The organism is Pseudoalteromonas sp. BSi20480, assembly GCF_000241365.1.
GTDB lineage: Bacteria > Pseudomonadota > Gammaproteobacteria > Enterobacterales > Alteromonadaceae > Pseudoalteromonas > Pseudoalteromonas marina.
In genome coordinates this window covers 57,672-104,656 of the sequence record NZ_BADX01000099.1, presented here as the reverse complement: position 1 = coordinate 104,656, position 46,985 = coordinate 57,672, and the positions used below count along the sequence as shown (strand labels likewise).

Annotated in this window: 48 protein-coding genes, 1 other RNA gene and 5 pseudogenes (1 of these 54 only partly in view); 26 read left to right on the top strand and 28 right to left on the bottom strand. The window is 39.9% G+C overall.

Features of this window, described 5'->3' with window-relative positions:
- Window positions 1-31 precede the first annotated feature (31 nt).
- Window positions 32-2,213: pseudogene (locus P20480_RS19825) on the top strand (EAL domain-containing protein); the annotation flags it as partial.
- 129 nt (window positions 2,214-2,342) lie between these two features.
- Entirely contained in the window at window positions 2,343-3,227 is an 885-nt protein-coding gene (locus P20480_RS07520) for a LysR family transcriptional regulator (RefSeq protein WP_008130340.1), read from the top strand.
- A 7-nt stretch (window positions 3,228-3,234) separates the two neighbouring features.
- Here the strand turns inward: P20480_RS07520 and P20480_RS07525 are convergent, their stop codons facing one another.
- On the bottom strand, window positions 3,235-4,188 hold the full coding sequence (locus P20480_RS07525) for a YihY/virulence factor BrkB family protein (protein ID WP_008130339.1): 954 nt from the start codon (window positions 4,186-4,188) through the stop codon (window positions 3,235-3,237).
- Between the two features lie 176 nt (window positions 4,189-4,364).
- On the opposite strand from P20480_RS07525, the gene P20480_RS07530 reads away from it, so the two are divergent.
- Window positions 4,365-5,381 (top strand): mechanosensitive ion channel family protein, encoded by a 1,017-nt coding sequence (locus tag P20480_RS07530; protein ID WP_370587953.1) that lies wholly within the window; start codon window positions 4,365-4,367, stop codon window positions 5,379-5,381.
- A gap of 58 nt (window positions 5,382-5,439) precedes the next feature.
- On the opposite strand, the gene rnpB is transcribed toward P20480_RS07530, so the two are convergent.
- An RNA gene (gene rnpB, locus P20480_RS19005) (RNase P RNA component class A) lies at window positions 5,440-5,803 on the bottom strand.
- Window positions 5,804-5,844: 41 nt separating this feature from the next.
- Window positions 5,845-6,702: a 16S rRNA (cytidine(1402)-2'-O)-methyltransferase gene (gene rsmI, locus P20480_RS07535; RefSeq protein WP_008130337.1), complete on the bottom strand. Its 858-nt coding sequence runs from the start codon at window positions 6,700-6,702 to the stop codon at window positions 5,845-5,847.
- A 61-nt stretch (window positions 6,703-6,763) separates the two neighbouring features.
- On the opposite strand from rsmI, the pseudogene P20480_RS18215 reads away from it, so the two are divergent.
- The 4 genes and pseudogenes from P20480_RS18215 (at window position 6,764) to dolP (ending at window position 10,202) form a co-directional block, all read left to right on the top strand.
- Window positions 6,764-8,640: pseudogene (locus P20480_RS18215) on the top strand (penicillin-binding protein activator).
- Window positions 8,641-8,649: 9 nt separating this feature from the next.
- On the top strand, window positions 8,650-9,021 hold the full coding sequence (locus tag P20480_RS07540) for a YraN family protein (RefSeq protein WP_006792124.1): 372 nt from the start codon (window positions 8,650-8,652) through the stop codon (window positions 9,019-9,021).
- Between the two features lie 25 nt (window positions 9,022-9,046).
- Window positions 9,047-9,640: an SIS domain-containing protein gene (locus P20480_RS07545; protein ID WP_006792123.1), complete on the top strand. Its 594-nt coding sequence runs from the start codon at window positions 9,047-9,049 to the stop codon at window positions 9,638-9,640.
- Entirely contained in the window at window positions 9,633-10,202 is a 570-nt protein-coding gene (gene dolP, locus P20480_RS07550) for a division/outer membrane stress-associated lipid-binding lipoprotein (protein WP_008130334.1), read from the top strand. The genes P20480_RS07545 and dolP overlap by 8 nt, the downstream gene beginning before the upstream one ends.
- Window positions 10,203-10,263: 61 nt before the next feature.
- Here dolP and P20480_RS07555 read toward each other — a convergent pair whose 3' ends face one another.
- From P20480_RS07555 to zapE, 8 genes are all read right to left on the bottom strand, one after another.
- Entirely contained in the window at window positions 10,264-10,698 is a 435-nt protein-coding gene (locus P20480_RS07555) for a ClpXP protease specificity-enhancing factor (protein ID WP_006792121.1), read from the bottom strand.
- The gene (gene sspA, locus P20480_RS07560; RefSeq protein WP_008130332.1) at window positions 10,698-11,324 is read right to left on the bottom strand and encodes a stringent starvation protein SspA; all 627 of its coding nucleotides are present in this window, start codon (window positions 11,322-11,324) and stop codon (window positions 10,698-10,700) included. The genes P20480_RS07555 and sspA overlap by 1 nt, the downstream gene beginning before the upstream one ends.
- Before the next feature lie 79 nt (window positions 11,325-11,403).
- The gene (locus P20480_RS07565) at window positions 11,404-12,147 is read right to left on the bottom strand and encodes a cytochrome c1 (RefSeq protein ID WP_006792119.1); all 744 of its coding nucleotides are present in this window, start codon (window positions 12,145-12,147) and stop codon (window positions 11,404-11,406) included.
- Window positions 12,144-13,409 carry a cytochrome b gene (locus tag P20480_RS07570; protein WP_006792118.1) on the bottom strand — a complete coding sequence of 422 codons (1,266 nt, stop codon included), beginning with the start codon at window positions 13,407-13,409 and terminating at the stop codon, window positions 12,144-12,146. The genes P20480_RS07565 and P20480_RS07570 overlap by 4 nt, the downstream gene beginning before the upstream one ends.
- Entirely contained in the window at window positions 13,409-13,999 is a 591-nt protein-coding gene (gene petA / locus P20480_RS07575) for a ubiquinol-cytochrome c reductase iron-sulfur subunit (protein ID WP_006792117.1), read from the bottom strand. The genes P20480_RS07570 and petA overlap by 1 nt, the downstream gene beginning before the upstream one ends.
- Window positions 14,000-14,577: 578 nt before the next feature.
- Entirely contained in the window at window positions 14,578-14,970 is a 393-nt protein-coding gene (gene rpsI / locus P20480_RS07580; RefSeq protein WP_086007041.1) for a 30S ribosomal protein S9, read from the bottom strand.
- An 8-nt stretch (window positions 14,971-14,978) separates the two neighbouring features.
- Window positions 14,979-15,407: a 50S ribosomal protein L13 gene (gene rplM, locus P20480_RS07585; protein WP_002957960.1), complete on the bottom strand. Its 429-nt coding sequence runs from the start codon at window positions 15,405-15,407 to the stop codon at window positions 14,979-14,981.
- A gap of 270 nt (window positions 15,408-15,677) precedes the next feature.
- Window positions 15,678-16,766 (bottom strand): cell division protein ZapE, encoded by a 1,089-nt coding sequence (zapE, locus tag P20480_RS07590; RefSeq protein ID WP_008130324.1) that lies wholly within the window; start codon window positions 16,764-16,766, stop codon window positions 15,678-15,680.
- Between the two features lie 132 nt (window positions 16,767-16,898).
- Between zapE and P20480_RS07595 the strand changes: the two genes are divergently transcribed.
- From P20480_RS07595 to P20480_RS07605, 3 genes are all read left to right on the top strand, one after another.
- Complete coding sequence (locus tag P20480_RS07595) at window positions 16,899-17,342, top strand: Z-ring associated ZapG family protein (RefSeq protein WP_008130322.1); 444 nt, start codon at window positions 16,899-16,901, stop codon at window positions 17,340-17,342.
- Between the two features lie 133 nt (window positions 17,343-17,475).
- On the top strand, window positions 17,476-18,828 hold the full coding sequence (locus P20480_RS07600; protein ID WP_008130320.1) for a Do family serine endopeptidase: 1,353 nt from the start codon (window positions 17,476-17,478) through the stop codon (window positions 18,826-18,828).
- A 101-nt stretch (window positions 18,829-18,929) separates the two neighbouring features.
- The gene (locus P20480_RS07605) at window positions 18,930-20,012 is read left to right on the top strand and encodes a trypsin-like peptidase domain-containing protein (protein ID WP_010555666.1); all 1,083 of its coding nucleotides are present in this window, start codon (window positions 18,930-18,932) and stop codon (window positions 20,010-20,012) included.
- 45 nt (window positions 20,013-20,057) lie between these two features.
- Here the strand turns inward: P20480_RS07605 and murA are convergent, their stop codons facing one another.
- Genes murA through P20480_RS07640 form a run of 7 tightly spaced genes read right to left on the bottom strand, consistent with a single transcriptional unit; the run spans window position 20,058 to window position 24,723 of the window.
- Complete coding sequence (gene murA / locus P20480_RS07610) at window positions 20,058-21,317, bottom strand: UDP-N-acetylglucosamine 1-carboxyvinyltransferase (protein ID WP_008130314.1); 1,260 nt, start codon at window positions 21,315-21,317, stop codon at window positions 20,058-20,060.
- 13 nt (window positions 21,318-21,330) lie between these two features.
- Window positions 21,331-21,588: a BolA family protein gene (locus P20480_RS07615; RefSeq protein ID WP_006792109.1), complete on the bottom strand. Its 258-nt coding sequence runs from the start codon at window positions 21,586-21,588 to the stop codon at window positions 21,331-21,333.
- Between the two features lie 5 nt (window positions 21,589-21,593).
- Window positions 21,594-21,887: an STAS domain-containing protein gene (locus tag P20480_RS07620; protein WP_006792108.1), complete on the bottom strand. Its 294-nt coding sequence runs from the start codon at window positions 21,885-21,887 to the stop codon at window positions 21,594-21,596.
- Window positions 21,880-22,560, bottom strand: a complete 681-nt coding sequence (locus P20480_RS07625; protein WP_008130312.1) for an MlaC/ttg2D family ABC transporter substrate-binding protein — start codon at window positions 22,558-22,560, stop codon at window positions 21,880-21,882. Before P20480_RS07625 ends, P20480_RS07620 begins: the two co-directional genes overlap by 8 nt.
- A 5-nt stretch (window positions 22,561-22,565) precedes the next feature.
- On the bottom strand, window positions 22,566-23,114 hold the full coding sequence (gene mlaD, locus P20480_RS07630; RefSeq protein WP_008130311.1) for an outer membrane lipid asymmetry maintenance protein MlaD: 549 nt from the start codon (window positions 23,112-23,114) through the stop codon (window positions 22,566-22,568).
- Between the two features lie 14 nt (window positions 23,115-23,128).
- Window positions 23,129-23,908, bottom strand: coding sequence for a lipid asymmetry maintenance ABC transporter permease subunit MlaE (gene mlaE, locus P20480_RS07635; RefSeq protein WP_006792105.1), 780 nt, complete (start codon window positions 23,906-23,908; stop codon window positions 23,129-23,131).
- On the bottom strand, window positions 23,908-24,723 hold the full coding sequence (locus P20480_RS07640) for an ATP-binding cassette domain-containing protein (protein ID WP_074210176.1): 816 nt from the start codon (window positions 24,721-24,723) through the stop codon (window positions 23,908-23,910). The genes mlaE and P20480_RS07640 overlap by 1 nt, the downstream gene beginning before the upstream one ends.
- Window positions 24,724-25,104: 381 nt before the next feature.
- Here P20480_RS07640 and P20480_RS07645 point away from each other — a divergent pair, with 381 nt between their 5' ends.
- From P20480_RS07645 to mgtE, 12 genes and pseudogenes are all read left to right on the top strand, one after another.
- A complete protein-coding gene (locus P20480_RS07645; RefSeq protein WP_033019047.1) occupies window positions 25,105-26,073 on the top strand; it encodes a calcium/sodium antiporter in 969 nt (322 codons plus the stop codon).
- A 3-nt stretch (window positions 26,074-26,076) separates the two neighbouring features.
- Window positions 26,077-27,049: pseudogene (locus tag P20480_RS18210) on the top strand (KpsF/GutQ family sugar-phosphate isomerase).
- Window positions 27,050-27,601, top strand: a complete 552-nt coding sequence (gene kdsC / locus P20480_RS07650) for a 3-deoxy-manno-octulosonate-8-phosphatase KdsC (protein WP_008130305.1) — start codon at window positions 27,050-27,052, stop codon at window positions 27,599-27,601.
- Entirely contained in the window at window positions 27,598-28,152 is a 555-nt protein-coding gene (gene lptC / locus P20480_RS07655) for an LPS export ABC transporter periplasmic protein LptC (protein ID WP_008130304.1), read from the top strand. The genes kdsC and lptC overlap by 4 nt, the downstream gene beginning before the upstream one ends.
- Window positions 28,142-28,678 (top strand): lipopolysaccharide transport periplasmic protein LptA, encoded by a 537-nt coding sequence (gene lptA / locus P20480_RS07660; protein WP_008130303.1) that lies wholly within the window; start codon window positions 28,142-28,144, stop codon window positions 28,676-28,678. The genes lptC and lptA overlap by 11 nt, the downstream gene beginning before the upstream one ends.
- Window positions 28,675-29,400 carry an LPS export ABC transporter ATP-binding protein gene (gene lptB, locus P20480_RS07665; protein ID WP_008130302.1) on the top strand — a complete coding sequence of 242 codons (726 nt, stop codon included), beginning with the start codon at window positions 28,675-28,677 and terminating at the stop codon, window positions 29,398-29,400. The genes lptA and lptB overlap by 4 nt, the downstream gene beginning before the upstream one ends.
- Window positions 29,401-29,469: 69 nt before the next feature.
- Complete coding sequence (locus P20480_RS07670) at window positions 29,470-30,969, top strand: RNA polymerase factor sigma-54 (RefSeq protein ID WP_006792097.1); 1,500 nt, start codon at window positions 29,470-29,472, stop codon at window positions 30,967-30,969.
- 26 nt (window positions 30,970-30,995) lie between these two features.
- A complete protein-coding gene (gene hpf / locus P20480_RS07675) occupies window positions 30,996-31,283 on the top strand; it encodes a ribosome hibernation promoting factor (protein WP_006792096.1) in 288 nt (95 codons plus the stop codon).
- A gap of 4 nt (window positions 31,284-31,287) precedes the next feature.
- A pseudogene (ptsN, locus tag P20480_RS07680) lies at window positions 31,288-31,740 on the top strand (PTS IIA-like nitrogen regulatory protein PtsN).
- A 19-nt stretch (window positions 31,741-31,759) separates the two neighbouring features.
- Window positions 31,760-32,605 carry an RNase adapter RapZ gene (gene rapZ, locus P20480_RS07685; protein WP_006792094.1) on the top strand — a complete coding sequence of 282 codons (846 nt, stop codon included), beginning with the start codon at window positions 31,760-31,762 and terminating at the stop codon, window positions 32,603-32,605.
- A 43-nt stretch (window positions 32,606-32,648) separates the two neighbouring features.
- On the top strand, window positions 32,649-32,921 hold the full coding sequence (locus P20480_RS07690) for an HPr family phosphocarrier protein (RefSeq protein ID WP_006792093.1): 273 nt from the start codon (window positions 32,649-32,651) through the stop codon (window positions 32,919-32,921).
- A 108-nt stretch (window positions 32,922-33,029) separates the two neighbouring features.
- The gene (mgtE, locus tag P20480_RS07695) at window positions 33,030-34,388 is read left to right on the top strand and encodes a magnesium transporter (protein WP_006792092.1); all 1,359 of its coding nucleotides are present in this window, start codon (window positions 33,030-33,032) and stop codon (window positions 34,386-34,388) included.
- A gap of 69 nt (window positions 34,389-34,457) precedes the next feature.
- Here the strand turns inward: mgtE and P20480_RS07700 are convergent, their stop codons facing one another.
- Window positions 34,458-36,644 (bottom strand): YgiQ family radical SAM protein, encoded by a 2,187-nt coding sequence (locus P20480_RS07700; protein WP_008130290.1) that lies wholly within the window; start codon window positions 36,642-36,644, stop codon window positions 34,458-34,460.
- Window positions 36,645-36,751: 107 nt separating this feature from the next.
- A pseudogene (locus tag P20480_RS18205) lies at window positions 36,752-38,948 on the bottom strand (bifunctional diguanylate cyclase/phosphodiesterase).
- A 152-nt stretch (window positions 38,949-39,100) separates the two neighbouring features.
- Between P20480_RS18205 and P20480_RS07705 the strand changes: the two are divergent.
- A complete protein-coding gene (locus P20480_RS07705; protein WP_008130284.1) occupies window positions 39,101-39,682 on the top strand; it encodes an SRPBCC family protein in 582 nt (193 codons plus the stop codon).
- The gene (locus tag P20480_RS07710; protein ID WP_008130282.1) at window positions 39,651-40,538 is read left to right on the top strand and encodes a TIGR03899 family protein; all 888 of its coding nucleotides are present in this window, start codon (window positions 39,651-39,653) and stop codon (window positions 40,536-40,538) included. Before P20480_RS07705 ends, P20480_RS07710 begins: the two co-directional genes overlap by 32 nt.
- Window positions 40,539-40,571: 33 nt before the next feature.
- Here the strand turns inward: P20480_RS07710 and P20480_RS07715 are convergent, their stop codons facing one another.
- The 8 genes from P20480_RS07715 to P20480_RS07750 form a co-directional block, all read right to left on the bottom strand.
- A complete protein-coding gene (locus tag P20480_RS07715) occupies window positions 40,572-41,342 on the bottom strand; it encodes a TIGR04219 family outer membrane beta-barrel protein (protein ID WP_008130280.1) in 771 nt (256 codons plus the stop codon).
- A 3-nt stretch (window positions 41,343-41,345) separates the two neighbouring features.
- Window positions 41,346-42,332, bottom strand: a complete 987-nt coding sequence (locus tag P20480_RS07720; RefSeq protein WP_008130278.1) for a DUF2333 family protein — start codon at window positions 42,330-42,332, stop codon at window positions 41,346-41,348.
- 8 nt (window positions 42,333-42,340) lie between these two features.
- Window positions 42,341-42,850 carry a copper chaperone PCu(A)C gene (locus P20480_RS07725; RefSeq protein WP_082014408.1) on the bottom strand — a complete coding sequence of 170 codons (510 nt, stop codon included), beginning with the start codon at window positions 42,848-42,850 and terminating at the stop codon, window positions 42,341-42,343.
- A 79-nt stretch (window positions 42,851-42,929) separates the two neighbouring features.
- Window positions 42,930-43,256, bottom strand: a complete 327-nt coding sequence (locus P20480_RS07730) for a hypothetical protein (RefSeq protein ID WP_008130274.1) — start codon at window positions 43,254-43,256, stop codon at window positions 42,930-42,932.
- A 1-nt stretch (window position 43,257) separates the two neighbouring features.
- The gene (locus tag P20480_RS07735) at window positions 43,258-43,473 is read right to left on the bottom strand and encodes a PspC domain-containing protein (protein WP_008130273.1); all 216 of its coding nucleotides are present in this window, start codon (window positions 43,471-43,473) and stop codon (window positions 43,258-43,260) included.
- Window positions 43,474-43,481: 8 nt separating this feature from the next.
- Window positions 43,482-44,162, bottom strand: a complete 681-nt coding sequence (locus P20480_RS07740) for a PspA/IM30 family protein (protein ID WP_008130271.1) — start codon at window positions 44,160-44,162, stop codon at window positions 43,482-43,484.
- Window positions 44,163-44,403: 241 nt separating this feature from the next.
- The gene (gene dusA / locus P20480_RS07745; RefSeq protein WP_008130270.1) at window positions 44,404-45,378 is read right to left on the bottom strand and encodes a tRNA dihydrouridine(20/20a) synthase DusA; all 975 of its coding nucleotides are present in this window, start codon (window positions 45,376-45,378) and stop codon (window positions 44,404-44,406) included.
- A 93-nt stretch (window positions 45,379-45,471) separates the two neighbouring features.
- A complete protein-coding gene (locus P20480_RS07750; RefSeq protein ID WP_006792079.1) occupies window positions 45,472-46,092 on the bottom strand; it encodes a MarC family protein in 621 nt (206 codons plus the stop codon).
- Between the two features lie 94 nt (window positions 46,093-46,186).
- Here P20480_RS07750 and P20480_RS07755 point away from each other — a divergent pair, with 94 nt between their 5' ends.
- Together P20480_RS07755 and P20480_RS07760 are read left to right on the top strand one after the other, a co-directional pair.
- Window positions 46,187-46,624, top strand: coding sequence for a transcriptional repressor (locus P20480_RS07755; RefSeq protein ID WP_033019044.1), 438 nt, complete (start codon window positions 46,187-46,189; stop codon window positions 46,622-46,624).
- Between the two features lie 73 nt (window positions 46,625-46,697).
- On the top strand, window positions 46,698-46,985 hold the 5' portion of the coding sequence (locus P20480_RS07760) for a chemotaxis protein CheX (protein ID WP_006792077.1). Its footprint extends 180 nt past the window's final position; the window shows 288 of its 468 coding nt (coding positions 1-288); it begins with the start codon at window positions 46,698-46,700; the stop codon falls past the right edge of the window.

Here is a 46,985-nt window from a genome sequence, read left to right as displayed (position 1 = left end):
TGTCTTTTATTGGCCACTATTTAAATAAAAAAGTATTTTTTACCCTATTGAAAAACTCTCCCAAGCAACCGACCTATTAGCACAAGGCAATATGCCCGCTCATAAAATAAAACCTAATAGTCCTGAATTATCAGCTTTGTATACGCGCTTTGAAGCCATGGCTGAAACACGTTTGCAAACAGAAGCCGATTTAAAAAACAAACACGACGAGTTGACAGGGTTACTAAATGCTCTCCCCGATATGTACCTTAGATTCAACAATACGGGTACTATACTTAACGTTAGCGGCACCATTATCCCGCTATTTGCCGCAAGCAGTAAACTGCCTGAAAACTTATTAGACATATTACCAAAAGATATCACTGAACAAATTTTGAGTGAAGCATCCAACCGCGAAGACGTCATCACTTTTGATTTTAAAATCAGTACAGGTGTGGCGGATCACTATTTTGAGGCGAACATAAATCATCTTGAAAAAAGTGATGAGCTAATACTTGTGCTTCGTGATATTAGCCAACGCAAAGTAAATGAAGACTCGCTTCACTTAGCGTCTCTTGTTTATGGTAACAGTAGCGAAAGTATGGCAATTACAGATGCCAACGGTATTATTTTTGATGTAAATCCTGCCTTTTGTGAAACAACACAATATTCTAAAGACGAAGTAATTGGCCACTCTACCCGCATACTTTCTTCAGGTGAGCACTCAAAAGAGTTTTATGAAAAAATTTAGGGCATCAATAAATGCCACTGGTCGCTGGCAAGGCGAAATTATAAACCGTAAAAAAATGGGGTACTATTTACTGAGTGGCTAAATATAGACACTGTTTACGATGAAAATAACAAACCTGCACGCCGAATAGCTATCTTTACTGATTTAACTGAAAAAATACAAGCAAATAAAACCATTTGGCGACAAGCTCACTTCGATCATTTGACCGATTTACCAAATCGATTAGAGCTTAAAATACGACTAAATAAACAGTTTTCTAATTCAAATAATGAAAGCTTTGTAGTGATGTCTTTTAGATATTGATCATTTTAAAGATATTAATGATACTTTAGGCCACCACTATGGAGACAACCTATTAAAAGTGGTGTCGCAGCGTATTGTAAATTCAGCTAAAAATGCCAAATTTGTTGCGCGTATTGGTGGTGATGAATTTGTTATTGTTTTTAATCATATTAAAAGTACTCGCCATATAAACCAGATTGCTAGCAATATTTTACAAAGCTTATCGTCTGCGATACATGTTGAAAATGAAGAAGTATTTATAAGTGCCAGCATGGGTATAGCCTGTGCGCCCGAAGATGGTGAAAATACCGAGCAGCTATTAAAAGCAGCCGATCAGGCAATGTATAAGGCTAAAAATAATGGCCGTAATGGCTTTGAATTTTTCTCTCGTGATATGAGAGAGCAAGCACAAGCTCGTATGTTATTACTCAAAGACTTACGCTGTGCAATAGAATATAACCAGTTCGAATTATTTTATCAGCCTATAGTGTCGCTAAACGGTTTACATATACACAAGGCTGAAGGCTTAATACGCTGGCAACATCCACAAAAAGGGTTAATAAGCCCTATTGCGTTTATTCCTCTTGCTGAAGAAACAAGGCAAATTAATGCCATTGGCCAATTTGTATTTTCCCAAGCAATAGAAACACTCACCGATATAAAAAAATTTACTGATGACGATTTTCAAATAAGTGTAAACGTCTCCCCTGTACAATTATCTACTGCTAATAGTGGTATTGATGATTGGTATGCCATGCTTGATGCCGCTAAAATTTCCCCCTCTTCTATTGTTGCTGAAATAACAGAAGGCTTAATGGTTAACCCTGAGGAACTGACGCAAAAGCGCCTCAAGCAAATTGTGAAATCAGGGATGCAACTGGCGCTTGACGATTTTGGTACAGGCTACTCATCGCTTGCCTACTTGCAGGAAATGGATACTGACTACTTAAAGATTGATAAACGCTTTGTTGATAATATTCAAGCTGATAGCCAAGAACTATCGTTGTGTGAAGCAATAATTGTAATGGCTCACCAGCTTGGTTTAAAAGTAATAGCAGAAGGCATTGAAACACCATTACAATACCAGCTACTAACTGAGGCTGGTTGTGATTATGGGCAAGGTTACTTATTTTCCAAGCCTTTAAATAAAAGCGATTTTATGGATCTTATTGCTGAGAAAAAGGTAATTCTTTCAAAGTAAACTTACCGTGATTAATGAATTTTGTTAGGGCTGGGTTAAAACATAAATTAATCTATTTCTGTTATGCAATTAAAAATGCGTCTATACGGTCAAGTCCAAGAAGCAAATAAATTTCTAACAGGATTTCAAATGGCAAAACCCACATTAGATCAATGGCGGATGTTTAAAGCCGTGGTAGAACATGGTGGTTTTGCTGGCGCCAGTGCCGCGGTATTTAAAAGCCAGTCAACGGTTCATCATGCAGTGCAAAAACTCGAAGCCGCTTTGCAAATAAAACTACTTGAGGTGAAAGGCCGTAAAGCGTTTTTAACGGAAAGTGGAAAACTTATATTACGCCGTGCAGAGTTTTTAATTGAAGAAGCGAATAAAATAGAATCTGTTGCAAATACACTAAGTGAAGGAGTGGAAAGTACATTAAAAATAGCAGTTGATGAAGTATTCCCTCAGCCTATTTTGTATCAAGCACTTGCTAAAACAAGTGAGCTTTATCCATTACTAAAAATCGATTTGATCGAAAGCGTGCTAACCGGCGCCAATGAATTACTTAACAATGCGGTGGTTGATTTAGCTATTTCATCAGTTCCTCTTTATGGCATTAGTTGTAGCAAATTGACAGATGTTGAGTTTATTGCCGTAGCGCATAAAAATCACCCACTTAACAAATATGAAGAACAATTAAGCTTTCGAGATTTAAAACAACATCGACAAATTGTAGTGCGCGATTCTGCAACACACACTAACCAAGACGAAGGGTGGTTAGGCGCAGATATGCGCTGGACCGTTAGCCACTTACGTAATTCAATTGATATGGTGAGCCAAAATCTAGGTTACGCGTGGCTTCCGTTTGATCAAGTCACTCATCTCATTAATGATCATACACTCAAGGTACTAAACCTTGAGCAAGGCATTACGCGTCCTCTTAACTTATATTTAATGTGTAACGATGTTGATAGATTAGGCCCTGCAGCACAAGAATTTAAAGATCAACTTACAGCAATAATTGCAGCAGAGTAACGATTGATTAATCGTTTTTGATACCCAGGTGATCAGCAACATACGCGCCGCGTTCACCTAGCTCTTTCTCTGGTCCAATTGTGCTGTCTTTTGCCGTTTGCTGCTCTGTTTCTGCGTTAATAACGGCTCCCATGGTGACGATGTACGCGCTTATATATAACCACATTAGCATGATGACCACCCCACCCAAGGATCCATAAGTTTCGTTATAACTTGAAAAGCGCGATACATAAAATGAAAAGCCAATAGATGCTATAATCCAAAATACGGTTGCAATAGCAGAGCCGAGCGTTATCCAACGCCATTTAGCCGCTTTTCTATGCGGTGCGTAACGGTATAAAAGCACCAATGCAAAGTTAAACGTAAGGGCTAGTATTGGCCACGACACGACCTTAATTAACAAATCAATACTGTCTTTGAGACCTACTAAATTTAGTACTATAGGCAAAATACCTATAATCAACAGCGCAAAAATAGCGACTAAAATAGCACCTACCGAAAACATAAAACGAACAAACTGCGCCCTCAAGAAAGAACGTTTTTCATATTCATGATAACTTATGTTGCAAGCTGTAATTAATGCTTGGCTTCCCTTAGAGCTACTCCAAATAGTGAGTAATAGCGTGCCTAACGCCCCTAAAGTTAGCCGTGCCTGAGAGCTTTGCGTGAGCTCTGAAATTTGCGATAAAATCAGCTCACGCGAACTATTTGGTATTAAGGTTGTAAACTGCCTAAGGTGCTCACTGATCTCTGCAGGTGAAGCAAAGTAAGCGTATATAGAAACCAAAGCAGCAATAGCTGGAAAAATAGCAAGTAACGCATAAAATGCAACTCCGGCAGAAACCAAAGATAAATTGTCTTTGCTCATGCGCGCAAAAATACGCTTAGCAATATCCCACCAGCCCTTAATTGGAATATGTGCTGGTTGCTCTGCATGTTGACCTCTTTTTGGCTTTTTCATACTTAATCTCACTATAGTTAGTACTTTAATGAAGCAAAATAACTGCCAACTTAAAAAAGGTGTTTGGTATTAAACTTGCTGTTAAAGTAAAAGTAACTAAACACGGAAGAAACCCAATGCCTACAATAGCATCAGACGTACCATCGGCTGCCAGTACCCCCTCATTGAACCCCGTAATGGAAGGAAATGTGTTTTCGTGGCAATTTTTTTATGACCAAAGCATGCAATTAGTTCACGCTACAGCGCAAATATTACCCACCTTGTTGTTAGGTTTACTCTTACTCACTATCAGCTATTTTACAGCAGGCCCTCTTTCACGCATGCTCATAAAACCTATCAATTTAGTAACCGATAGTAAGCTAGTTTTGCTGGTTGTAAGGCGCGGAATTAGCACTTTAGTCATTTTATTAGGCCTATATCTGTTTTTACGTTTAGCAGGGCTTACTGAATTTGCGGTAGCCATAATGAGTGGGACCGGTTTAATAGGCTTAATATTAGGCTTTGCTTTTAGAGACATCGCAGAAAATTTTATAGCAAGCTTACTTTTAAGTGTACAACGCCCGTTTAAAATAGACGATGTAATTGAAGTAGATGGACGTTTAGGCGTTATAAAAAAAGTAACGGCTCGTGCCACAACGCTTGTTGATTACGATGGTAATCACATTCAAATTCCAAATGCTACGGTATATAAAAATACCATCAAAAATTTAACGGCCAACCCCAAAATGCGCGGTAAAGTGGAAATAGGTATAGGCTACGATAACGACATACGCAGCGCGCAAACGCTTGCTCTAAATATAGCAAACAAACAAACGGCCGTATTAAGCGATCCCCCAGCACAAGTACTTATAAAAAATTTAGGCTCATCAACAATAAACTTTATTTTATATTTTTGGGTTAATAGCGAGCAGCATAGCCCACTTAAAGTAAGCTCTCAGCTTATGCGTGAACTAGTTAATGAATTTACTGAGCAAAATATTAGTATGCCGGATGATGCCAGGGAACGAATTTTACTAAATGCCTCTGGCGAGGACTTTTCAAGCTCAGTAGTAAAAGAGCGTTTAAATGAAAAGAAACCACCAGAAACCCACGAGCAAACCGAAACACTTAACGATGTAAGCAGTGATACTGACGAAATACGCGAACAGGCAGAGCAGTCAAGGGATCCTGAACAAGGAAAGAATATTATTTAAGTTAATAAAATTTAGATGCAAAAAAGCCCGCAGCGTTAACTGCGGGCTTTTTATTGAATGAGTGAGTCAGCCTATAAGCCGGGTTTTGTCCTTTCCGAAGAAAGTGATAATCATTCGTCTAGGCCATAAATCGCTCTATGGCTCAAGCAACCTACCCGGTTCCAACGTGGGCCACGCCATAAGGAACCCTATTTGGTCTTGCTCCGAGTGGAGTTTACCTTGCAACCGACTATTACTAGCGGCCCGGTGCGCTCTTACCGCACCCTTTCACCCTTACCAACCGAAGTTGGCGGTCTTCTCTCTGCTGCACTTGTCGTGGGCTCACGCCCCCCAGCCGTTAGCTGGCACTCTGCCCTGTGGAGCCCGGACTTTCCTCCCCCTGATCATTTTCGTCACAGGCAGCGATTATCTTGGCTGACTCGGCGCGCAGTATACATGACGCTAAAGCCAAGCGCAGTAATATTTACTCTTTTTCTTCAATAATTGTTTTGTATAGTGCATTTTTTTTCATGCCAAAGTACTCAGCTACAACACCGCACGCTTTTTTCATTGGCATTTCTTTTTCAAGTAGAGCCAACATTTTACGAGCCTCTGGTGGAATGTCGTCTACCACCTTAGGTTTGCCCGGCAGCATGAGGACTATTTCGCCGCGTTGCTTAGTGGGATCATCTGTTAAAAACTGCCTTAGCTCACTCACTGTGCCATTAAAAAAAGTTTCGAACGTTTTAGTTAGCTCTTTGGCAAATACGACCTGCTGTTCACTGCCAAGCGCAGTTTCTAAATCGTCTAGGCTTGCCATAATACGGTGTGTGCTTTCGTACATTATACTGGTAATACTTGAGTTAATCGCATCAATAAAAAAATCTTGGCGAGCCTTACTTTTAGCCGGTGTAAAACCAATAAACTGAAAGCGGTCGGTAGGCAGCCCTGAACAACACACCGCGGTTATAGCAGCGCACGCACCTGGTACTGGGGTTACGCTTGCCCCTTGCTCACGACATAAGTTTACAACCGCATATCCAGGGTCACTTATGAGTGGCGTGCCTGCATCCGATACTAAAGCAATATTTAATCCTTGATTAAGCTGATCGATAATTTGCTGAGCTTTTTGTTTTTCGTTGTGATCATGTAATGCAAATGTTTTTGCCTTAATACCAAAATGGCTAAGGAGCTTACCTGTATGGCGAGTGTCTTCAGCAGCGATTAAGTCAACCTGCGATAATGTCGCGATGGCACGCTGACTTAAGTCGTCATAATTGCCAATTGGGGTGGCAACAACGTAAAGAGTGCCAATTTTATGTGAATTCTCCTCATTTAACATTGAGGTCTCCTGCGTCAGTCAGTAATATAAGCAAATCGCGTTAACGTATTGGGAAATCATTGTGCGACTTAAACTAGTTGGTCTATTAATTATATTGTCAGGGTTATCGGCGTGTAGCACAACCGAAAAACCAATTAAAAAAAGCGATAACTTCAGCAGCAGTGCTAATGCGCTAAAAAATCAAGCGACTAATGCGCAGTCTATCTATCAATTGGCCGTAAATCGCGAAGGTGCAGATAAAATACAATTATTGTATAGCGCACGTGATTCAGCTATTTCTGAAAAAAACTGGCCATTATTAGAGCGAATTGGTAGCGACCTAGAATTAACAGCGAGTGTTGATCAAACTCAAAATCGTCTTTACATCGCCTACGCGCAAAAGCAACAAAATAAAAATGACCAATCTTTGATTATTTTACAATCGCTAGATGGGCAGCTGACACAACCTGAACACTTTGCATGGCATCAGTTTTTAACAGCCAGTATTTACGCCTCACAAAACTTTCCTAAAAAAGCAGCTCCCTATTTTTTTAGAGCATCAGAAACATCTACAAAAATAATATTGATATACCGCAACTCGACCAACAGTTATGGGATAACCTAAAACAGCTTTCTTCTTATGCGCTGGAGCGTTTTAACCGTGGCTCAGTTATTCAGCAAGGCTGGGTAAATCTTGCTTTATATCACCAAGTATATGCCAGTAGTGGCGTAGAGCTAGATCAAGCAATTAATAACTGGCGACGACGTTACGTGGGACACCCTGCTGGAGCCGTGTTACCTAAACAAGATGAAAACTTTGTTGAATTAGCACCTTTGAATATTGACCGCTTAGTTTTGTTATTCCCTCAATCAGGTCCTAACGAACGCCTAGGTGATGCTTTAAAAGCAGGAGCTTTAGCCGCATTAGATAAACAAAATATTAATGAAGCTATTTTTATTGATGAAAATTTAAGTACTGCAGACATTGCAGCAAAACTTGACCAAATTAACCCTGACTTTGTAGTTGGGCCACTACTTAAAGCGAACATAGATAAGCTTACGGCAGCTGAAACGCTTATCAATATTCCTACGTTGCATTTAAATACATTCGATGGAGACACTATTTCGCTCCAACACTACTATTTTGCCCTAAACCCAGAGCACGAAGTTGAACAAGCTTTAGAGCATTTTCTAGCTATGGGATACCAAAAACCCATGCTACTCGCTCCAGAAAATACGAATGGCCAGCGCTTAGTTGATTTTTTTAATCAGCAATGGCAACGCTACAGCGAGACTAAACCTCAAATTGGTTTTTATGAAAACAATCAAGACATGCCAAAAACGATTAGTAGCTTATTAGAAGTTGATCAATCTAAAGAGCGTATAAAAACAATAAAAGCCTTATTTAAGCAAGAAGTTGAAAGTGAAACACGCTCACGCAGTGATATTGATGTAATTTATATTTTAGGTGATGCAATAGAAACACGCTTAATTAAGCCCTACCTTGATGTAAATGTGAGTACATTCTCAGAGCGAATTCCGCTGTATGCGAGCTCAAAAAGTCACAGTAAGCAAATTGACTCAACCGACAAAGGCGATTTAGACGGCCTGTATTTCACAGAATTACCTTGGATGCTTAATTCACAAATCACACAACATAACTTACGTGAGCAGTATAATTTGCTTTGGCCCGAGCAAGCCGATATTAGCCAGCGCTTATTCGCCATGGCATACGATGCAGTACTCGTTATTAACGATATTAGGCAGTTGAGCTTAATGCCTGGCAATCAATTTAGCGGTTTGAGCGGTAAGTTATCGGTTAATAGTAATGGGCACCTACAACGCGTACTTGATTGGGCACAATATACTAATCGCCAAATTAAGTCTGTGCAGTTAAAAACACAACGCCCTGTGCCCTTATTTATGCAGTCGGCTAGCGGTGTAAAAACGATAAATTAAGGGGGCGGCATGTCGTGGTTTAAAGAGCTGTGGCAAAATAGTCGTGAAAAAGGTCAGTACTACGAACTACAAGCGCAAAAATACCTAGTAGCGCAAGGTTTAAAACCTATAGAACGTAATTATTACTGCCCCTTTGGTGAGCTCGATATTATTATGAAAGAGGGTAACACCCTTGTTTTTGTAGAAGTGAAGTTTCGCAAAAACAATGCTCGAGGTGGTGCTAATTATGCGCTCAGCGCCCAAAAACAAGCACGGCTTAAACGTAGTATTCATCATTACTTAGCAGCTAAAAACTTAACAAATCAGGCATTAAGAATTGACTATGTAGCCATAACCGGAGAATCATCTCCTACATATAATTGGCTTAAAAACGTATTTTAAAAATACTAAAAAGAATTGGTAGGCTATGCAAGACACAATAAAAGAAATTTTCACAGAAAGTATTCAAGTTCAAATAGCCGCTGGAGAGGTCCTTCCCAGTGCGCTTGAATCGGCCGCGTTCACAATTGCACAAAGCCTTATTAACGGTAATAAGTTAATTTGTTGCGGGACAGCTAACTGTCATATGCTTGCGCAACATATAGCGGGTATATTGGTCAATCACTACGAAACAGAGCGTCCTTGCTTGCCTGCTATTGCTTTGTCACAAGAAAATATAAATCTTGGACAGAACAATCACAGTGATGATCACGATACATTTGCCCGTCAAATCCGTGCATTCGCTCAACAAGGTGACTTACTATTGGTATTAGCAATTAATGGCAATGAAAAGCAGGTAATTTCAGCCGTTGAAGCTGCACTTACACGCGATATGAAGGTCATTGTAATGGTCGGTGACGATGGTGGTGAATTAGTGGGTTTACTTGGCCCTAATGATGTTGAAATAAGAACACCGTCTAAACGTCCAAGCCGCATTATAGAGTCGCATTTAACTAACTTACATTGTTTAAGTGAACTTATAGATTTAACGCTTTTCCCGCAGGATGAAAATTATGTTTAAACGCTCCCTTATTATTTTAGGTACCGTTGTATTATTACAAGGCTGTGCTGCAGCTGTTGTAGCCGGCACTGCCAGTGCAGTAACCGCTGCAAACGACCGTCGCACTATAGGCTCTCAAATCGATGATAACAATATAGAAATTAAAGCTAGCATTGCTATTAGTGAAGTTGAACGCCTAGAAAAGTCTGCTCGAGTTAACGCTATAAGTGTCAATGGTATTGTTTTGCTTGTTGGTCAAGTTGCTAATCAGGAAATGAAAAACGAAGCACAAATAACCGTAGAAGCGATTGCCGGCATTCGTAAAATTCATAACCAACTTCGTATTGGTTCAAATATTGGTATAACAACTCAAACTCATGATTCGTGGCTTACCTCAAAGGTAAAAGCACAGTTACTAGCAGCTAAAGATATTAGTAGCAATAACATTAAAGTGGTTACAGAAAACGCTGAGGTTTATTTGATGGGCTTGGTGTCTCAAGATGAAGCTAATCGTGCAGTTGATATTGCACGTAATGTGTCGGGCGTTGAGCGAGTAGTAAAGGTATTTGAATATATTAATTAAAAGCCACTAAATTACAGCGATAAAAAAACCGCTTTTAAGCGGTTTTTTTGTAATCTACATATTATTTTATAACACGTAAATGTGAGCCTTTTTTCTTTTCAGGTTTTTCTGGCGGTGTCTCATCTATATACTCAGATGAATCAACACTTTCTAGCCCTGTATCAAACTCGTCTTCGTCCTCTACAAACTCGTCTGCAGTAAAGACTGTACCTTCGCCGTTTTCACGAGCGTAAATTGCAAGCACAGCACCTAAAGGTACATAAACTTGCATTGGCTGACCGCCAAAACGCGCGTTAAAACTAAGTTGGGTTAGGTCTAACGAAAACTGTGTTACTGCTGATGGGCTAATGTTAAGCACAATTTGTCCATCTTGCACAAATTGCGTAGGCACTTGCACATTCGCAAAACCAGCGTCCACCACAATATGTGGCGTACATTCGTTATCGACTATCCAATCAAAAAAAGCACGTAATAAATAAGGACGATTAGGCGTCATTATAAACGGATCTCACGCTCAGCTTCAGTTAAAGATGCTTGGAATGACTCACGTTCGAATAAACGGATCATGTACTCTTTAATCTCTTTAGAGCCTGCACCATTAAGCTCAATACCAAACTCAGGTAAACGCCATAGTAGTGGTGCTAAGTAACAATCTACCAAGCTAAACTCTTCACTCATAAAGTAAGGAGCTTCGCTAAAGATAGGAGCTACTGCAAGTAATGCCTCAGTTAACTCTTTACGAGCTTGTGCTGCATCTGATGTGTTATTGCTGATTTTGGCAGCTAAGCTGTACCAATCAGTATCAATGCGGTGCATCATTAAACGGCTACGACCACGCATTACCGGGTAAACAGGCATTAGTGGAGGATGAGGGAAACGTTCATCAAGGTATTCCATGATGATATTTGCCTGATATAAACCAAGCTCACGGTCTATCAGTGTTGGCACTGTACCGTAAGGGTTAATTTCGTGAAGTGCTTCTGGCAGATTGTCCTTTTCAGCCAAATGAATATCTACACTTACACCTTTTTCTGCAAGTACGATACGTACTTGGTGGCTATACATACAGTTAGCCCCAGAGAAAAGGGTCATTACAGGGCGCTTATTGGCAGCTACGGCCATGCCTACCTCCATTAAATAACTAAAACAGCAATAGGGGCTTAAGCCCCTATTGCAAAATTACCTTTAAATATGTTCAAAATTAATGAACATCTCTCCAGTATTCTTTCTTAAGCATAAATGCCAAGATAAACAGGATAACTAAAAACCCAATTACCTTAATACCTAGCGCTTCCGATTCAAGTCGAGTAGGTTCACCTACGTACTCTAGGAAATTCGTTAAATCACGAACTGCTTGGTCATACTCATCTACACTCATCTCACCTGAACCATCTGTTTCAGTACCTGTGATATGTACAGTTGTTACACCGTCAACAGTTACTTCTTCAGTTATAGGAGTAGGAACACCCTGAAGTTCTTGTAGAACATGTGGCATACCTACTGATGGAAATAACGTATTATTTACACCAAATGGGCGAGACTCATCTTTGTAAAATGATTTCAAGTACGTGTAAATCCAATCACTTCCGCGTACACGTGCAACATTGGTTAAATCCGGCGGAGCCGCACCAAACCATTTTGCTGCATCATCTTTAGCCATTGAGTTCTTGATATGGCTACCGACTTTTGAACCATCAAAAATAAGCTGCTCTTGGCCAACTTCCGTTGGAATACCAATATCACGGAAAGTACGTTCATAACGCTGATACTGCATTTGGTGACAACCAAGACAGTAGTTCATGAACAACTTAGCACCGCGCTGCAAAGATGGCTGATCAGATATATCGTTACCCGCGTCCATTAAAGGAACTGACGGGCCTGCCGCCATTGCAGGTAACATATTTACTGATAAAGCGAATAAACCAATTATTAGTTTTTTCATCATTTCGTTAACCTCTCAGGCAATGGCTTAGTTTTTTCATTCTTACTGTAAACAAATAACAGTACGAAGAACATAAAGTAAGTCACAGTACAAACTTGCGAAACAATCGTTTTAAAGTCAGTTTGTGGTGTAGCACCAACCCAACCTAAAAGAACAAAAGTAACAACAAAGCCTGCAATGTTCCATTTGTGGAAACCACAACGGTAACGAACAGAGCGAACTGAACCACGGTCAATCCAAGGTAATAACGCAAGTACTACGATTGACGCACCCATTGCTGCAACACCCATTAATTTATCAGGGATTGCGCGCAAGATTGCGTAGAATGGCGTGAAGTACCAAACAGGGAATATATGTTCCGGTGTTTTAAGTGGGTTCGCCGCTTCAAAGTTTGGCGCCTCTAAAAAGAAACCACCCATAGCAGGCATAAAGAATACAACCCAACAGAACAAGATTAAGAAACCAACCACGCCCACAATATCTTTTACTGTGTAATAAGGGTGGAACGGAATCGCATCAATAATATCTTTTTTATCAGTGTAGTATTCATGGAACTTAAATTTAGGCTTATCTTCTTCAGGAACCGTGCCTTTTTTACGTTTGTTATCAATACCATCAGGGTTATTAGAACCCACTTCGTGTAGTGCAACAATGTGTAAAAATACTAAGATAACAATAACCAATGGCAGTGCAATTACGTGTAATGCAAAGAAGCGGTTAAGCGTTGCACCAGAAATTACGTAGTCACCACGGATCCAAAGTGTAAGGTCATCACCAATAACAGGAATAGCCCCGAATAATGAAATGATTACCTGTGCACCCCAGAACGACATTTGGCCCCATGGTAATAAGTAACCCATGAATGCTTCAGCCATTAGGGCTAAGAAAATAAACATACCAAACAACCACAGTAACTCACGTGGTTTTTGGTAAGAACCGTAGATCATGCCACGGAACATATGCAGGTATACAACAATGAAGAATGCTGATGCACCGGTTGAATGCAGATAGCGCAGTAACCAGCCATAATCTACATCACGCATGATATATTCTATTGATGCAAATGCACCTTCAGCAGACGGTACGTAGTTCATTGTTAACCAAATACCGGTCAGTATTTGGTTAACTAGTACTAACATTGCTAATGAGCCAAAGAAGTACCAAAAGTTAAAGTTTTTAGGTGCTGGATACTGTGCAATATGCATGTTCCAAACACGTGTCATTGGGATTCTGTCGTCAATCCAACCAATAATCTTACCAAACATTAGGCCACCCCTTGTTCTTCGCCCACTAAAATAGTGGTTTCATCAAGAAAAGTATATGGTGGAATTTCTAAGTTTAATGGTGCTGGAACCGATTGAAAAACACGGCCAGCCATATCAAATTTAGAACCGTGACATGGACAATAAAAACCATCATCAGTCCCTTCCACTTTTTCACCAAAGCCACCTTGTAAAAAGCTAGGTGAACATCCTAAATGCGTACAAATACCTACAGCGACAAAAATCTCTGGACGTAATGAACGGTAGTCATTTGTTGATGATTCTAATTGTTGTGGCTCTTGCGATTGCGGATCACGAAGTTGACCTTCGTGTTCTTTCATTTGCTCAAGCATTTTTGGGGTTCGTGATACAACCCATACAGGTTTACCACGCCACTCGACACGTATTAATTGTCCTGGCTCAAGTTTGCTTATATCTACTTCTACAGGCGCACCCGCAGATTTAGCTCGCTCACTTGGATTCCAAGACGCAATAAAAGGAACAGCAGCCCCAGCCGCACCAACACCACCAACAACAGAGGTAGCTATGGTTAAAAAGCGACGTCGGCCATTGTCTACAGGCGCATTGCTCATCCACTTATCTCCACTTACGATTCTCAACACTTGCTATATTGAGAACATCAGTTACAGCAGGTTAATTATTCGAAATTTTTAAAATAGAAATGATCATAATTAAAACCCTTGTTTAAAACAAGGTTATTAACAACTCAGGTCTTGAAAAATATTAATTTCACCAATGGTTTGATTAAGCTAGTTCGAGCACGAGCCGAAAAGTAATAATATCACTTCTGTAAAAACGATGTAGTGACCAAGATCAACTCCACTAAGCGGAAGTTTTAAGACTACACATAGTGTTATAAAACTTGATCGTTTTACTTCCACGCCAATTGTAGCAAAAAATTCCATCAATTAACTGATGGATTTAAACTAATTACGATAATTATTTAACTTTTTTGCACCTATCTGGCTATTTACTTCCTTTCGTTCAATTAATACGCCGTTATTGCACTGTGTGATCATCATAAACAGTAATTTGCAATTACAGCTTAGGCTAACAATTTTTTAAAGCTCAAATGAATCAGAAGAAATTTATCGCCAATAACAAAAAACCCAGCATAAGCTGGGTTTTTGAATTCTTGATAACGTATAGATTAACGTTTTGAGAACTGTGGACGCTTACGCGCTTTCTTAAGACCCACTTTCTTACGTTCAACTTTACGTGCATCACGAGTAACGAAACCTGCTTTACGAAGTTGTGGACGTAGTGACTCGTCAAACTCCATAAGTGCACGAGTGATACCGTGACGGATAGCACCAGCTTGACCAGTTGTACCACCACCAGAAACGGTGATGAAAAGGTCAAATTTTTCAGTCATATCAACAAGCTCAAGAGCTTGATGAACAACCATGCGTGCTGTTTCGCGACCAAAGTACTCTTCTAAAGAGCGCTTGTTGATTACGATGTTACCAGTGCCTGGGCGTAAGAATACGCGAGCACTTGAACTTTTACGACGACCTGTACCGTAGTATTGATTTGCCATGATAGTGCTCCTTAAATGTCTAGAACCTGAGGCTGTTGTGCAGCATGGTTATGCTCAGTACCTGCGTAAACTTTAAGTTTACGGTACATAGCGCGGCCTAAAGGACCACGTGGCAACATGCCTTTAACTGCTTTTTCGATGATCATTTCAGGCTTTGCAGCTTGAAGTTTATCAAAAGTAGTAGACTTAAGGCCACCTGGAAAACCAGAGTGAGCGTAGTACACTTTATCTTTGAATTTGTTACCTGTTACAGTAACTTTCTCAGCGTTGATAACGATGATGTAATCACCAGTATCTACGTGTGGAGTGTATTCAGCTTTGTGCTTACCGCGTAGGCGATGAGCGATTTCAGTAGCGATGCGACCTAAAGTTTTACCTTCAGCGTCAACTACGTACCAGTCACGTTTTACTGTTTCTGGTTTAGCAACAAACGTTTTCATTTATAAAAATCCAATGTTTTTCAATTAAAACCACAAGTAGTTAATATTAACTACTGCTCTAAGTTTGCTATAACCCCTTCGAGTTTTAGACTTTTGCGCCGCTCATTAGTGGCTAAACTATATGAAGGCATAGAACGCAACGTGGCAGACGCGGGAGTATACCAGCACTTAAATCACATTGCTACCGATCGGTTGTTTTTCCCACAAGAAAATTATCGCTATTTACAAATAAGTGTTGAGAGCGCAAAACGACCGGCATTCTAATTTTTATTAAGCTAAATGTTCTCTTGCTAAATACTCTAACGACTGCATTTCTTGTAAACGGCTTATGCAGCGTTTAAATTCAAAATTTAAGTTACCTTGGGTGTAAAGTTCGGTAATCGGTTTTTCTGCTGAAATAATTAGCGTCACGTGGCGTTCGTAAAATTCATCTACTAGAGCAATAAAGCGCCTTGCTGCATCGTCATTACTTTGGCCAAGCTGTTTTACATTAGAAATAATTACCGTGTTATATAAACGGCTAATTTCCATGTAATCAACTTGGCTACGTGCAGTCTCACACAATTCACTAAATTCGAATAGCACGACACTTTGAGCTACTTTGCGCGTTTTTATTAAGCGCCCTTCTATTTCTATAGGGTGATCGAGTTGACCCGGTTCAGCTGACAACTTATCAAAATATTCAAATAGATTTTTATCAGCTTGTTCATCAAGCGGGCTGTGAAAAATTTCAGCTTGTTCTAAGGTTCTCAGTCGATAGTCAATACCCGAATCTACATTCACTATTTCAGTATTGAGTTTTACCAGTTCAATGGCAGGCATAAAACGAGCCCGCTGTAGGCCATTTCTATATAAATCGTCAGGTACAATATTAGAGGTAGCGACTAAAACAATTCCACGAGCAAAAAGCGCTTCCATTAAACCACCCAGTAACATGGCATCCGTTATGTCTTGCACAAAAAATTCATCAAAACAAATGATGTCGGTTTCTGATTTAAATATATCCGCTACTTTTTCCAGTGGATTGGCCGTGTTATTTAGTTTTTTTAATTCGTCATGCACACGGTGCATGAAACGATGAAAATGCACGCGCATTTTTCGATCACTTGGCAAAGCCTCGTAAAAAGTATCAACTAAATACGTTTTTCCACGTCCAACTCCGCCCCAAAAATACAGGCCTTTTATAGGTTCTGGTTCGTTTTTACCAAATAAATTAGCGAAAAAACCTGTTGATTTTGGTTTTGTTTGCGTGAGGTCATCATATAAACGTTGCAAGTGGCGCACAGCATTTTCTTGTGCTGCGTCGTGTACAAAGTCATCTCGTTTTAAATCTTGTTGATATGTTTGCCAAGGAGTCATATGTATTTTCAGTCAAAACGCAGTTTAATTTGTAAAGCATATTAACACGCATCATAACTCGGGGTATATTACACTTAATATGATTTATAAATGAATCAGCATTCTTTCGTTATTTTCCCAAAGGGGTAGTTTATGGGCACAGTTATATGGGTAGGTTTAATCGTTATTGTTGCGGTTATAGCATTTTTTATTGGTGCATTTGTTACTAAAAAACAGTTCAAACAAGATGAGTTAAAAGAGCAAGCGGAACAAGCGCAAAGCGAACTTGAGCAATACCGCCAAGACGTAGCTGACCATTTAGCAAGCACCAGCAAGCTTGTGAATAAAATGAAAGATAACTACAACCAGCTCTTGAGTCATGTAGAAGAAACTAATCAATTACTGTTAGAAGATAGAAATAAAGAACCAGCAGCCCCTTACTTTTCAAAAGAAACAACAGAGCAATTACAAGCATCTTTAAAAGAGCGTCGTTCTGATCGCTCTTCAGCAGAGGCGCAACCGGCAGACTTTGTGTCAGGTGAGTCTGGTTTATTTGCTGGTGAAAATAAAGTACAGGACCGCTCTAAAGCATCTTGATGAACTTTTTTTTGACCCCATAGTCTTTAGATATAACAGCTTTGTTGTTTTATCTTACTAACAAACTAAAAAAAGGCTGCTTATGCAGTCCTTTTTTAATTTTTGTTTTTCCTAAGTGGAGTAAACCTTGACTATGAAAATGAAATTATCACTTATCAGTGCTGCTATTTTATCTACAAGCTTATTAATGAGCCCGGTAGCGTCTTACGCAAAGTTACCAATAGCAGTTAATGGGCAACAGCTACCGACTCTTGCACCTATGCTTGAACAAATCTCCCCTGGTGTTGTGAGTATTCAGGTTTCGGGCTCTAAAGAGGTTCGCCGCCGCGCCGATCCACTTGAGTTCTTTTTTGGCCAGCAACAACCTCGCAGCCAAAAGCGCCAATTTAGTGGTTTGGGTTCAGGTGTGATTATCGATGCAGATGAAGGTTATGTGGTTACTAATAATCACGTGATCCAAGATGCTGAAAAAATGATCGTTACACTCGAAGATGGACGTGAATTTGAAGCTACTAAAATTGGTACAGATAAAGAGTCTGACATTGCACTACTACAAATAGACGCTGATGACCTGACAGAAATCAAACTTGCTAACTCAGACCAATTACGAGTCGGTGATTTTGCAGTTGCTATAGGCAACCCGTTTGGCTTAAGCCACACCGTCACCTCAGGCATTGTTAGTGCCCTTGGACGCAGTGGTTTAAACATTGAAGGTTACGAAGATTTCATTCAAACAGACGCCGCAATTAACCAAGGTAATTCTGGCGGTGCTTTAGTGAATTTAAATGGAGAACTAATTGGCATTAACACCGCTATTTTAGGTGCATCTGGTGGTAACGTTGGAATTGGTTTTGCTATTCCTTCTAACATGATGAAAAACTTGGTTGATCAGATTATTGAGCATGGTGAAGTACGCCGTGGCTCGCTAGGCATATCGGGTCGTCCACTTGATGCGGGCTTAGCCAAAGCACAACAGCTTGATGTTAAACAAGGTGCTTATGTAATGCAGGTAATGGATGATACTGCTGCTAGTAAAGCAGGCATAAAAGCCGGGGATGTTATTGTAAGCATTAATGGCAGCGATATAAGCGGCTTCCATGAACTGCGCAGTAAAATTGCTACATTAGGTGAAGGCAGAGAAATAAAGCTCAGTATTTACCGAGATGGAAAAATAAAAACGCTCAAAGTCACACTCGACGGTGCATCTGGTGTTAAAGCGGTTGGCGAAGAACTGCATCCCGCATTTCAAGGGGCTGAATTAGAAAATGTTCAGAAAAATAACGCAAAGGGGATTGAAATTACCTCTGTCGATCCTCGCTCTCCTTCTGCACGGGTAGGCCTAGAAGAAGGTGACATGATAGTCCAAGTGAACCGCCAACGTGTTGAGACTATTCGCGATATGAATAAAATCATCGAAAATACTAAAGGTAATATTGTACTAGGCGTTAAACGTGGACGTGAGTCTATATTTATCCTAATTCAGTAATTAATCGCAGTATATGTGTAATAAAAATAACAGCGGCACTTGCCGCTGTTATTTTTTTTGTGCCATCATAAAGGGATTGCTCCTTTAATAATAAGAAACTTGTGCTGAAATTCATTAAATTTGTCCTCCCTCCTCTATTTGCAGGTCTCAGTATTGCTTTTTTAGTGGTTTTTTTCAGCCCAAATATGAGAGCAGCGCTGCTGCCTAATGTTCCTATCCCCAGTGCAATGAGTGCAAGCCACTTAAGCTTTTCTGATGCAGTAAAGCGCGCAGCCCCGTCTGTCGTTACTATTTTTTCTGAAAGTATTTCAAAGGAGCCCCGCTACAAAAGAAAAAACACCGTTCAGGAGTTAGGCTCAGGCGTTATTATGTCGCCAGATGGCTATATACTTACTAATTATCATGTTGTTAATAATGCTGATGTCATTATGGTGATTTTAACTGACGGCCGACGTTTTTTTGATGTGCAGCTTATAGGCTTTGATACAATTACAGATCTAGCACTACTTAAAATAAATGCAGAACACCTTCCTGTTATACCCGTAAACGATGACTATACGACTAGCGTGGGAGATGTTGTATTAGCTATTGGCAACCCACTCAACTTAGGGCAAACCATTACACAAGGGATTATTAGTGCCACAGGTAAACAAAAAATCACCGATAGCCCGTTTAATAACCTACTGCAAATGGATGCAGCAATTAATGTAGGAAATTCCGGTGGTGCACTCGTTAATTCAAATGGTGATTTAGTAGGTATTACTTCAGCGCAATTTAAAACCCGCGAAAACTTAAACATTCAAGGCATCTTTTTTGCTGTCCCCTACACCCTAGCTAAGGAAGTAATGGCTAAGCTAATTCGTCATGGCCGTGTAGTGCGTGGTTACTTAGGGTTTGAAGGCACAGCCGTAGACAGTACAGGCAAAGAGGTTAATGACAACTTAACCCCTGTGAGCGGCATGCGTATTACAAATTTAGATCCATTAGGGCCTGCGTGGCAAGCAGGCATTGAAGAACAAGATATTGTAATAAAAATTGCGGGGCTTTCAGTGGCTAATCCACAAAAGGTACTCGAAAAAATTGGCAATACTGAACCAGGTAAAGAAATAGAGTTTGAATTGTATAGAGATGGGAAAATCGAAAAAATAATGGTTACTGTGGCTGAGCTTGAAACCAAACTCTAAATAAAGAAAGGTCGGTGTAATCACACCGACCAGCATTTAAACGTGTTAGCTTGCTTTACGCTTTATGTTAGCGCCTAGCGCGCTGAGTTTATCCTCAATACGCTGATACCCTCTATCAACGTGATAAATACGATCAACAACTGTTTCACCTTGCGCTACAATCCCTGTAAGGATTAAGCTTGCTGATGCTCGTAAATCCGTAGCCATAACTTGAGCGCCAGAAAGACTTTTAGTCTCACCACATATTGCTGTGTTGCCTTCTAAGCGAATGTTTGCACCCATGCGCTGTAACTCAGGCACATGCATGAAACGGTTCTCAAAAATAGTTTCTGTAATTGTCGCGCTGCCGTTAGCCACTACATTAAGTGCAGTAAACTGAGCTTGCATATCGGTTGGGAACCCTGGATGCGGGGCGGTTTTAACATTCACCGCTTTAAGCTCACGACCACGCATATCCAGATAAATAGAATCGTCTTTCACTTCAAGTAAGGCATTTGTCGCGCGCAGTTTTTCAATAACCGGTTCAAGTGAATGAAAGTCTGTGTTTTTACACAATACTTCACCGCCAGCCATTGCTGCAGCAACTAAGAACGTACCTGTTTCAATACGATCCGGTAAAATTTTATGTTCACAACCGGATAAGCGTTCTACGCCTTCAATTTCAATACGGCTCGTCCCTGCGCCCGTAATTTTAGCACCCATTGCAATCAAGCAATTTGCTAAATCGGTAATTTCAGGTTCACGGGCTGCGTTTTCAAGTACTGTTTTACCATCGGCCAACGCTGCTGCCATCAACAAGTTCTCGGTTGCGCCTACACTGACCATCTCCATAAAGATCTCAGCGCCTTTAAGGCGACCATCCACTTTTGCATTGATGTAACCATTTTCGACGCTAATTTGCGCACCTAAACGTTCCATGCCTTGAATATGAATATCAACAGGGCGAGCACCAATAGCACAGCCGCCTGGCAATGAAACTTGTGCCTCACCAAAGCGAGCAACTAAAGGCCCTAATGCTAATACAGACGCGCGCATTTGCTTTACTAAATCGTATGGGGCCAACGTTTTATCAACAGTTGCACCATCAATGACGAGGGTATCACTCTGCCAATTTACATCTGCACCTAATGTTTTTAGCAAAGCTTCTGTAGTTACAATATCGCGTAAGCGTGGCACATTGGTAAATGTACTTTTACCGTCGGCCAAAAGTGAGGCAAATAAAATAGGCAGTGCTGCGTTTTTAGCACCAGAAATAGTCACCTCACCAGCAAGTGAAGTGCCACCTTGAATTACAAATTGATCCATTAGGAGGCCCTATTTATTGCGGTAAAATAAATTTTTGTTCGCGTTTCCACTCAGTCGGTGTAAAAGCACGAATAGAAACTGCATGAATAGTACCGTCTGAAATAGTATTCATTAGTGGACCATATACTAGCTGTTGCTTTTTAACTCGGCTTAAACCGTCGAAGCACTCACCCACGGCAACAACTTCATAATGGCTTCCATTGGCTTTTACATGAACTTCTGCTAATTGAAGTTCTTCGCGTAATAATGTTTCGACTTGGCTAGTTTCCATAACTCTCACTCAAATAGGGTTGTAACTTGACCCAATTGCATTAAATTTTGCAATTGCTCAGGTGGATTTTGCAATTCAAGGCGAATACCTTGCTGCTTTAATTCTGCAAAAGAGTGAATTAACCAAGCTAAGCCGGCTGTGTCAACCCTTGACACCCCACTTAGGTCAAAATAGATGGTTTTATGCTTAGTTTGTAGCTGCTTGTTCAGAAGTTGTTCATCGCCAATTGAATTTCGAGAGAGCTCGCCGCTCGCTCGAAACTGTTGATCATCAATTTGGCTTATCGCCAATTTAGTCATTCGAGCTACTGCCTCTAAATTGAACTGGAAGCTTACTTTTTTGCTCTAAAAGGTCACTTACCTTATCAATACCTTGCTGACGCAAAATACCTTGTAGCTCACTTTGCTTAGCATCTAACAAGCTTATCCCTTCAGCAATCATGTCGTATGCACGCCACTGACCACTACGATCTTCACGAACTTTAAAATCAATGCGGATATCTGGCTTACCATCTTCGATAATCTTTGTTTTTACTACAACCACATCCTGGCCTTTAAATGGTTGCGGTGCACCAAATTCAACGTGTTGGTTAGTATATTGGGTAAATACACCTGCATACGTAGCAACTAAATACTCTCTAAACACGTCAATAAAGCGCTGAATATCTTTAATTGCTTGTGCTTTTTCAGCATCATCTGTGATTGCGCGCACTTTAGATACTTCACTTCCTAATACACGCAGTGCTGCGTATTTATAATCAATATAGGGCATCAACTCTTCTTCAACGATAACGCGAAGATACTCTTGATCTTTAACAATCAATGGTTGATCTTTTTTGATTCGGTCAAATGTATACTCTGAAACCTTGCGCACCATTTTATTTGGATCGTCTAACTTTACTTCTGCAGCACTCACCGTTTGCATTAGGCTCAATGCGCTAAGCGTTATAATAGCTAAATACTTTTTCAACATAATAATTACTCACTACCTTGGTTGAATAAAAACTGCCCAATTAATTCTTCTAACACAATGGCAGACTTAGTATCAATAATTGAATCCCCATTACCTAACGCCTTACTTTCTACGCCAAATAAATCATCAATTGCTGTATCTTGTTCATTGTTGGTTACTGTTTCACCTAAACAGCGCTGTTCAGCTGAACTGGAGGCAATAACAGGATTTAAACCTAAGTATTGCTCGCCTAAAATACCCGATGTAAGTATGGATATAGAGCTTGTATCTGAAAAACGACATAAGTATTGCGCATCAATAGTCATATCAACCACAGGTAAAAACTCTTTTGGATGAACATAAATTGACTCAACGCGACCAATTACCACACCACCTACTTTGATGGGGGCTCGTGCTTTTAATGAGCCAATATTTTCAAACTTTGCATTGAGTGAATAGGTTTCGCCTGAGCCACTAATACCTGCATTCGCTACTTTAAGCGCTAACATAGCAAAAGCTAAAATGCCAAGCGCTACAAAAAAGCCAACTAAAATTTCTAATTTCCGTGAATTCATTATTTATACCCTAATTAGCTGGTAAACATTACCGCTGTCAAAATAAAGTCGAAACCTAAAACGGCCAATGACGAGTGTACAACTGTCTCGGTAGTTGCTTTGCTGATCCCTTCCGACGTTGGAACACAGTCATAGCCTTTGTAAAGTGCAATCCAAGTAACCACTATTGCAAATACAAAGCTTTTAATTATGCCGTTTAGTACATCAGCCTGAAACGACACTTGCGATTGCATAATTGACCAAAAGCTACCGGTATCTACACCTAACCAATCAACCCCAACTAAATGAGCCCCTATAATTGCAACGGCAGAGAATATAATTGCAAGTAAAGGCATGCTAATAAAACCAGCCCAAAAGCGAGGTGCGATAATACGTTTAAGTGGATCAATTGCCATCATCTCTAATGATGATAATTGTTCGGTGGCTTTCATTAGGCCTATTTCTGCGGTAAGTGCACTGCCTGCACGCCCAGCAAATAATAGCGCAGTAACAACAGGGCCTAGCTCACGTAATAAACTCAGTGCTACAAGTGGCCCTAAGCTATCTTCAGCACCATACCCTACTAATACGGTGTAGCCTTGCAATGCGAGTACCATACCGATAAACAAGCCCGATACCATAATTATAAGCAGCGACTGCGAACCCACCATATAAAGCTGGCGAACAAGCAGCGGAGTGCCTTTTTTAAAATTAGGAACATGCGCGAGTGCACTGAACAACATGTAAGCTGAGCGACCAAGGGCAGCAAAGCGACCCAGAGTTTTATGCCCTAACTTTTGAAACAAATCCAACATTAGGCTTTTTCTCCAAGCAACTCATCTGCATAGGCTTGCGCGGGGAAATGAAATGGCACAGGACCATCAGACAAACCTTTTAAAAATTGCTGAACTAGCTCAGATTCATGATTGCGCATTTCATCTGGCGTACCTGAGCCTATCACGCCCTGATCGGCAATAATAATAACGTGATCGGCAATACTCATTACTTCAGTTACATCATGGGTCACAATTAAAGACGATAAACCTAATACTTGATTGAGCGATTTAATTAACTTTACAAGCACGCCCATTGAGATAGGATCTTGGCCAGCAAACGGTTCGTCATACATGATGAGCTCTGGATCGAGCGCTATTGCGCGAGCAAGAGCAGCACGCCTTGCCATCCCACCTGATAACTCTGAGGGCATTAAATCTTTAGCTCCGCGTAAACCCACAGCCTGCAGCTTCATTAACACCACTAAACGAATAAGATCTTCACTTAGTTTTGTGTGCTCACGAATCGGAAAAGCAATATTGTCAAACACAGACATGTCGGTAAACAAGGCACCACTTTGAAATAGCATGCTCATTTTTGTACGCGCTTCGTATAATTCTGAACGCGTCATAGAAGGAATACTGCCACCTTCAAATAAAATATCACCCGAATCAGGTTTTAATTGGCCACCAATTAAACGCAACATCGTGGTTTTACCAATACCGCTTGGCCCCATAATCGCAGTGATTTTGCCTTTAGGCACACTAAAGCTCATATTTTTATATATGACCCTATCGCCCCTGGAAAAGCTAACATCCTTGACTTCTACTATTGATTGCGACAAGTCGCTCTCCATAAAAATGTTCACTAGTGCCCCTATTTTAAATCTTTTTGATCCAATATGGAAAAAACAATTCGTAAGATTTTGTAATGTACGTTTAAAACACACATTTAGACTCACTCATCTTCACTTAACCAACACTTAAACTAGGGTCTGTTACCTATTAAGGTTAAATTTTCAGCAACCCATTTAGAATTTTGGCAAGTTAGTACCTAGTGGTGTAGTTATTCCCCATACATCAGCAAAACTTTAATACTGAAAGCCTAACAGCCCCGACTAATTAATTTAGTAAAATGAATTAGTCTACGTAGTTGACCTTACTCTTTTATTTATACTTTCATCGTGGCATTTGTTACTATTCGCGCCATTCCTATTTTGAATAACTGGCTTAATACAATGGTTACCTCGTTTGTTATTTTGATTCTTGGTTTTGCAGCCCTAGTTTGGAGTGCTGACAGGTTTGTTTATGGTGCGGCCGCACTGGCTAAAAACTTTGGCGTACCAACCTTAATTGTTGGTTTAACTGTTGTTGCCATGGGCTCATCAGCACCTGAAATGATGGTATCAGCCTCTGCTGCATTGGCTGGAAAAACAGACACAGCGGTAGGTAACGCAATTGGCTCAAATATCACAAATATTTTACTGGTATTAGGTATTACTGCTTTATTTAGGCCTCTTAGCGTTTCTTCAAGTACATTAAAACGTGAAATCCCGTTAGTGCTTATTGTATCTCTAGCTACTTGGTATATTTTTTCAGATAACTACTTTTCGCTTGCTGAAGGCGTTGCCTTATTAATTGGTTTTGTCGTCTTTATTGGCGGGCTGATTATTGTTTCGCTACGTGCTAAAAATCAAACAGACCCATTTGTATCAGAAGCATGTGATGAAGTACCCAATGACGTACCAACAAAAAAAGCAGTAATTTGGTTAGTTATTGGTATGGTCTTACTTCCTGTCAGTGCACATTTTTTAATAGATTCAGCGGTCGATATTGCAAAATATTTTGGCCTAAGCGATTTAGTCATTGGCTTAACAATTATTGCAATAGGTACTAGCTTGCCAGAGCTTGCAGCTTCAATTGCGGGGGTTCTTAAAAATGAAGATGACTTAGCACTGGGTAATATTGTTGGCTCTAATATTTTTAATATTCTTGCCGTGCTGCCTTTCGCAGGCATTATTAACCCTTCTGTTATAGACCCGTCTGTTGCTAACCGCGACATACTTATTATGATTGGTGCCACGGTCGCACTTATTATCATGTCATTGAACTTTAGAGGTGCTCAGCGCATCAATAGAGTAGAGGGCGGCTTATTATTAATCGCTTTTTTAGGCTACCAAGGGTATATTTTCAGTCAAGTAGGGTAAGTAATGGCAACGCTAAATTTTATTGAACAAGGCCTACGTGTATTAGACATAGAGCGCCAAGCATTGAGTGATATTGCACAATATGTGGATGAAAATTTTCATCAAGCATGTCAGTTAATATACGACTGCCAAGGGCGAACTATTGTTATAGGCATGGGAAAATCGGGTCATATTGGCAATAAAATAGCGGCGACGTTAGCAAGTACTGGCAGCCCTGCATTTTTTTGTACACCCCGGTGAGGCAAGTCATGGCGACTTAGGTATGATCACTAAAAATGATGTGGTTATGCTAATTTCTAATTCTGGTGAAACAAGCGAAGTCCTCAATATAATTCCCGTTTTGAAACGCCTCGGCGCAAAAATGATAGCCATGACAGGCAACGCTAGCTCAACAATGGCAACGCTTGCAAACGTACATATTTGCATAAAAGTACAAAAAGAAGCCTGTTCGTTAGGCTTAGCCCCTACAGCAAGCACAACAGCAACACTTGCAATGGGCGATGCCATGGCGGTTGCACTGTTAGAAGCTCGCGGTTTTACAGCTGATGACTTTGCGCTATCTCACCCCGGCGGCAGTTTAGGTAAACGTTTACTGCTGACCCTAAAAGATGTCATGCATAGCGGTAAAAACACACCTATTATTAACGTTACTCAAACTATAAAAGATGCACTGATAGAAATGTCGGCAAAAGGCTTAGGCATGACAGCCATAGTTGATTCTCAGCAACAACTTGTAGGGCTCTTTACCGACGGTGATTTACGTCGTATTTTAGAACAACGAATTGATATACATACAACACAAATAGATGTTGTAATGACCAAGTCCTGCACAACGGCAACGCAAGATATTTTGGCCGCTGAAGCACTTAATATTATGGAGCAAAAGCGTATTAATGGTTTAATCATCGTTAATGAGCAAAACCACCCTATTGGTGCATTAAATATGCAAGACTTACTAAAAGCAGGAGTATTATAAATGCAATTTGAAGAGCTCTATCAACCATTGAGTGAAGACGCAAAAGCACGTGCAAAAAAAGTAAAGCTACTTATTTGTGATATTGATGGTGTGTTTTCTGATGGTCGCATTTATTTGGGTAACCAAGGCGAAGAGCTCAAAGCATTTAATACAAAAGATGGCTTTGGCATTAAAGCGCTAATTAATAGTGGCTTTGAAGTTGCGGTAATTACAGGACGCCACTCAAAAATAGTACAACAGCGTATGACAAGCTTAACAGTACAACATATATACCAAGGCCAAGAAAATAAATTACTCGCTTACGAAGAACTAAAAACAAAGCTCAATTTAAATGATGAGCAAATTGCCTACATTGGCGATGATGGCCCAGACATGCCAGTGATGGAGTTAGTAGGGTTTGCTGTTGCAGTAAATGACGCACATCCGCTAATAAAACGTTTAGCACATTATACAACACAAATGCCAGGTGGCTTTGGTGCAGTGAGAGAACTAACCGACCTGCTAATGCTTGAAAATAACAAACCTTTGACCACAAAAGGGACTAGTTCATGAATGCAGCGCGCATAATATTAAGCGTTTTATTCATCAGCTGTATGGTTTGGCTTTGGTACCCTTATTTCACACAAGTAAATTTACCACAACAAACCGAAGCAGACATAATTGCAAAGCCCGATTACACAGCCATAGAGCTAAAACAAACAGCGTATGACGAAAATGGGAAAATCAGCCATAAAGTAACGGCAGCGCGAATGGAGCTATATCAAGAATTAGGGTTTACCTTTTTTGATAAACCTATTTTTACGCTATACAACGACAAACAAACATGGCGAATTAACGCTAATGAAGCAACATTATACGAAGGCAGACAACTAATATTAGAAGGTAACGTTGTTGCTAGTAATTTAACTGATAACGCAATGATAGATAAAATTAATGCTGATAACATTCAGGTAGATATAAAATTACTAACGATGCAATCAGAGCAGCCTGTCATTGTTACAGGGCCCAATTTAAAAATCACCGGTAAAGGCTTAGAAGCCGATTTAAAAACCGAAGTGATAAAATTAATTAACCATACGCGAACTATTTATTATGACCAATAAACTATCAACACTCTTTATTATTCCAACATTTTTACTTGCATTAGGTACTAATGCCGCTGAAACAACAGCGCCAATTTCTGCAAATCAAATTTCGATTAGTGCGGATAAACAAGAGGGTCAACTAAAAGAAAACGTAGGTATCTTTGAAAAAAATGTTGAAATTATTCATGGCGACAGAAAAATTACCGCAGACCGCCTTGAGGTTCACAAGCGCGATGAGCTAGGCGACAACAAGCAATTGTTAATTGCCACAGGTACGCCTGCATATTTTGAAGAAAAACAAGCCGACGGCACAATAATGAGCGCCAGCGCTAATGAAGTTAGATACGATGTTTCAACGCGTTTTTTAACATTAATTGGAGATGCAGAGATATCTCAAGCTGGGCAAAAAATGAATGCTAAAAGCATTACCTACGATATAGAACAGCAGCTTATTAGCGCCGAAAAAGATGAAAGCTCAACTGACCGTGTACACACTATCTTAGTGCCTGTGGAGCCTAAAAAAAATGACAAAGGCCAACCATGAGCACATTAAAAGCAGAGCTACTAGCCAAAAGCTACAAAGGCCGTGAAGTTGTAAAAAATGTGGGCTTAGAAGTTAAAGCTGGCAGTATTGTAGGCTTGCTTGGGCCAAACGGCGCAGGTAAAACAACAACCTTTTACATGATTGTAGGCTTAGTCCCTAGCGACAAAGGCAAAATATCTATCGATGATAACGATATTACGCTTTTACCTATGCACAGTCGTGCTAGATTAGGCATTGGCTACTTACCACAAGAGTCGTCTATATTTAGAAAATTAACAGTGTATCAAAACTTAATGGCTATTTTAGAAACTCGAAAGGAGCTCACTAAACAAGCCAGAGAAGATACATTGAATAATCTATTAGATGAATTTAGCATTCAACACATTCGCGACAGCAAAGGCATGGCATTATCGGGCGGAGAACGTCGCCGAGTGGAGATTGCACGTGCTTTAGCCGCAGATCCAAAGTTTATTTTGTTAGACGAACCATTTGCCGGTGTTGACCCTATCTCAGTATTAGATATTAAAAAAATTATTGAACACCTGAAAAACCGTGGGATTGGCGTATTAATAACAGACCACAATGTAAGAGAAACCCTTGATGTTTGCGAAAAAGCCTACATTGTTTCTCATGGGGAACTGATTGCTTCTGGTACCCCTGAACACATATTAAATGATAAAACTGTACGCGATGTATATTTAGGCGAGCAATTTAGGCTGTAACATTTACGCCTTATTTATAAGCATCTGCTAGTATTAACTATAACAACTTAAAAGGATTGTTAGAGATACATGAGGCAATCACTACAGCTGCGCATGGGCCAGCAACTTACAATGACACCTCAGTTGCAACAAGCTATTCGCTTGCTGCAATTAAGCACATTGGATCTTCAGCAAGAAATACAAGAAGCGCTCGACAGCAACCCATTACTTGAGGTTGAGGAGCAAGACTATGCCGATGATCTTGCGGGCAAAAATGAGCAAAAAGCAGATAACGATGAAGTTACAGTAACCGTATCTGCCGATGAAGCCCCTAGCGAGTATGAACAAGACAGTGGTGAAGCGCTTGCTAAAGATACCGTAAGTGACGACATGGCAATGGATGTTAGCTGGGATGAGTATATGAGTGCAGCCCCTGCATCATCTTCAGGCCCAATGCCTGAAGATGAGTCTATATATCAGGGCGCATCAACTGAAACGCTTCACGAATACTTAATGTGGCAATTACAATTAACGCCATTTAGCCCTACAGATGAAGCCATCGCTATTGCTATTGTAGAAGCGGTGGATGATTCAGGCATACTGACACTCAGTTGCGAAGAGATTTTAGAGAGCTTTAATCAAGATAACGACGATGACGTTGAGGTTGAACTTGACGAAATAGAAGCGGTATTAAAGCGCATTCAGCTATTTGACCCAGTGGGTATTGCGGCACGTAGCTTACAAGAGTGTTTGTGTATTCAGTTAAATCAATTTGATAAAGGCACGCCTTTTATTGATGAAACAAAAATGATTTTAACCGAGCACATTGATTTGTTAGCTGCTCGTGACTACCGTACATTAATGAAAAAAACGAAGCTCAAAGAAGATGAGCTTAAAGAAGTAATGACACTTATTCATACGCTCAACCCTAAGCCTGCAGACACAATAGTACGAGAAGAGTCTGAGTATGTAATACCTGATGTGTCAGTTAAAAAAATTAAAGGCCGCTGGATTGTAGAGTTAAACCCAGACAGCATGCCAAAAATTCGTGTAAACAGCCAATATGCAGCGATGTCGCGTACAGTTAAATCAAGCGGCGATAGTCAATTTATTCGCTCACATTTACAAGAAGCTAAATGGTTTATAAAAAGCTTAGAAAGTAGAAATGATACACTTTTAAAAGTAACTAACTGTATTGTTAAACAACAACAGGGCTTTTTTGAACACGGGCCAGAAGCCATGAAACCGATGGTTTTAAATGATGTTGCCGAAATGGTAGAAATGCACGAATCAACAATTTCGCGCGTAACTACGCAAAAGTATATGCACACACCGCGTGGAATATTTGAGCTTAAATACTTTTTCTCAAGCCACGTTAGTACCGAAAATGGTGGAGAATGTTCATCTACGGCAATACGTGCACTTATTAAAAAATTAATCGCAGCAGAAAACTCAGCAAAACCATTGAGTGATAGCAAAATTGCGGATATATTGGCTGAGCAAGGAATTAAAGTAGCGAGACGTACAATCGCAAAATATCGCGAATCTCTGGCTATTCCACCGTCAAATCAGCGAAAGAGCCTGATCTAAGACGCTAAACAAAGAGGGTAATGCTTATGCAACTAAATTTAACTGGTCGTCATGTAGAACTAACTGATTCATTAAGAGACTATATAAATACCAAATTTGCGAAGCTAGAAAGGCACTCTGATCATATTAATAATGTTCATGTCATTCTTGATATAGAAAAATTAAATCAAAAAGCAGAAGCAACTATTCATGTAAGTGGTGCTGAATTATTCGCATCCACTGAACATCAAGATATGTATGCAGCTATTGATTCATTGATTGACAAGCTTGACCGTCAAGTAATTAAACACAAAGAGAAGCTTGCTCGACACTAATATGATGAAATTAAGTTCACTTATATGCCAGGACTGCAGTAAAGCTGCGGTCCTTTTTAATAGTAAAAAAAGAATTTTAGTAGTTTATTAGCGAGCTGGCTCACGATAAATTACCGTATTTATCTCAACAGGATATTTTGGGCGCTTTATTAACCCGCGAAAAACTAGGCAGCACAGGGATAGGAAGAGGTATTGCTATTCCACATGGCCGAATGAGCGGCGCACAAGAACCTTTAGCATTGGTGTTAGTTAGTGAAACACCGATTAATTTTGATGCTATAGACAACCGCCCTGTTGATATTTTTGTTGCACTCATCGTACCTGAAGGCGATAACCAACAGCATTTAAAGACGCTAGCAACGATAGCTGATAAACTAAAAATAAAGAATTTTGTAAGCAGCTTCGCTGTGCTAAATCGGATGCTGAGTTGTATCAAATTATTGTTGACCAATCGTAACAAATTTAAAGGGTGATTAATGGAGTTGATTATCATAAGTGGCCGTTCTGGTTCTGGTAAGTCGGTTGCTTTGCGCGTTGTTGAAGATCTAGGTTATTATTGCGTAGATAACATTCCAGTAAATTTATTACCTTCTTTGGTAAGAAGCGTTTCTGATAACTACGATAAAATTGCCGTTAGTATAGATGTGCGAAATTTACCAAAAGAGCAAGATGAATTTAATCACATCATCGAATACTTACCGGGTTTTACAAAACCAACGCTGTTCTACTTAGACAGTGAAGATCAAACCCTTATTAAGCGCTTTTCTGAAACTAGGCGCTTACACCCTTTATCAATAGATTCACTTCCGCTTGATTTAGCCATAAAAAAAGAAAAAGAACTTCTCGATGTGCTAATTACGCGCGCCGATTACATGATCGATACCAGTGAGCTAAGCGTTCATCAACTTGCTGAATCAATTCGCGAAAAAATACTAGGTAAAAAAGACAAGCAGCTGATTGTTACATTTGAATCATTTGGTTTTAAACATGGCATTCCTAAAGAGGCAGATTACGTATTTGATGCACGTTTTTTACCTAACCCGCACTGGGAGCCTGAACTAAAACCACTCAACGGCCTAGACCAACCAGTAAAAGATTATTTGGCTAGCCACAGCATAGTTCAAAAATTTACATGGCAAATACAAACCTTTGTACAAACATGGCTACCACACCTAGAGCGAAATAACAGAAGCTATTTAACTATTGCGATTGGCTGTACTGGCGGGCAACATCGCTCTGTATATTTAGCGCAAACAATTGGCGAAAGCTTTGCAGTTACGCATCCCAATGTAAAAATACGTCACAGAGAACAAGAAAAGTAATTTTACAAAACTAATAACCTGTTCAGCTTTGATAGAGTAATGTATGCGTATAGAAGACACTTTTTTAATACAAAATAAATTAGGACTGCATGCCAGAGCCGCGACTGTATTAGCCCAACTCGCTGTAAAATTTGATGCTTCAATCACCTTATTTCAAGATGATAAAGAAGCTGCTGGTGACAGTGTATTAGCACTAATGCTACTTGAAAGTAGCCAAGGTAAAGAAGTTAAAGTGGTATGTGAAGGGCCTGATGCAGAGCAAGCTTTAAATGCCATTGGAGAACTTATTTCGCAACGATTTAACGAACAAGAGTAACGTTAATTTTTAACATTTAAATAAAATAACTATAATCAAAATAACTGGCTGCTAGGTCGTACTCCCCCACCCACTAGGTAACAGTTACAGTATAAATAAAGGACGCCAATGCCCGAAGCTTTTGAACAAGACTACCCACTACAACAACTAAAACAAGTGACCAAGTCACTTAATAGTGGTCAGTTTGTTCAAGTTAGGCGCATGCTCGCAAAAACAGCGCCATGTGATACTGCGTTATTATTAGAATCATCTCCACACAAAATTCGTCGCTTGCTATGGCAGTTAGTTGATCCTGATGTTCAAGGTGATGTACTCGAAGAATTATCAGAAGACGTGCGCCTGGGTATTATTGCCCAAATGGAGCCTGAGCACATTGCTGCTGCCACTGAAGACATGGGTCACGATGACCTAGGTGAAGTATTACGTAGTTTGCCTGACACCGTTTACCAAGACGTTGTTAGCGCCATGGACACCCAAGATAGAGAACGCGCAACACAAGCGCTATCTTATCAAGAGCGTTCTGCCGGCGCACTTATGAACACCGATACAGTAACTATTCGCCCAGATGTGACCATTGATGTCGTACTACGTTACATTCGACTTCGCGGAGAGTTACCTGAAGGCACTGATGACCTGTATGTGGTTGATAAACATAACTGCTTTATTGGTGCTTTATCGCTGAGTACATTGCTAACTAATCCACCAGAAAAAATTGTTCGCGATTTAATGGATGAAGAATGTGAGTCAATTCCAATTTCAATGGATGAAAGTGAAGTCGCACAACTGTTTGAGCGCCATAATTGGATCTCGGCCCCAGTTGTTGATGACAACGATCAGCTACTTGGTCGTGTCACGATCGATGATATTGTTGACGTAATTCGTGAAGACGCCGAACATAGTTTACTGAGTTTGGCGGGCCTTGATGATGAAGAAGATACCTTTGCTCCTGTCTTAAAAAGCTCTAAAAAACGCTCAGTATGGTTAGGAGTTAACTTATTAACTGCGCTTGCGGCCGCCTTTGTAGCCAGTTTTTTTGAAAGCACACTCGATATTTTACCCATATTAGCAGTGCTTAATGGCATTGTTCCTTCTATGGGCGGTGTTGCTGGCAGTCAATCACTCACACTTGTTATTCGTGGTATAGCTGTTGGTCATATAAATCAAACCAACCAACGCTTTTTAATGATGAAAGAACTCGCTATTGGAGCACTCAATGGCATTTTGTGGTCATTGTTGATAGCGGGTGTCATTGCACTTTGGCAGTGGGATTTTATGCTCGGCGGCGTACTCGCTTTTGCCATGTTTATGAACTTAGTTGTGGCTGGGGTTGCTGGTGCAAGTATTCCAATTTTACTTAAAAAAATGAATATAGACCCTGCACTTGCAGGCAGTGTAGTGCTAACAACAGTGACAGATATTGTGGGTATTTTTGCCTTTTTAGGCACCGCCACTTGGCTGTTAATATAAATTTAAAAGCTGTTATAAAAAAACGCGCAGTTAATTTATAGCTGCGCGTTTTTATTGTCTCGGTAATAACTATCTGGCTTTGTGCCTATTTCCACCCACTTTAGGTTTTGTATTAGCCTTTTTAAATTGGCTAAATCCCGTATGACGTGTAAGCGCTGGGCGAGCCCCTTTACGGCCTTTATTAACGGTTTTACCCGCTTTTTCATCGCGGCCTTCTTCTGGCACTAAACAGTTTGGCCCTTTGCCAATTAAGTTGGCTTTACCCATTTTGCGAAGTGCTTCACGTATCATTGGCCAGCCCGATGCATCATGGTAGCGCAAAATAGCTTTGTGTAATCTGCGCTGGCGTGCTCCTTTTGGCACTGGCACTACTTCACTATTATTCTTGATATTACGCAGTGAGTTCATCTCTGTATGGTAAATAGTGGTCGCATTGGCCATTGGGGATGGATAAAAGTTTTGCACTTGATCCAACTTAAAGTCGTTAGACTTAAGCCATAAAGCCATGTTTACCATATCTTCGTCTTTAGTTCCTGGGTGCGCAGAAATAAAATACGGAATTAAATACTGCTTTTTACCCGCTTCTTTCGAGTACTTATCAAATAATTCTTTAAATTGATCGTAAGCACCCATGCCTGGCTTCATCATTTTTGATAATGGACCGTCTTCAGTATGCTCTGGCGCTATTTTTAGATACCCGCCCACATGATGTGTCACCAGCTCTTTAACATAGCGAGGATCGCGTACAGCAAGGTCATAGCGAACGCCCGAAGCGATAAGAACTTTTTTAATGCCTTTTACATCACGTGCTTTTTTGTATAAGTCGATTGTAGGCGTGTGATCCGTGTCCATATGCTTACAAATATCAGGGTATACGCACGATAAGCGTCGGCAGGTACTTTCTGCTTTTTTGCTTGTACAACGTAATTTGTACATGTTGGCCGTTGGCCCACCTAAATCGGAAATAACGCCAGTAAAACCGGGCACTTTATCTCTGATCTGTTCAATTTCTTCAATAATGGACTCTTGCGATCGGCTTTGAATAATACGCCCTTCGTGCTCTGTAATCGAACAGAATGAACACCCACCAAAACAGCCACGCATAATATTCACCGACGTTTTTATCATGTCGTAAGCAGGTATTTTAGCGTCGCCATAACGTGGATGAGGAATTCGTTGATAAGGTAATCCAAATACCGCATCCATTTCATGTGTTTCTAAAGGATAAGCCGGTGGATTCACCCAAATAGAGCGATCGCCATGACGCTGGAACAAAGCTCTTGCACAACCAGGGTTAGTTTCTTGGTGTAATATCCTTGAGGCATGCGCGTATAAAGGTTTGTTAACACTTACTTGCTCGTACGCTGGAAGTTTAACATACGTTTTTTCCCATGGCTTAGGACGCGCTGGCTGCACGGTAATAGGCTTTGCAGCTTCTGCTTTTAAATCAATACCTGCTTGTTTAAACTCAGACTTGCTACAGCCAACATCATCGGCTCCGTAAGGGTTTGGAATGGGGTCTATTTTACCTATTTTATCAATAGCTGTTGAATCACTCCCCCGCCAGCCCGGCAAAGGTTCTTTACGAATCACAGCGGTACCACGAATGTCTTGAATCGTATCCATCGTTTCACCACCGGCAATACGGTGGGCAACTTCTACTAATGGGCGCTCAGCATTTCCGTAAATCAATATATCGGCTTTTGAGTCAAACAAAATGCTACGGCGCACTTTTTCTTGCCAATAATCATAATGGGCTATCCTGCGAAGGCTGGCCTCAATACCGCCAATAACAATAGGAATACCTTTGTATGCTTCACGACACTTCTGAGAGTAAATCATCACCGCTCGATCTGGGCGTTTACCACCTATATTGTCTGGTGTATAAGCATCATCGTGGCGCATACGCTTTTCAGCTGTGTAACGGTTAATCATTGAGTCCATGTTACCAGCAGTTACACCAAAAAATAGGTTTGGCCTGCCAAGCTCCATAAATGCGTCTTTTGTATCCCATTTGGGCTGAGCAATAATACCTACTCTAAAACCTTGCGCTTCGAGCACACGTCCGATTACTGCCATCCCAAAGCTTGGGTGGTCAACATACGCATCACCACTAATTATTATTATGTCGCAGCTATCCCAGCCAAGTGCATCCATTTCTTCGCGTGATGTAGGTAAAAATGGTGCAGTGCCGTAACACTCAGCCCAATACTTGGGGTAAGAGAATAAGGCGCGCTTAGCTTTGAGTGTGCTCATAAATGTGACCGTAGAATAACAAAAGGCGCAAATTATACATCATAGACTTGTTTATATATACAACATTACAACGTATGAAATACCTTTAACACTAAGCCTATAACTATCTATGTTTTTCGTTTACTAATGAACTCTAATAACTTGTTTTCAGGCATAGGTTTAGCATACATAAATCCTTGTACTTCATCGCATCCTAAGTCTTTTAAAAACTTAGCTTGTTCCTGCGTTTCAACACCCTCTGCTATTGTTTTTAAACCTAACTTTGCACCTAACGATATTACTAATCCAGCAACGGCACCGGTATCACCATTATTAAGATCTTTAATAAACGACCTATCAATCTTTAGTCTATCGATAGGAAGGCTTTGTATATAACTTAATGAAGAAAACCCTGTGCCAAAGTCATCAATAGCAACTTCAATACCCAACGCCTTAAGCTCCCTCAGAGTATTAATAACCGTCTCTAATTCATCCATTACTACGCTTTCAGTGACTTCAAGCTCAATGTTTTTTGGGTCCACACCGTATTTTAGTAAGGTATTTTTTACTGTTTGCGCATACCCTTTAACTTTAAATTGCGGAACCGACACGTTAACAGCAATACAAATTTCAGTTCCTTCATTTTCTAATCGCTTTTGCTGTTGGCACGCTTGCTCTAACACCCACTGCCCTATATCAACAATGAGTCCAGCGTCTTCAGCTAAAGGTATGAACACTGCGGGTGAAATGTAGGTGCCATTTTCCAATGGCCAGCGTAAAAGAGCTTCACAACCAATTAATGACAAATCATCAAACGATAACTGCGGTTGGTACCATACTTCGAGCTTCCCTCTGGCAAAATCATGGCGCAGCTGTCTAATTAAACCTAATCGCCACTCCATTTTTTCTTGCATATCAATACTGTAATAAACACCTTCCTTGTGCTTTATTTTTTTTAGCATGATTTAAAGCAATATAAGCCACTTTTAATGTTTCTAAACCAGAGCCTTGAAAGTCTTGCTGTTGGCATAAGCCAATTCTAAAATCGATGGGTAACACATGTTCCGCAGCAGAAAACGACGGACTTAACTTTTCATTAAAATCAGTTAAAACAAATTCACTTTTTGGGATTAAAAAACCAAATACATCAGCACCTACACGAGAGAGTAATTGAGCTGTGGGGACAATTGCTCTCAAACGCTCAACAATAGCAATAAGTAGCTTATTACCTACATCTTGCCCTAAGCCATCATTTATATCTGAGAAGTTAATAACGTCTAACAAAACAAACACATATTTGTTTTCACTGACGTTTTGAAAATCATCTATGCGCTCAATAAAATCAGTTCTATTTGAAATACCAGTGAGTAGGTCTTTATAAGCTGCATCTCTTAGCTTTACAAACAACCGTATATTATCGAGCGCAATACTAATATTAGTTAAAAATATTTCAGCAAACTGCAGTTGAATATCTGTCGGTGCTCCACCACTCTCAATATATAAAGCAGCTTTGCGGTGCTTACTTTTTAAAATAAAGGTGATGCTGTTATCTGTATATTGATGAGTGAGTTGTCCAAAACAGGCCTCAACCTGAGATAACGCAGTTTGGTTAACATTAACTAATTTTTCACCAAAATATTCTTCGTACTTTTCACACCCGCCCAGTACCTGAATAAAATTTTCACCATCAAGCTTGGTACAAATTAACCCGTTAGATTTACAACCTAAAATAACCCCCATAAATTCAAGTGCTTTATTGCACAATACTTTTATATCTGTTTGCCCCAAAATGTATTTAGAGGCAGATAAAATAGTATTCATCGCTTGCGCTTGATACTCAAGTAGGCATATCTGTTCGTAAGAACGAATAGCAGCAATAAGCGTTGTCACAAGTTTTGAGCGTGTCAGCTCTGTTTTAGTTTTGTAATCGTTTATATCGTATTCACGAATAACTTTTTCTTCGGGGATATTAGCGGCTTGGCCCGTACGTAAAATAATGCGAACGCGTTTGTTATTAAGAGTGTCTCTGACATGTTTAACCACCTGAAAGCCGGCATCGTCAGTTTCCATAATAACGTCTAAAAAAATAACAGATATATCATTGGGCTGAGTAAGTATATTTTTGGCCTCAGCGCCAGAATATGCATGATGAAACCTAAGCCTAGCACCACCATATTCTAACCCAGATAATGCGAGCTTTGTAACCGTATGAATTTCTTCGTCGTCGTCTACAATTAAAATATCCCAATATCGAGATGGCTCAACAACTATTTCGTCGTCTTGCTGTGGGTCTAAAAATAGAAAATCATTTTGTTCAGACGACATATTTACCCTTTTTCTGGTACTGCTTAATGCTTAAATATTCTAACGTAATGTTTAAAAAGCTATAAATTTAGTTTTTGGCTTATGATCTAATTCATACTATAGTCGATTAACAAAAAGTTGTTACATATATAGTTAAAAAAACTACCAAAGGTATGGTTATTAAATTATTAAAAGTACTGTTCAAATATGTATTAGTTTTACTACTTATAATAGTCGTAGTCGGATTACTGCTGCCACAAGATTATCGTGTAAGTAAACACGTAGAAATTAATGCCAATACCAGTACAATAAAAACACTTGTTGCCGACTTTAACCAATGGCACACATGGTCACCTTGGCAGCAAGTAGACCCCACCATTGAGTTTATTGTTAATGAACCTGGTGCTGGTGTAGGCGCTCATCAATCATGGATAGGAAAATGGGGATATGGTGAAATGACTATAACCTCCCTAAGTGATGATGAAATGTCGTTCAACATATTGCTAAATAATGAACACATTATTGAAGGCACACTCACATTTTCACCGCAGGCAAATGCCAATACCGTGACCTGTTATATTGAGGGACAATCAACGACTCTTCTCATTTCAGGCTATATGGCACTCGTATATGAGTATATTTTAAATAACACTCTAGAGCTTGGGTTAAATAATTTAAAAACCGTAGCACAATTAAGCGATATACAAAGCGTAGCAAATAGCCATGACAGTAAAAACAGCACAAGCACGGATTAATCTAGCTAATATAATAGAATCGTTACTTGGCTACCCTGTGACTAAGGTGCCCAACAACGACACTTCGCCATCATCAGAACAAAGTTACAATACAAAAGGGCAAGTAAAACCGCAGTACCATATAAATAGCGAACACCCTTTGCTGACTCGCGCAAAGCAAAGACACGATTTACTGGCTACTAAGCGCCAACAAAATATAGAAGCTATCTTAACCAAAGCAATGGAGTTTTGCCCCGATGTAGCTAGCAATAAACACCCTGATGCAGATTGGGTTGAACACTTTATTGCTTTATGTGAGGACACCTCAAATAGCTCTATGCAAGCATTGTGGGCAAAAATTTTAACCGGTGAAACATTAAGCCCGGGGACTTTTTCAATTAAAAGCTTACAAACACTAAAACACATGACTCAGCGCGAAGCCGACTCTTTGCAAAAATGCGTGTCTTTGTCAGGTTATAATGAAAAAGACGATAGCCACTTTATTTTACTTGGCTTTTATAAAAAACCGTCTTTATTTGACCTACTTCGTAAGGGAAATAAAGTGTCATTAAATTTAGGTAAAACAGGAATAGGCTTTCCTGACATTTTAACTTTAATGGATTTGAATTTGCTTTACAGAAAAGAAATCGAATCTGCGGTGCTTAAAGCTGGCCAAGAACTCACGTTGTCGTTTTTATCTCAAAAGGTGACGCTTAAAGCAAAAAATAGTGATTTGGTTTTAAGCTATTACAAATTCACACAAACCGGCGATGAACTATCTAAACTCATACGATTTCCTGTAAATAAAGTATATAAGCAGCTGGTAAACACGGCACTAGAGGGAGAGTTTGATTTAGCGTGGCATACTACAAAATAGGACGCCACGCTTTGTTCAATTAGAAGGCACTAATTAAAAATGAACCTGAATACCTGCAAACGGACCCGATGCGTCAATATCAGTAGTAATATCATCAATATCGTCAAGCTCTAATACCATTGATCGGTAACCTGCTTTAACAGCAATATCTACAGCTAAGTTATCTACAAGTTCCCAAGCAACACCTACTTGATAATCTTGCACTTTACTATCGTCAATTGCCAAAAGGCTGCCTTCAAAAAACACACTTAGACCTGTAAGTGGTAAGCCTGCTTCTGCACGCGCGTATGCAAGTGGCACAAAACCAGAAAACTCAACCGTTTCAGTAAAATTTGCGCCGCCATCTTGCGTTGTACCATTAACAATGATGTCACCGTCAAACTGCTTTGCGTTTAGGCCTAAATCAATAGAAATCAAATCATTATCAAATATTTCGTAATACAAAATGTAATCTACATGCGTTAAATCGCTTACAGAATTAACGGTTGTACCCACTACATAGTCTGAACCATTAAAGCTAAACGTATCATTTAGTACTGTAGAGCCATTTAGCTCAAGTTCTGTATACTTTAATTTGAGATTAGGTACTAATGGCACCGGATGCTCAAGCGCGGCGTAATAGCTTATGTATGTTTCATCTTCAAAGTTAAAATCTTGAGGTGCATTTGCTTTGTAAGAAAGCTGACCTTCATTATCCGACTGCCAACCATCAACACCTACATATAATCCTAATAGGGTATCAGCCTGAGCTGCAGGTGCTAAACATGCCATAGATAAGGCAGCTGCTAAACAATACTTTTTCATTTTTTATCCTTGCGCTAATAGTTCGCTAAGTTCGATTAAAGCCGCGTTGGCTCTAGAAATATAATTTGCCATAACAAGAGAATGATTAGCAACATAGCCAAAACCATTTCCGTTTAAAATTAGTGGGCTCCATACAGTTTCTTGCGTGGCCTCAAGTTCACGAATGATTTGCTGTAAGCTGACGCGTGCGTTTTTCTTTTCAAGTACATCGTTAAAGTCATACTCTACGGCTTGTAAAAAATGCAGTAACGCCCACGTTGCACCGCGAGACTCATAAAACACATCATCAATATCAAGCCATGGTGTTCTTACTTGCTGCTGCAATGGAGCAAGCGTTGCTTGCTTATTTGAAGAATTACCAGCTAAATCAGTATTAACTTTATCTTGCCCAACACTTGCACTTAAACGCTGGCTTAGACTACCTAAACGTTTTTCAGCTTCTTTTAACCAACTACGTAAGTTATCAGCGCGGGCATAAAACTGACTATCGCGCTCATGCTGATGAGCCATTTGCGTACGGTAAACAATTAAGTAATCAATCCCTTTTTGGTACTCGCCCTCAGCACTTGGCCACGCCCAAGCTTCAGAACTTATATTAAATTGAGGTTGTGCTTTTTTAAGCGCTTCGTGTTCAGTTGATTGCGATTGAGAGCGGCTAAAATCTTTTCTCATAGAAAGTGATAAATCACGAACCATTTCAAGTGCGCCATATTCCCAAGCAGGCATATCATCCATAATAATGCTAGGTGGTATAACGTCGTTTGATAAATATCCGCCTGGCTTATCAAGCAGCGTATTTGCAACAGTGATAAGTGTTGATGTAGTAATGTAACCCGTCACCATCGTTTCATTTCGAAGTTGCGCTTGCTCTTTTGCACTTTCAACCACATCAAAACGTGAAGGTTCAGTACTCCAGTAAACGGCAATGGCGTAAAATATAATAAGCAGTATAAGTATAATGCCTGCTATTTTTCCTTTGTGTTGCGACATGTAAACTCCTAATGATGAGAATGTTGTGCTGACGACTTAGCTTTATTTATTTGCGACTCTAGCGTAACCACCTCAATATTTGTAAATAAGCGATTACCATCACTAAAATATAGCGTTAGTTTGCGTTCTTGCCCTGCTTTTAAAGGCTCTTGTGGCTCAAATACCATTAAATGATAGCCTCCAGGCTGAAAATCGACACTTTCATGCGCTTTCACAATGACCGATTCGACCTTTTGCATTTTCATCATACCATCAACATGTGCATGCTCATGTATTTCAACACGTGCTAGTCCGTCAATACTGGCCTTTGTTAATATTGCATTTGTACCACTATGATTGGAAATAGTTAAGTAGGCGGCACTTGCCTTACCGCCAGGTAAGAACTCTCTAACTTGCGCGTTACTTACTTCAAGTTGTGCGGTATCGGCTGAATGGTTATGGCCAGAGTGCGCAGCCAAAGATGACGAAAAAAAACTAAAAGCCAATGCAGACACAAAAGATAAACACAATTTTGTCATCATTTTAATCCTTGTAAAAACGTAATATCACACGTTAAATTTAACATAGTTAACGGGGAATAGTGAGTTAAATTAAGGATTAAGAAACCACTTTTTTGTTATCAGCCACTAACCAGCACAATACGGCAATAAATAATAATGGCCATGCAATCATCACTGAGCCAAATAGCAAAGCCAAAACAGTACCAATAACAGCCACTGCTGCTGCACCAATCAAACCTAAAGTCACTAACGCAGCAATTGCGGCAACGGCTACAATGGCTATAAGTACACTCACTAATTCAACACCAACCCAGCTCATATCTGCAATCCACAATGGAAACTGCCACGTGTCAAAGTTTAAAAATGAGAATGAGTTAGTAAAAAACACCAAATAAATGAGTATACAAACAGCTATAGCTTTCATTTTAAAATTCCTTAATATGCTTTTCTTCTAAACAGCAATGCGCAATAAAATAACTAAGCGCAACTACAAACGGAAAACTTAAAAACAGTAAAATAGTAACCAAACGTGTTGCCCACACCGGAAAATCTAATCGGTAAGCTAAGCCACTACATACGCCAGATATCTTTTTATTTAGCGTGTCTTTAAACCAACCACGCTGATGATTAAATCGACTCATAATTCCCCCTAGGCGCTTTGTTTAGAACTAACATTTAAGCGTGCTTTTAAACTAGCCAGCTCTGTTTCAATTTTTTCGTTTTTAACAAGTGACTCGATTTGAGTTGCCGTCGAATTAGCCTTATCAGTTAACTCATACGCCTCGACTTGTGCTTCAATTCCCTCAACACGTTGCTCTATTTGCTCAAAACGAGAGAGTGCATGAGCTACTTTATCGCTATTTAACTGAGTATTTATATGCGACCTGGCAACGACTACATCATGGCGCTGCGCTAGTTGAGCTTGCTTTGTTTTTGCCTCTGCTATTTTTTGTTGAAGGCGTTCACAGTCAGATCTGGTTTTTAATAAAGACTCTTGTAAAGTCTCACGTTGAGCTTGCTTCTTTTCAATGCTTTCGCTTACAGCTTGTTTAGAAATGAGTGCTGACTTTGCAAGGTCATCGCGACCTTTTTCAATTGCTAACTCAGCTTTAGATTGCCATGTCGCAAGCTCTGCTTTTTTAGTATAAAGTTGGCGGTTAATTGCTTTTTCTTCACATAAAAGCGCAGCGGCTGTGCTTCGGCATTCGTTTAATGCATCCTGCATATCGTTAAGCATTAAGTTAACAAGCTTTTGAGGATCTTCAGCTTTATCAAGCATTGCCACTATATTTGATTGAATAACATCGTTTACGCGATTAACTATTCCCATTGTATTCTCCTGTTGATTTTTAATTGATTACAACAAGTAGATTCCAAGAGTTATGCCAAGTCACTTTATATTAATAAAAGAATCTTATTATCAAAGAGTTGAAATAAAAAAGATAAGATTAAAATGACCACACACTGAATAGCGCTAAGTATAATTGGCCAATAAATTATGTTTTTGACTAATTTTTAGGATCAAAAAAAGCCACTGTATAAGTGGCTTTATATGTTACGTTTGAAAAAAATTACTCGGGGACAAAGCTAAGTGCTTTATCCATTACAGATAAATCAGCCTGCTTACCATGGCCATTCTCTGAAAGGTGACGTCTAAAGCCACGCGCACCAGGTTGTCCCTGAAAAATACCTAGCATATGACGTGCAACATGCCAAAAATTAGCGCCTAATCGCATTTCTTCTTCAATATAATCATACATTGAGCGTACAACATCATGACGGGTTTGCGTGTTAGCTGTATCGCCGTAAATTTTTTCATCAACCTCGTTAAGCATAAACGGATTACTGTAGGCCTCGCGCCCAACCATAACCCCGTCAATGTATTGAAGATGCTCAAGGCTTTGCTCAATCGTTTTCACGCCGCCATTAATACTTAAATCGAGTTGCGGATAATCTTTCTTAAGTTGATATACACGCGGGTAATCAAGTGGCGGGACTTCACGGTTTTCTTTAGGGCTTAGACCATTTAGCCATGCTTTGCGCGCATGGATAATAAAGTCATCACAGCCTACTTTATAACTTGCTTCAATTAACGCACATAAAAACTCATACGAATCTTGCTCGTCTATACCAATGCGCGTTTTAACAGTCACCGGAATACTAACTTCATTTTTCATTGCGGCAACGCACTGAGCAACCAATTCGGGTTCGGCCATTAAACACGCACCAAAGCGACCATTTTGAACCCGATCTGACGGGCAGCCTACATTTAGATTAATTTCATCATAACCACGCTCCCCGGCAAGCTTCGCACATTTTGCCAATGCCTCAGGATCAGAACCACCCAATTGCAATGCAACAGGTCCCTCATGCTGGTTAAAATGCAAGTAGTCGCCTCGGCCAAACAAAATAGCGCCCGTGGTGATCATTTCTGTGTATAGCACTGTGTGCTTTGTCATTTTACGATGAAAAGTACGACAATGACGGTCAGTCCAATCAAGCATTGGGGCGACAGAAAAGCGTCTGTTTAAAGTTGGTTTATCCAAAATATATTCATCCAAATGTAAAACCCAAGTGGGTATAAAAGCAAGGCGTTTAAAGGAGGCGCATTTTACACAAAACCCCGACTAGCAGCAATATTAGCTATATACCTGCAAACCAAAGTAATGCGCTATACCATTTAAAATATTAGTTACTGCAACAGAGCTTAAAATAAGTCCCATTATTCTACTTATAATACTCGCGCCACTATCGCCAATAACTTTATGCACATGTGTTGCAAGTAAAAGTAATATGAGTACCAAAGCCAAAACAGCAAGCATCATCGAGGACGTCATTAGTTGCTCAATCCAAGTAAACTCTTCATTACGTGTCATAAGCACAGCACCTAACATAGCGCCTGGGCTCGCGATTGAAGGAATAGCCAATGGAAAGATGGCTGTTTCAGTGCTGTCACGTACGCTTTTTATTTCTGTTTCGGGTTTGCTTTCACCAAAAATCATCGACAGTGCAAAAAGCAGTAGTACTATGCCGCCCGCTATCTGAAAAGCCGACAATGGAATTTCAATCGCATTTAATAAAAGCTCACCAGCTACAACAAAAAATAGCAGCACAACAGCCGATACCCCAACGGCCTTAAAGATGACTTTGCGCTTAAATTTATCATCTTCTCCTCGGGTCACTGCAATAAATACAGGTACAGTTCCTATTGGGTCTATCACCGCAAAAAAGAAGATAAAAATGGCTAATAATTCGTTCATTTCGGGGTTTCCTAAATAAAAAGCGCCTAATAAAAACACTGCAACTACAACACAGTATGTTAGTATATCATGGTAGCGTAAGGATAAGAGAATGATGAATATAGAATCACTAGTTAGTAAAGCTAAGCAAGTATGTGACAACCGTGGCGCTCGTTTTACGCCTATCCGTGAAAAAGTATTTCGCTTATTAGCCAGTGCACAAGGTGGTGTAGGTGCCTATGATCTACTAGAACAACTCAAAATTACTGAGTCTGGTGCCAAGCCAGCCACTATTTATCGTGCATTAGACTTTTTAGCCGAACTAGGATTTATTCATAAAATTGAAAGCACCAACGCATTTATGTTGTGTCATCATTTTGATCATATTCATCCTGTACAATTGCTAATTTGCGATAACTGCGGATATGTTAAAGAACTTCACTCTACCGTTATCTCTCATGAGCTAAACAACTTAGCGGCAGAAAGTGGGTTTGTAGTATCAGGGCAAACAATTGAAGCTCATGGTAAATGTGAGTCTTGCAGAGCTTTATAAAAACAAAATAATTCTTTATGGCTATACTAGTAAGTTGTAGCCATTCAATAGCACAAATTTAAGAGTATTCAGTATGAATGTAGAGTTTATCAATCCTTTTTTATCATCATTAATCAACGTGTTAAGCACCATGGCACAAACACAGTTGAAACCTGGTAAACCGCGCATTAAAACTGATGAAGTCGCCTGTGGCGATGTATCTGGTTTAATTGGTATGGTTGGCCCGCAAACGCGTGGGTCGTTCTCAATCACATTTGACGAAAGTCTAGCTCTTACAATTATGGAACGTATGCTTGGCGAGCGCCCAGACACTATTAATGAAGAAGTCACAGACATGGTGGGTGAAATCACTAATATGGTA

Coding starts and splice junctions, on each gene's coding strand:
- P20480_RS07520 (WP_008130340.1), top strand. CDS start 2,343: ATGGCAAAACCCACATTAGATCAATGGCGGATGTTTAAAGCCGTGGTA.
- P20480_RS07525 (WP_008130339.1), bottom strand. CDS start 4,188: ATGAAAAAGCCAAAAAGAGGTCAACATGCAGAGCAACCAGCACATATT.
- P20480_RS07530 (WP_370587953.1), top strand. CDS start 4,365: ATGGAAGGAAATGTGTTTTCGTGGCAATTTTTTTATGACCAAAGCATG.
- rsmI (WP_008130337.1), bottom strand. CDS start 6,702: ATGTTAAATGAGGAGAATTCACATAAAATTGGCACTCTTTACGTTGTT.
- P20480_RS07540 (WP_006792124.1), top strand. CDS start 8,650: ATGTCGTGGTTTAAAGAGCTGTGGCAAAATAGTCGTGAAAAAGGTCAG.
- P20480_RS07545 (WP_006792123.1), top strand. CDS start 9,047: ATGCAAGACACAATAAAAGAAATTTTCACAGAAAGTATTCAAGTTCAA.
- dolP (WP_008130334.1), top strand. CDS start 9,633: ATGTTTAAACGCTCCCTTATTATTTTAGGTACCGTTGTATTATTACAA.
- P20480_RS07555 (WP_006792121.1), bottom strand. CDS start 10,698: ATGACGCCTAATCGTCCTTATTTATTACGTGCTTTTTTTGATTGGATA.
- sspA (WP_008130332.1), bottom strand. CDS start 11,324: ATGGCCGTAGCTGCCAATAAGCGCCCTGTAATGACCCTTTTCTCTGGG.
- P20480_RS07565 (WP_006792119.1), bottom strand. CDS start 12,147: ATGATGAAAAAACTAATAATTGGTTTATTCGCTTTATCAGTAAATATG.
- P20480_RS07570 (WP_006792118.1), bottom strand. CDS start 13,409: ATGTTTGGTAAGATTATTGGTTGGATTGACGACAGAATCCCAATGACA.
- petA (WP_006792117.1), bottom strand. CDS start 13,999: ATGAGCAATGCGCCTGTAGACAATGGCCGACGTCGCTTTTTAACCATA.
- rplM (WP_002957960.1), bottom strand. CDS start 15,407: ATGAAAACGTTTGTTGCTAAACCAGAAACAGTAAAACGTGACTGGTAC.
- zapE (WP_008130324.1), bottom strand. CDS start 16,766: ATGACTCCTTGGCAAACATATCAACAAGATTTAAAACGAGATGACTTT.
- P20480_RS07595 (WP_008130322.1), top strand. CDS start 16,899: ATGGGCACAGTTATATGGGTAGGTTTAATCGTTATTGTTGCGGTTATA.
- P20480_RS07600 (WP_008130320.1), top strand. CDS start 17,476: ATGAAAATGAAATTATCACTTATCAGTGCTGCTATTTTATCTACAAGC.
- murA (WP_008130314.1), bottom strand. CDS start 21,317: ATGGATCAATTTGTAATTCAAGGTGGCACTTCACTTGCTGGTGAGGTG.
- P20480_RS07615 (WP_006792109.1), bottom strand. CDS start 21,588: ATGGAAACTAGCCAAGTCGAAACATTATTACGCGAAGAACTTCAATTA.
- P20480_RS07620 (WP_006792108.1), bottom strand. CDS start 21,887: ATGACTAAATTGGCGATAAGCCAAATTGATGATCAACAGTTTCGAGCG.
- P20480_RS07625 (WP_008130312.1), bottom strand. CDS start 22,560: ATGTTGAAAAAGTATTTAGCTATTATAACGCTTAGCGCATTGAGCCTA.
- mlaD (WP_008130311.1), bottom strand. CDS start 23,114: ATGAATTCACGGAAATTAGAAATTTTAGTTGGCTTTTTTGTAGCGCTT.
- mlaE (WP_006792105.1), bottom strand. CDS start 23,908: ATGTTGGATTTGTTTCAAAAGTTAGGGCATAAAACTCTGGGTCGCTTT.
- P20480_RS07640 (WP_074210176.1), bottom strand. CDS start 24,723: ATGGAGAGCGACTTGTCGCAATCAATAGTAGAAGTCAAGGATGTTAGC.
- P20480_RS07645 (WP_033019047.1), top strand. CDS start 25,105: ATGGTTACCTCGTTTGTTATTTTGATTCTTGGTTTTGCAGCCCTAGTT.
- kdsC (WP_008130305.1), top strand. CDS start 27,050: ATGCAATTTGAAGAGCTCTATCAACCATTGAGTGAAGACGCAAAAGCA.
- lptC (WP_008130304.1), top strand. CDS start 27,598: ATGAATGCAGCGCGCATAATATTAAGCGTTTTATTCATCAGCTGTATG.
- lptA (WP_008130303.1), top strand. CDS start 28,142: ATGACCAATAAACTATCAACACTCTTTATTATTCCAACATTTTTACTT.
- lptB (WP_008130302.1), top strand. CDS start 28,675: ATGAGCACATTAAAAGCAGAGCTACTAGCCAAAAGCTACAAAGGCCGT.
- P20480_RS07670 (WP_006792097.1), top strand. CDS start 29,470: ATGAGGCAATCACTACAGCTGCGCATGGGCCAGCAACTTACAATGACA.
- hpf (WP_006792096.1), top strand. CDS start 30,996: ATGCAACTAAATTTAACTGGTCGTCATGTAGAACTAACTGATTCATTA.
- rapZ (WP_006792094.1), top strand. CDS start 31,760: ATGGAGTTGATTATCATAAGTGGCCGTTCTGGTTCTGGTAAGTCGGTT.
- P20480_RS07690 (WP_006792093.1), top strand. CDS start 32,649: ATGCGTATAGAAGACACTTTTTTAATACAAAATAAATTAGGACTGCAT.
- mgtE (WP_006792092.1), top strand. CDS start 33,030: ATGCCCGAAGCTTTTGAACAAGACTACCCACTACAACAACTAAAACAA.
- P20480_RS07700 (WP_008130290.1), bottom strand. CDS start 36,644: ATGAGCACACTCAAAGCTAAGCGCGCCTTATTCTCTTACCCCAAGTAT.
- P20480_RS07705 (WP_008130284.1), top strand. CDS start 39,101: ATGGTTATTAAATTATTAAAAGTACTGTTCAAATATGTATTAGTTTTA.
- P20480_RS07710 (WP_008130282.1), top strand. CDS start 39,651: ATGACAGTAAAAACAGCACAAGCACGGATTAATCTAGCTAATATAATA.
- P20480_RS07715 (WP_008130280.1), bottom strand. CDS start 41,342: ATGAAAAAGTATTGTTTAGCAGCTGCCTTATCTATGGCATGTTTAGCA.
- P20480_RS07720 (WP_008130278.1), bottom strand. CDS start 42,332: ATGTCGCAACACAAAGGAAAAATAGCAGGCATTATACTTATACTGCTT.
- P20480_RS07725 (WP_082014408.1), bottom strand. CDS start 42,850: ATGACAAAATTGTGTTTATCTTTTGTGTCTGCATTGGCTTTTAGTTTT.
- P20480_RS07730 (WP_008130274.1), bottom strand. CDS start 43,256: ATGAAAGCTATAGCTGTTTGTATACTCATTTATTTGGTGTTTTTTACT.
- P20480_RS07735 (WP_008130273.1), bottom strand. CDS start 43,473: ATGAGTCGATTTAATCATCAGCGTGGTTGGTTTAAAGACACGCTAAAT.
- P20480_RS07740 (WP_008130271.1), bottom strand. CDS start 44,162: ATGGGAATAGTTAATCGCGTAAACGATGTTATTCAATCAAATATAGTG.
- P20480_RS07750 (WP_006792079.1), bottom strand. CDS start 46,092: ATGAACGAATTATTAGCCATTTTTATCTTCTTTTTTGCGGTGATAGAC.
- P20480_RS07755 (WP_033019044.1), top strand. CDS start 46,187: ATGAATATAGAATCACTAGTTAGTAAAGCTAAGCAAGTATGTGACAAC.